Origin of the sequence: Mycobacterium sp. E3305 (assembly GCF_001666785.1) — a bacterium.
Classification (GTDB): Bacteria; Actinomycetota; Actinomycetes; order Mycobacteriales; family Mycobacteriaceae; genus Mycobacterium.
This window is the reverse complement of record NZ_LZJA01000292.1, coordinates 1-40,785: the sequence shown is the minus strand read 5'-3', so window position 1 is coordinate 40,785 and position 40,785 is coordinate 1. Positions and strand designations below refer to the sequence as shown.

Here is a 40,785-nt window from a genome sequence, read left to right as displayed (position 1 = left end):
GCGATCGAAGACCTGGTGACCGCTGTTCCCCAGGGGCGCAAGTGGTTTCAGCTTTACATGTGGCGCGACCGCGACCGCTCGATGGCGCTGGTGAAGCGCGCGGCCGACGCGGGGTTCGACACCCTGCTGGCCACCGTCGACGTCCCGGTCGCGGGCGCGCGGCTACGTGACAACCGCAACGGAATGACCATCCCGCCGACGCTGACGCTGCGCACCGTGCTGGACGCGGTGCCGCACCCGAAGTGGTGGTTCGACCTGCTGACCACCGAGCCGCTGTCCTTCGCATCGCTGGATCGCTGGTCGGGCACCGTCGGCGAGTACCTCAGCACGATGTTCGACCCCAGCCTGACCTTCGACGACCTCGAGTGGATCAAGGCTCAGTGGCCGGGCAAGTTGGTGGTCAAGGGCATCCAGACGCTCGAGGACGCCCGCGCCGTCGTCGATCGCGGCGTCGACGGCCTCGTCTTGTCGAATCATGGGGGGCGGCAACTGGATCGGGCCCCGGTACCCTTTCACCTGCTGCCCACCGTGGCCCGTGAGCTGGGCAAGCACACCGAGATCCTGGTCGACACCGGCATCATGTCGGGCGCCGACATCGTCGCGGCGATCGCGCTGGGTGCGCGGTGCACGCTGATCGGGCGCGCCTACCTGTACGGGCTGATGGCCGGTGGCGAGGCGGGGGTGACCCGCGCCATCGAGATCCTCCAGAGCGGGATCATCCGGACGATGGGGCTTCTCGGTGTCACCTGCCTCGAAGAGCTTTCGCCACAGCACGTGACCCAATTGCGGCGGTTCGGGCCCATTTCGCCGCCAGCGTAACGGCGGCGCACCCGCGTCCCGAACGTGCGGCTGGCCGCACGTTGGACTTCGAGCGTGCGGCCAGCCGCACGCTCGTGGCGAAACCACGCCCGGGAACAAACCGGCACCGGGCTGGGTTGAGCGCATCAGACTCAGATTTTGGAGGATTGATGGCTGAAGCCAAATCGGTGCCGGTGCTGTTCGTCACTGACACCATCGTGTTGCCCGGAATGGTCGTGCCGATCGCGCTCGACGACACCGCGCGCGCGGCGATCGACGCCGCTCAGGCGAGCGAATCGGGGCAGCTGCTGATCGCGCCCCGGCTCGACGACCGCTACCCGTCGCACGGTGTGATCGCGAAGATCCTGCAGGTCGGCCGCATCGCGGGCGGGGGCACCGCGGCCGTGGTCCGCGGCGAACGCAGGGCGCAGATCGGGACCGGAGCGTCCGGGCCCGGCGCGGCGCTGTGGGTCGAGGTGACCGAGGTCCCCGAGGCGGAGACGACGGACGAGATCAAGGCGCTGACAGCGGAGTACAAGAAGCTGCTGCTGGCCATGCTGCAGCGGCGCGAGGCCTGGGAGATCATCGACTACGTCAACCGGCTGACCGACCCGTCGGCCCTGGCGGACACCTCCGGGTACGCGTCCTACCTGTCCAGCGAGCAGAAGCGGCAGCTGGTCGAGACCGTCGACGTCGCCGAGCGGTTGCGGGTCCTGATCGACTGGACCAGCGCCCACCTGGCGGAGGTCGAGGTCAACGACAAGATCGCCGAGGACGTGCGCGAGGGCATGGAGAAAACGCAGAAGGAGTTCCTGCTGCGCCAGCAGCTGGCGGCCATCCGCAAGGAACTCGGGGAAGGCGAGCCCGACGGCTCCGATGACTACCGGGCGCGTGTCGAGGCCGCGGAGTTGCCCGAGAAGGTGCGGGAGGCCGCGCTGCGTGAGGTCGGCAAGCTGGAACGGTCAAGCGACCAGAGCCCGGAGAGCGGCTGGATCCGCACCTGGCTGGACACCGTGCTCGACCTGCCCTGGAACGTCAGGACCGAGGACTCGACGGATCTGAAGGCCGCGCGCGGCGTTCTGGACGCCGACCACCACGGGCTGGACGACGTCAAAGACCGCATCGTCGAGTACCTGGCCGTGCGGGCCCGCCGCGCTCAGCGCGGGCTGCAGGTGGTCGGCGGCCGCGGCTCCGGCGCGGTGATGGTGCTGGCCGGTCCCCCCGGCGTCGGCAAGACGTCGCTGGGCGAGAGCGTCGCCAGGGCGCTGGGCCGCAAGTTCGTGCGCGTCGCCCTGGGCGGTGTGCGCGACGAGGCCGAGATCCGCGGACACCGCCGCACCTATGTGGGCGCGCTGCCGGGCCGGATCGTGCGGGCGATCGGCGAGGCCGGGACCATGAATCCCGTTGTGCTGCTGGACGAAATCGACAAGGTCGGATCCGACTATCGGGGCGACCCGAGCGCTGCGCTGCTCGAGGTGCTCGACCCGGCGCAGAACCACACGTTCCGCGACCACTACCTGGATCTGGACCTGGACCTGTCCGATGTGGTGTTCCTGGCCACCGCCAACGTGATCGAGAACATCCCGTCGGCCCTGCTGGACCGCATGGAGCTGGTGGCTATCGACGGCTACACCGAGGACGACAAGGTCGCCATCGCGCGGGACTACCTGCTGCCACGGCAGCGGGAGCGGGCGGCGCTGACCGAGGACGAGGTGACGCTGACCGACGCCGCGTTGCGCAAGATCGCCGCCGATTACACGCGGGAGCCCGGCGTGCGGCAGTTCGAGCGGCTGCTGGCCAAGGCACTCCGCAAGGTGACCACCAAGCTGGCCGAGGCCCCCGAGCCGATCACGATCGACGAGCCGGATCTGGTCGACTACCTGGGTCGTCCGCGGTTCACCCCGGAATCGGCCGAACGCACGGCCGTGCCGGGCGTGGCCACCGGCCTGGCCGTCACGGGCCTGGGCGGCGACGTGCTCTACATCGAAGCCGGCGCAACGGACGGCGAGGCGGGCTTGCAGCTCACCGGTCAGTTGGGTGACGTGATGAAGGAGTCGGCGCAGATCGCGCTGTCCTACGTGCGCTCCCACGCCACCGAGCTGGGCGTCGACCCCAAGGCCCTGGACCGGCGCATTCACGTCCACGTGCCCGCCGGCGCGGTGCCCAAGGACGGCCCGTCGGCCGGCGTCACCATGGTGACCGCCCTGGTGTCGATGGCCACCGGACGGCAGGTCCGCTCAGATGTCGGCATGACCGGCGAGGTCACGCTGAACGGCCGGGTGTTGCCGATCGGCGGCGTGAAGCAGAAGTTGCTGGCGGCCCAGCGGGCCGGCCTCTCGACCGTCTTCATCCCGTCGCGCAACGAGCCGGATCTGGATGACGTGCCGGCCGAGGTGCTCGGCGCGCTCAACGTGCGGCCGATGACCGATGTCGCCGACATCGTTGCTCAGGCGCTGGAACCGGTCGCGCAGACCGCGACGGCCGCCGCTTGAGCTGAGCTTGGCCGGGATGCGCAGCAAACTCGCGCGCATCCCGGCCAACCGCGTTAAGGTCCGTGAATGGCTGTGATCTTGCGAAGGTTGCTACGCATTGGCAACCTTCCCGCCGACATGAGAGCAGAGGTCGAACCGGAGGGGATCCTCCTGCTGGCCGAATACGTCCCCGTCACCTTCCGGTTCGGCGGCTCGGTGCCGGGGCTCGTTTCCAAGGGCAGCGTCCGCAGTTACGTCGGCTCCCTCGTGCTCACCTCCCAGCGGGTGCTCGGCACGCTGTCCACGGTGCCCAAGCTCGCCGGGCGGGCCATCGACCAGCGCTGGGATGCTCCGCAGGAGGGCCCGGTTGGAGCCGAGATCTCGTCGACCGGAATAGCGGTCAACGTCGCCGTCGGCCAGGTCGATCCCGCCTTCTCGGGTCCGCTGTCGCTGCACTACAAGACGGCGATTCCGGAGCCGGTGCTGACCACCCTCCCCCGTCGGTCGCTGAGTTTCTCGGTCCCGCGTGAATGGGTGTTGCGCGCCGTCGGCGTTCCCGCCCCCCGGCCTGCGTGAGGCCAGCAAATACGGCGAAGAGGTTTTCGACGTCCGACACCCGGGTATCTGCGGGGTTGGAGGTTCGACTGCCCGATGAGGGCGGTGGGGTGAGCGAATCACCAAGTCAATTGGTTCAGCTGCTGTTCAGGCAGCCAAACTGCTCGACAAGGGGGTTCACTGATGAATCTGAGCAAAATCACAGCCGGCACAATCATGGCCGGAACCATTACGTCCGCGGCGCTCGGCATCGGCGCCGGCATCGCACAAGCCGGCCCGGATGGCCCGAATGTGCCGAATCCGGGCATTCCGGGTCCGAACGTCCCGGGCGGCGACCGGGATGACCTGCCGGGCCAGCATGTGCCGGGACAGCCGATCTGTAACCCCGGCGCGCCGGGCGTCAACTGCAACGCGCCTGGCAGCCCGCTTCCCCCGGGACACGACAACTTCCCGCCGCCGGGGCACTACAACGACCCGGGCCGCTACGGCCTACCGGCCACCTGGGTCCCGCCAGTGGGTGACCCGGACGGAGCCCAGCTTCCGGTCGTGTTCAACCCTGACCTCGGTCAGTGGGGCGTCCAGACGTCTACCGGGTTCCAGGCGTACACACCCGTCGGCGGTGCCAACGCCGGCGGCAGCGTCGGCGGAAACGTCGGCTCTCCGCGTTAAAATCCGGTAGCTAACGACGTGCAGCCGCCCCCGAAAGGGGGCGGCTGTTTCGTTGCACGGTGACAGCGGCGGCACGCTCGGCGTTGAATGGACCCGTGAGTCTCAAACGCCAAGTGGTCCACCGCGTGCAGCGGTTGCTCGTCAACCCGGTGGGCCGGCAAATGCCCGGAATCAGCTTGGAAACCACCGGCCGCAAGAGCGGCAGGCCGCGGCGCACCGCCGTCGGCGGGCGCCTGGTCGGCAATCAGTTCTGGATGGTCTCCGAACACGGCGAACACTCCGACTACGTCCGCAACATCAAGGCCAATCCCGCCGTTCGGGTGCGCATCGGCGGCCAATGGCGCAGCGGCACCGCGCATCTACTGCCCGACGACGACCCCCTGCGCCGGCTGGGTGACCTGCCGCGGCTCAACAGCGCGGTGGTGCGCCTGATGGGCAGCGACTTGCTGACCATTCGGGTGGATCTGGACTGACGCGCCGCATGGCCTACGACGAAGACCTGGCGAACGAAATCCGCGAGCTCGTGGCCTCCGAGCACGGCATCGAGGAGAAGCGCATGTTCGGCGGCCTTGCGTTCCTGGTCAACGGCAACATGTCCGTGGCGGTCAGCGGCCAGGGCGGTCTGCTGGTCAGGGTCCCGAAGGACGACCTCGACAAAGTGCTGCAGCGAGACCACGTCAGCCCCATGGTGATGGCAGGCCGCGACGTCCGCGGCTGGGTGCGGGTGGGCGCCGCAGGCGTGCGCACCAAACGCCAGCTGCAGAGCTGGGTGACGCGCGGCGTCGGCTACGCGCGCAGCCTGCCCGCCAAGTGACCGGCGCGGTTTGCTGACACCCGGTGCGGGTACGTGGTCGGGTATGCCGAACCGCGAGCGACTGGTGCGACGACTGCTCGACGTCGCCGGCACCACCTACGCGGCCGAGGCGCGAATCAAGCTCGGCGACAAGCCGATGCCGTTATTTCAGCTGCTGGTGGTGTGCATGCTGGCCAGCAAGCCGATCGATGCCGCCATCGCCATGGCGGCCGGGCGGGAGCTGTTCGAGACGGGTCTGCGCACCCCCGCGGCCGTGCTGGACGCCGACCGGCAGACCATGATCGACGCCTTCGGCCGGGCCCACTACGTGCGCTACGACGAAAGTTCGGCCACCCGGCTCACCGACATGGCCCAGCGCGTGCGCGACGAATATTCCGGCGATCTGCGCGCGCTGGCCGAACGCAGCCAACACGACGCTCCCTCGGCGAAACGATTGCTCAAGCAGTTCAAGGGAATTGGGGACACCGGCGCCGACATCTTCTTGCGCGAGGTGCAGGACGTCTGGACCTGGCTGCGGCCGTATTTCGACGACCGCGCCACCGCCGCGGCCAAGCAACTGGGTCTGCCCGCACAACCGGCAAGGCTGGGAGCCCTTGCGCCGCAGGCCAATGCGAGGCTCGCCGCCGCGCTCATCAGGGTGTCGCTGGACGACGGCGTGCGTCGGCAGGTGACCGGTTGACCGTCCGCATCGGTACCTCCGGGTGGTCGTACAACCATTGGGCGGACGTGCTGTACCCGCCGGGCCTGCCCGCCGCGCGCCGGCTGGCGCGCTACGTCGAGGTGTTCGACACCGTCGAGCTGAACGCGAGCTTCTATCGGTGGCCGAAGGATACGACCTTCGCGGGATGGCGCGACAAGCTGCCGGACGGCTTCAAGATGTCCGTCAAGGCGCATCGAGGACTGACGCACTACCGTCGCCTGGCGTCGTTCGGCACGTGGATCGAGCGCTTCGAGCGTTGTTGGGAACTGCTCGGTGATCGCCGCGGGGTGCTACTCGTGCAGCTGCACCCCGAGCAGCAGCGCGACGACGCGCGCCTGGACGCCTTTCTGGAGGCCGTGCCGGAGTCGATCCGGGTGGCCGTCGAGCTGCGCCACCCGTCCTGGAACCACGAGGGCGTCTACGAGTTGCTGGAACGGCGCCGCGCCGCCTACGTGGTGATGAGCGGCGCCGGACTGGCGTGCGTGCCGCGCGCCACCACCGATCTGGTGTACGTGCGCATGCACGGTCCGGATCAGGACGCGATCTATGCCGGCTCCTACTCCAACGACCAGCTGCGGGAGTGGGCGGAGCGAATCATCGCGTGGAGCGACGACGGCAAAGACGTGTGGATGTATTTCAACAACGACCTGGGCGGCCACGCGGTGCGCAACGCGCTGTACCTGCGCGAACTGCTGGGTTAATCGGAGATCTGGTCGACGGGGGCCCACGCCCCGTCGATGACCTCGGGCGGGCGCTGCGCCTGCAACCGGTCCCGCTCGGCGCGGCGACGTTTGATCCGCAACCGGGCGTCGCCGGGCATGCTGACCAGCTCGTCACAGGTCAGGTAGTACACGTCCTCGGCTACGTCGAAAAGGTCCGCGGCGGCTCGGCGAGAACCCAACTCCCGCAACGTGATTCGAAGCTGATGGGTGAAGCGCAGGGTGGCGTCATGAGCGAGCTCGCGGGAGTCGCGGGCGTTGGTGGTGAGCCGCTGGGCCAGCGTCGGCGACGCCGGCTCGGTCGACGCGGCGGCGGCCACGGCGACTTCCCCGGCGGCCGTCAGCAGCATCGTCGGGTCGTCGGCGTACGTTCGGCTGGCCAGCTCCGCCTCACCGGGCCCGCGATGCGCGATGCGGGCGACGGTCGCGTCCACGGCGGCCGCGGTCGTGGGAGACAACGCGCGGATGCTGGCGAGGTTGCCCTCCTGGGCCAGCGCACACAGCGGCGGGTCGGCCCGCAGCACGGCGGCCAGCTGGGCCGTTTCGGACGCCACGATGCTGCTTTCCATGATCATGCCCACCCCGGGCACACCGCGCGCCGCGTTGCTCCGCTCCAGCGCTGCCGCGGTGACACCGCTGTCGATCAGCCATAACGCGGTCAGGATCCAGCCCTGATGAATGCGGTCACGAAGCAAGCCGATCCGAACCTCCAGGCCGGCATCGGGCAGCGACGCCAGCTGCGCCGCGTCGAGGTGTTCGGTTTCGGCGGCCGCGCAGTAAGCGCGGGTGTCGGACTTGAGATGGCGCAGGAGCGCCAGCGACCGGCCCGCGACGACGGCTTTGGCGATCGACCCCAGGGCCCCGCCGGCCAGCGCGGGCTCCCCGAACGGCAGGGGGTCCCCCACATGCGGCCGGCCCACCAGCGCGTCCCGGGCGACGGCGTCCTGGTCCCAGCCGGGCAGCTGCGCGGCGGCGACCATGTTGACCGACACCCCGACGTAGGGCCGGTGACCGAACACGGCGATGGCCCGGTTTGCCCACTCGTCGCCGACCACGCCGCCGAGCGCCAGAACGTGGCCCAGCATCCGATTCGCCGTGCGCAGTCCGTTCAGCTGGACGTCCAGCGTGATGGGGGTGAGCGGCCCGGGCAGCGCCTCGGCGAGGTTGCCCGCACTGAAGATCGGGAAGCGGGGGTCGATCCGGTCGTCGAATTCGCCCTCGACGCCCTCGGGCGCCGCGCTGCGCTCGTCGCCAGAGGGGCCGGGGCGCGGGACCACCTCGACCGGAAGGGCCACCTGGCGACCGTGCCCGGTGGCGCCCGCGGCGGCGATCTGGCGGCCGACGAGGCCGCGGGCGGTGTCGGCGACCGCTTCGAGCGCCTGCCAGCCGAACTCGAACGACCAATCCTCTCGCACCCCGGCGATGTCCATGTCCGGGATGAGCTGCGGCCAGCTGCGCACCCGGTTCAACCGCGATCGCGGGTCGGCGGACCGCAGCAAGCGCCACGCGGTGACGACGTTGACGGTGTCGGGCGAGGCGAGGTCCACCACACCCGTGCGGTCGGTGTTCAGCGACGCCACCAGAAAGCGAACCAGGTCCTCGACGTGCAACACCCGCATCGGCTCCGCCGAGACTTTGGTGCGCAGGAGCGTGGCCACGGTGCGGCACACCATCCAGTCGAGCTGGCGGCCGACCGGCGGGGCGATCCGGACCACCAGGCTGGGGCCCCAACTGGTGGCGACCAGGTCCTCGGCCGGCCGGTACAGCTCGGGCCGGCCCGCGGCCTGGGACACGAACAGCAGCCGGGCACCTGCGCGGGCGGCGACGTCGGTCACGTGCGCGAGGCCCTCGAGATCGGAGCTGCCGGGCGCGGTCGTATCGACCGGGGCCAGGTGAACCACCGCGTCGGCGTCGTCGGCGAGCTCACGCAGGACGGGGTCGCTCAGCGATGCGCAAACGAATTCGACGCTGGGATCCAGGCAGGGATGCGGGCGCTCGGCAATGCCGCTGACCGTGTGCCCGGCAGCGATCAGCTGCCGTGCAACCAGCCGCCCGAGTGCGCCGGTGGCGTCGGTAACCAGGATCTGCACCTGGGCTCACCTCCCCCGACCTCAAAACTAAACAATAGGCAGCCGGCATGACCTACGCGACCGTTACTGAGCAAACGCCAGTAGACCCGGCGAAGGCGGTTATTGCAGCGCGGCGCTGCCGTCTGCGGCGACGGAAACCTTGGCGCCGCCGATGTCTTCCCGCACCGTGGCCTGCGCCGCGGCACTATCGGTAATCACCGCCAGGGTCCGCGAGCCGTCGGGCGTGCGCACGGCCAGGAAGGCCTTCTCCGGTCGTCCCTCGCGGTCGAACGGCGTCGTCCACGCCTCCACCTTGCCGACGCCTTCCCATTCCACCAGGCCGGCACAAGTCGGCTCGCGGTCGACCGCCGGTTGCGCGTCCTCCCAACGGAATTCGGTGGGCGGCTCGGTGCCGTACACGCCGAAGCTGTGCTTGGTCAGGTAGCCGCCGTTGGCGGTGATCAGTCCGCGTCGCCCGGGGTTGGCCACCAGCAACTCCGCCATGGTGGCGATGGAGTGCATCACGTAGTTGCTCCACGGGCCGCCGGCAAACGTCAGCCCCCCGGTGACCGTGAGCGGGCGGGCGGGGTCGTCGACGGCAAGCCCGAGTTCGGCCGCCGCGACCTGGACGGCCGAGGGAAAGCAGGAGTACAGGTCGACATAGTCGATGTCGTCGATGCCCAGGCCCGCCAGCTCCAGCGCGCGGCCGCCGGCGATCCGGATGGCCGGAGAACGATGCAGCTCGTCGCGCTCGGCGATGGCCGAGGTGTCGTGCGCGTCGGTGCCCGCCTGCGGGTAGATCCAGCGGTCCGCGGGGACCTGCAGTCGCCGGGCCTGCTCCACCGAGGTCAAGACGAGCGCGGCGCCCTGATCGACCATGTTGTTGGAGTTCATCAGCTTGGTGTAGGGCCAGCTGATCATCCTGTTCTGCGGGCCGGGCTCACAGATCTCCTCGGCGGTCACCGGCTTGCGGATCCACGCGTGTGGATTGTCGACCGCGACGGCGTTGAAGCGGGCCCACAGCTCGCCGATGCGCCTGCGGTGCCGCTCGACGGGCTCGCCGTTGGCGATCCGCAGCGCCTGCTCGAACAGTGGGTAGACATAGGCCGGACGGTCCAGCCGGATCCTGATCTCCGCGTCGCCGGCCATCGGGACGTCGTCGCCGCTGACCTCGGCCATCGGCACCGAGTCGTCCTGGATCGTCCACTCGAGCTTGCCGCCTTGGGCCCGCAGCCCCCGGCGGGTGCGCCAGGTCTCGGCGCCGGCGAGCAGCACCACCTGGGCACGGCCCCGCTGGATGTCCAGGCATGCCTGGTTGACCAGGGACTGCGGCACGTTGCCGCCGACGGGGCTGTAGAGGGTGGTGAAGTCGCTCGCGCCGATCCGCTGTCCGAGCAGCAGCCCAGGGTCCCGGTACTGCGCCGAGAGGATGTTCACCACGCGGATGGAATCCACGGCCTCGATCACCCGCGAATCGGCGGCCTGCCGGGCCGCGGCCGCCATCAGGTCCATCGGCTCCACGGACCGCTTGTCCGGGTCGATCTCGTCGCGGTGGTTGACCTGGCCGTAGCCGATCAGCACCGGTGTCCTGGGGTCGACGGTCATGGGTCGAACTTAGCGTGGCTATCGATCCGGCGGGTCGCGCGGGGCGCGTTCGCCGCGCGTCACGGCGGCCCGAACAGCACGCCCTCGGCGGCGAGCCGGTCGATCTCCGGAGGGCTCATGCCGAGCACCCGTCGGCAGACGTCGACGGTGTCCTGGCCCGGCACGGGGGCCGGGCGCTGCGGGGCCGGCGGGATGTGGTGGAACGGCGCCGGGCCCGTCTCCGCGGGCAGCGGGCGTTCGACGAGGGGATGCAGCATCTCGGCATACAGTTTTCGCTCGACCAGCTGCGGGTCCTCCAGCACGTCGGGCGGCCGGTTCATCGGTCCGGCCGCGACCCCCGAGGACTGCAGTAGTTGGGCTGCGCGCACCGGCGTGCGCGTCCGGGTCCACGCCGACACCAAACCGACCAACTCGCGCCGGTTCGCCAGCCGCGCCTCGCCGGTGGCGAAGCGCGGATCGTCGGCCCATTCGGGGTGATGGAAAACGCCTGCGGCGCAACGCCATTCCTCATCGGAGCCGATCGAGATCACGCACCATTCGTCGTCCCCGGCGCACGGATAGACGGCGTGCAAGCTGGTGTCATCGGAGATTCGCGGCACGCCCGCGGCCAGCGCGGCCTGGGTGACGTACAGGGTGTCGAGTTGATTGACGACGGCTTCGGCCTGCGAGATGTGCACGTGCGACCCGCCGCCCGAGCGATGGCGGTGGATCAGCGCGGCCAGCGCCGCGATCGCGGTGATCCGTCCCACCACGTGGTCCGGGAAGATCGTGGTCGCGTCGTAGAAGTGGTGCCGGGCGCCACTGTCGTGCGCCTCCGGAGCGTCGCCCGTCCACAGCCGGGTCACGCCGGTGGCCGCGCGAACCAGGGGGCCGTAGCCCATGCGCGTGCTCCACGGACCCCGATCGCCGTATGCGCTGCTCTCGGCGAGCACGATGCGCGGATTCACCGCGCGCAGGTTGTCGTAGGAAAAGCCAAGCGCGGTAAGCGTTCCCGGCTTGAAGTTGGCGAAGACGGCGTCGGATTCCGCGACGAGCCGGGTGAAGATCTCCTTGCCGGCGGGACTGCGCAGATCCAGGCCCATCGCCAGGTGATTGCGGTGCGTCCAGGCGAACGACTCGCTCATGGCGTCGCCGGCGCGGGCCTGCCGCAGCCCGTCCGGGTATTCGGGGCTTTCAATCTTGATGACCTCGGCGCCCAGGTCGCCGAACAGGCGGCTCAGCTCTCCACCCGCCACGATGATGCCGAGATCCAGGATGCGCACGCCGGCAAACGGATAGTCGCCGATGCGGCCCGACGGTGACTGCACCACCGCGGGGTTTCCGCGCCAGCCCGGCCCGTCCTGCCCCGCCGCCGGGGCCGGACTGCGGAAACCCGCGTGGTGGCCGTCGACGAGGAAGTAGCCGGTCGGCACGCGGGTGCGCACCCCCGGGACCAGCTCCGCATCAGTGACCGCATCCACCGCCTGGAAATGCTCGGAATCCATCACCCACGACGGCGTCAGCACGGCGGCGATCGGCACGCCGTGGGCCTGCCCCTCGGTCACCAGCTCCTTCATGGTCTGTCCGGCGAACAGCGCCTGGACCAACTCGCTGATCTGCGGCCACGCGGCGAAGCGCGCGCCGATCACGTCGTACTTCGGGTCTTGGAAATCGGCCGGCTCACCCAGCCAGCGCCGCAAGCCCCGCCACTGGCGCGGCGCCATCACGCACAGCCGGACGTACCCGTCCTGGCACGGGTAGATCGGGTAGGCGTCCTGGTTCTTCGGGCGGCCCCGCCACTGTCCCGTGCGGCGGATGCCGGCGGCGACCTGGCCGTGCGCGCCGAACGCCGGATCGAGCGACATGACGACGGCGTCGAACCGCGAAAAATCGATGAATTCACCTGTGCCGCAACGCAATCGGTTGTAGTAGGCAACCAGAGTTGCCCACGCCGCCTGGACGGCGGCGGTGGACGACGCGATTCCGTCGGGCGGCAACACCGGGGTCCCGGTGGTGGGACCGGATCGCGACAGCGAACCGGACATCGCGTACAGCACCGGATCGGTGGCCCGCCACAACGACCGCGGGCCCGTCGCCCCGAAGTCGGTGATCGACAGCACCACCAGATGCGGATGCTGGGCGGCCAGCTCCTCGACCGACGTCCCGAATGTGGGGGCCTCCCCGTAGAAGCCGTCGTCCACGACGACGTCGGCCTGCGCGGCGAGGTCGAGGAAGACACCGCAGTCGTCCTCGTCGAACGGGTCCAGCACCACGCTGCGCTTGTTGGCGTTGTGCACGGCGAAGGGAATGCTCGCACCGGCGAGCGTCGGCGGCGCATCGCGCGCCGGGCTTCCGGTCGGCGGTTCGACCTTGAGCACATCGGCGCCCAGGTCGGCGAACAGGCGCGTCACCGCGTCACCATTGCCGCTCGACAAGTCGAGGACGCGCACGGCGTCGAGCAACCCCTCGGACATCAGCACACCGTACCCGCAGGTGCCTGATCCGGCCCGGCCCCGTGTTGTCCCCCCAAAAGGCCAACTGGGCAAGCTGATTGGGTGGGCCAACCCGCCGTCGGCTATCGTCACAGGCCGATCGGCGAGGCCATGGGCGAAACGATCCGACGGAGGCATCCACTATGAGCGCGCACCTGACCTACATCGAGGCCGTGGTGGTTGGGGCGTTCCAGGGCGTCACCGAGCTGTTCCCGGTCTCCAGCCTCGGGCACGCCGTGTTGGTGCCGGCGGTGGTCGGCGGTCGATGGGCCCGGGACCTGAGCGTCTCCGCCCCCGAATCGCCCTACCTCGCATTCATCGTCGGCCTGCACGTGGCCACCGCGGCCGCGTTGCTGGTCTTCTTCTGGCGGGACTGGCTCCGCATCGTGGCCGGATTCGTGTCGTCGTTGCGGTATCGACGCATCCAGACCGCAGACGAGCGGCTCGCCTGGCTGATCGTGGGCGCCACGATCCCGGTCGGGCTGGCGGGGCTGGCGCTGGAGCGGACGTTCCGCACCACGCTCGGCAAGCCCGTCCCCGCGGCGATCTTCCTTTTGCTCAACGGCATCGCCCTCTACGCGGGCGAGGTGCTGCGCCGGCGCGTCTCCCCCACGCCCGACCACGACCAAACCGCCGGGGAAGAGCCCGCGCACAGCGGCGAGGCCGTCGACAACCGCCTGGCCCAACTCCCCCTGCGCCGCGGCGTCCTGATCGGTGCCGCGCAAATCCTGGCCCTGCTCCCCGGCATCAGCCGCTCGGGCATCACCATGGTGGCCGGCCTGTGGCGCGGCTTGTCACACGAGGACGCCGCGCGGTTCTCCTTCTTGCTGGCGACGCCCATCATCCTGGCCGCCGGCGTGTACAAGATCCCGGAACTGTTCGGGCCCCGCGCGGCCGGGATCGGCGGCCAGGTGCTCGCCGGGAGCATCGCCTCTTTCGTGTGCGCTTACCTCGCCGTGCGGTTCCTGACGCGGTACTTCCAGACCCGAACCCTGACGCCGTTCGCCGTTTACTGCGCGCTGGCCGGCGGCGCCAGCCTGGTGTGGCTCGCCATCAGCTGAACGCCGTACACGATTTCGGTGACAAGGCTTCACCGACTCGGTCACCAAACGGCAACCGCTGGGTATCGATTCGCGCAAGAACATAGGCGCGCGGCGTGGCGTAGCTCACCATCGACGGAGCAAATGCGCGGCGTCCCAATCACAGAGGTGAAGCCTGAATGTTTTGTCGCCTTGGTCGTGTGGCCGGCGCTGCCGCCGGGACCGCCCTGCTTGCGCTTTCGACGTTGACGGCTCCCAAGGTGGGCGCCCTGGTCCCGATGAGTCCGAACCTGTTGGTCAACCCGGGCGCCGAACTCGGTGACCCGTCATTGTCGGGATACAGCGGGGTGACCATGCCCGGCTGGACCGTGACGGGAACGCCGACGGTCATCAAATACAACACCCTGGTCCGCCTGCCCTCGCCGCTCGGGTCGCCCGGGCCGACCATGCCGAAGTTCCTGGCGTTTCCGTCCGCCCAGCACGGGCCTCCCGACGGCGGCGCCCAGTACTTCGGCGGCGGGAACGTGGCGTCGTCCACCATCACCCAGGTCGTGGACCTCAGCGGTGCCGCGGCGGCCATCGACACCGGCACCGTGCCCTACACGTTCAGCGGCTGGCTCGGCGGCAACAGGCTGGAGCTGTCCGAGGCGTCGGCCACCGTGGATTTCCTGGCCGCCAGCCAATTACCGCTGGGCACAGGGAAAATCGGGCCGGTCTCCGTGTTCCAGCGGGAATTCCAGAATGAGCTGTTCGAGCGCAGCACCACCGGGACAATCCCGGCCGGCACGCGCAGCGCGCGGGTGACCGTCCTCTTCAAGGACACCCACTGGGCGGGCGGCGCGTACAACCACTCGTATGCCGACAACCTCTCGTTCACCGTCGGCGCCCCGCTGCCCGCCCCGCCGCTGCCCACGCCGCCCAACTCGACCGTCAAGCCACTGGACCACGTGTTCCTGGTGTACATGGAAAACCATGGCGTGAAAGACGTTGTGGGCAGCCCCAATGCGCCGTACATCAACAGCCTCATCAGCTCGTACGGCTACGGGGCCAACTACTTCGCCCTGACGCACCCGAGCCTGCCCAATTACTACCCGATCCTCGGCGGATCCGACTTCGGCGCCAACTACAACTGCGAACTGAACTGCTTCGACGCGCCCAACCTGGCCGACTCCGTCGAGGCGAACAACAAGACGTGGGCCAGCTATGAGCAGTCCATGCCCACCCCGTGCGCCAAGACGTCGAGCGGCCCATACACCCCGGGGGAACTACCGTTCCTCGCGTTCCACGACATCGTGTCCAACACCCCGCGGTGTGAGGCGCATGTGCTGCCGTTGACGCGGCTGGCCACGGATCTCGCCTCGGCCAACACCACCCCGAACTTCGTGTGGTTCGCCGCCGACGAAAACAACAACATGGAAGGACCGGTCAACCTGCGCTTCGTGGGCAGCCAGCTGACATCGCATCAGTACAACATCAAGGCCGGCGACCAGTTTCTGCGGCAGGTACTGCCGACGATCGTTAATTCGCCCGCCTTCCAGACGCAACGCAGCGCCATCTTCATCACGTGGGACGAGGATTACAACAACCTGTCGCTGACCAACGGCAACGAAGGCAACCACATCCCGATGATCGTCATCCCGTCCCCGAATTCGGGTATGCGCCAAGGTCATTTGGTGTCCACCAGCCACAACAACCACTACAGCCTGCTGCGCACCATCGAAGATTCCCTCCAGCTTCCCCGCCTCACCAACAACGACAAATTCGCCCAGCCGATGAACGAATACTGGCCCTAGATTGGTCGTAGCCTGGCCGGAGGTACGAAGTGACCGACGAGTCGAGGCAACCCACATGAGCCGTTTTGAATCCGGACGTTCCGCACCCGGCCAGGAGTCGGTGTGGGACTACCCACGCCCGCCCAGAGTCGAGCCGTTCACCGGTCCCATCACCGTCGAGTTGGGTGGGGAAGTCGTCGCTTCCACCCGGCGGGCCTGGCGGGTGCTCGAGACGAGTCATCCACCGACCTATTACCTCCCGCGCGAGGCTTTCGCCGACGGCGCGCTGCGCCGGGCGTCCGGGAGCTCGTGGTGCGAATGGAAAGGCAGGGCAACCTATTACGACCTGCTCGCCGGCGGGGTCGTGGCCCCGAAATCCGCGTGGAGTTATTTGAGTCCGGCGCCGGGATTCGAAGCTATCGCCGGGGCGGTCGCGGTGATGGCCGCCAACGTCGACCGCTGCACGGTCAATGGAGAGGTCGTCCTGCCCCAACCAGGCGGTTTCTACGGCGGCTGGATCACCAGCTGGGTGACCGGGCCGTTCAAAGGGGTTCCGGGCTCGACGGGTTGGTGATGCGCCGCTACACCGGCTCGAGTCGATAACGCACCAGTCGCGCCGGTTCATCACCGAAATGCTCTGTGCGGCAAGCCCCATCGGGCCGCCAGCCGCCTCGTTGGTAGAACCGGCGGGCGCGGGCGTTGGCGTCCAGCACCCATAACACGGCCCCGGTCACGCCGATCGCCCGCAGCCGGTACCGGGCCGCCCCCAGCAACAGGGTGCCCACCCCCGCACCCGCGTGCGCCGGGTCGACGTAAAGAGCCATCAGCTCACCGAAGTTCGGCAACGCCGCGTCGCGACACAGGCCCGCGGTGGCGAAGCCGCGAATCGCGGGGCCGTCGACGGCGACCAAGGTGGAGGGCATTCGCAACCCCACGCGGCCGAAGGCGTACCGATCGACCACCGCCTCCGGGGTCAGACTGTCCAGGTACTCGTCGGCGACGAGACCGCGGTACGCCGACCGCCACGACCGCACGTGCAGGCGGGCCACCTCGTCGGCATCGGCGGGGACCGCCGCGCGCACCTCGATCACCGGTGCAGTATCCACGGTTGTTGCGCAGCCCGACGCCGAGTGCTGTGCTTACCGGGTCGCCTGTTGACACCCGTCAAGAATTCGGAGGGTAGGGAAATGGCAGACACGGCATCGGTCGGGTTGAAGGTTCGCGGCAAGGTCATCGTCATCACCGGCGGCGCCCGGGGCATCGGGCTGGCCACCGCCACCGCGTTGCACAATCTGGGTGCCAAGGTGGCGATCGGCGACGTCGACGAGGTCCGGGTGAAGGAATCCGGCGCCGCGCTCGGCCTGGACGTGTACGGCAAACTCGACGTCACCGACCCGCACTCGTTCTCCGATTTCCTGGACGAGGTCGAGCGCCAGCTCGGCCCGGTCGACGTGCTGGTCAACAACGCCGGCATCATGCCGCTCGGCCGGATCGTGGACGAGCCGGACGCCGTCACCCGGCGCGTCCTCGACATCAACGTCTACGGCGTGATCCTGGGCAGCAAACTGGCAGCCCAGCGCATGGTGCCCCGCGGATCCGGCCACGTCATCAACATCGCCTCGCTCGCCGGCGAGACCTACATCGCCGGGGCGGCCACCTACTGCGCAAGCAAGCACGCGGTGATCGGGTTCACCGACGCCGCGCGGATCGAATACCGCAGCACGGGCGTGAAATTCTCGGTCGTCATGCCGACGTTCGTGAACACCGAGCTGATCGCCGGCACGTCGGGGGCCAAGGGCATCAAGAACGCCGAGCCGGCCGACATCGCCGAGGCGATCGTCAACCTGGTGGCGCATCCCAGGCCGCGTGTGCGGGTCACCAAGACGGCCGGCGCGCTGATCGCCTCGCAGAAGTTCATGCCGCGCGCGCTGTCCGAGGGGCTCAACCGCGCGCTCGGCGGCGAGCACGTCTTCACCGACCACGTCGACGCCGAGCAGCGCAGGGCCTACGAGTCGCGCGCCCGCGGCGAAGAGTAGTCGGCGATCGCGACCGCGTCGGGCGCCGTTCACCGCAAGCGCGGACAATCGGCTGAGTGAGCCTAGAAACCCAGACAACCGCTCCCCTTGCCGACGACGAACTCGACCTGATCAACGCGTATTGGCGCGCCGCCAATTACGTGTCCGTCGGGCAGATCTACCTGCTGGACAATCCCCTGCTGACCGAACCGCTCTCGCCCGAGCACGTCAAACCGCGGCTGCTGGGGCACTGGGGCACCACCCCGGGCCTGAACCTGATCTACGCGCACCTCAACCGGATCATCCGCGACCGCGACGCCAGCATCATCTACGTCACCGGGCCCGGCCACGGCGGCCCGGCGCTGGTCGCCAACGCCTACCTCGAGGGCACCTACAGCGAGGTGTACACCGGCATCGAGCAGGACGCCGAAGGGCTGCGAAAGCTCTTCCGGCAGTTCTCTTTTCCCGGCGGCATCCCCAGCCATGTCGCCGCCCAGACGCCCGGCTCCATCCACGAGGGCGGTGAACTCGGCTACGCGCTGGTGCATGCCTACGGCGCGGCCTTCGACAACCCGGATCTGGTCGTGGCCTGCGTGGTCGGGGACGGCGAGGCCGAAACCGGGCCACTGGCGGCCAGCTGGCATTCCAACAAGTTCCTCAACCCGGTCACCGACGGCGCGGTGTTGCCCATCCTGGCTCTCAACGGCTACAAGATCGCCAACCCGACGGTGCTGGCGCGCATCCCGCACGACGAACTCGAGGCGCTGCTACGTGGCTACGGCTACCGGCCCATCACGGTCGCCGGTGACGATCCGGCGAACGTCCATCAGCAGCTGGCCGCCGCCCTCGACGACGCCTTCGACGACATCGCGGCCATCCAGCGCGCGGCCCGCGCCGGCAACGGGACCGAGCGGCCCGTGTGGCCGATGATCGTGCTGCGCACCCCCAAGGGCTGGACGGGCCCGAAGGTGGTGGACGGCAAGAAGGTCGAGGGCACCTGGCGAGCGCACCAGGTCCCGCTGGCCGAGACGCACGACAACCCTCAGCACCGCGCCCAGCTCGAGGAGTGGCTGCGCAGCTACCGGCCCGGGGAGCTATTCGACGACGACGGCAGGCTGCGCGCCGAGCTGCGCGCGCTGGCGCCCAGCGGTGACCGCCGGATGAGCGCCAACCCGCACGCCAACGGCGGACTGTTGCTGCACGACCTCGACCTGCCGGACTTCCGCGACTACGCCGTCGCGGTGCCGCGGCCCGCCGCCACGACGCACGAGGCGACCCGGGTGCTCGGCACCTTCCTGCGGGACGTGATCGCCCGCAACTCCGACCGGTTCCGGCTGATGGGTCCCGACGAGACCGCGTCGAACCGGTTGGACGCCGTCTACGGGTCGACCGACAAGGTGTGGCTCTCGGAAATCGGGCCCGACGACGAGCACCTCGCGCCCGACGGCCGCGTGATGGAGGTGCTCTCCGAGCACCTGTGCCAGGGCTGGCTGGAGGGCTACCTGCTGACCGGCCGGCACGGCCTGTTCAACTGCTACGAGGCGTTCGTCCACATCGTCGACTCGATGCTGAACCAGCACGCGAAGTGGCTTGCCACCAGCCTGGAGCTGCCGTGGCGGCGGCCGATCGCGTCGCTGAACTACCTGCTCTCCTCGCACGTCTGGCGCCAGGACCACAACGGCGCGTCGCACCAGGACCCCGGCTTCATCGACCTGGTCGCCAACAAGCGGGCCGAACTGACCCGGGTGTACCTGCCGCCGGACGGCAACACGCTGCTGTCGGTGACCGACCACTGCCTGCGCAGCCGCGACTACATCAACGTCATCGTCGCCGGCAAGCAGCCGGCGCTGGCCTACCTGGACATGGACCAGGCCATCGCGCACTGCGCGCGCGGCGTGGGCATCTGGCCGTGGGCAAGCACCGCCACCGCCGAACCCGACGTCGTGCTGGCCTGCGCCGGCGACATCCCGACGCTGGAAACCCTGGCCGCGGCCGACATCCTGCGTCGCGAACTGCCCGAGCTCGCGGTCCGGGTGGTCAACGTCGTCGACCTGATGCGGCTGCAGCCGGATTCCGAGCACCCGCACGGCTTGCCGGACCGGGAGTTCGACGCGCTGTTCACGCGCGACAAGCCGGTGATCTTCGCCTACCACGGCTACCCGTGGCTAATCCACCGGCTCACCTACCGGCGCACCAACCACCCGCGCATCCACGTGCGTGGGTTCAAGGAGCGGGGCACCACGACGACACCCTTCGACATGGTGATGCTCAACGATCTGGACCGCTTCCACTTGGTTATCGACGTCATCGACCGGGTGGACGGGCTGGCCAGCAAGGCCGCGGTGCTGCGCCAGCGCATGGTCGACGCCCGGCTCGCGGCGCGCATCTACACCCGGGAGCACGGCGAGGACGACCCGCAGATCGCCAACTGGACCTGGGAGGCGAGCGAGCAGAACGAACGTAGTGAGTGATGGGAGCGAGACGACCGATCAGGCTGGGAGGCGAGCGAGCAGTGATGGGAGCGAGACGTACATGCGCGCCGAGATTGCCGTCACGGTCGCGCCCCGGGCGCCGACCACAACCGTGACGGCCATCTCGTTGGAGTCACGCCGCCGCGGCTCACCGGTAAACTGGCCAAATGCCCGAGGCGCCCGCCATCGCTGACACCCACCCGGTGCTCGCGCAGCTGTCGGCGCTGCACAGGGTCCGGATCCACCTCGACATCGCCGTCGTCGTGCTCGTGCTGGTGCTGACCAACCTGGTCGCCCACTTCACCACCCCCTGGGCCGGCATCTGCGTCGTTCCCGCCGCCGCCGTCGGCCTGGTGTTCCTGATGCGCGCCAACGGTCTGGAGTGGGCCGATTTGGGCCTGGGGCGCGAACACTGGAAGTCGGGGTTGGGCTATGCCGTGGCCGCGGTGCTGGTCGTGGCGTCGGTGATAGCTGTCGGGGTGCTGCTGCCGATGACCCGGCCGATGTTCCTCAACCACCGCTACGCCACGGTCTCCGGCGCGCTGATCGCATCGATGGTGATCATCCCGCTGCAAACCGTGATCCCGGAGGAGCTGGCATTTCGGGGCGTGCTGCACGGCGCGCTGCACCGGGCCTGGGGCTTCCGCGGGGTCGCGTTGGCGGGTTCGCTGCTGTTCGGCCTGTGGCACGTCGCGACGTCGCTGGGGCTGACCAGCAGCAACGTCGGCTTCACCCGGCTGTTCGGCGGCGGCGTCGTGGGGATGCTGGCGGGTGTCACCGGCGCGGTGCTGGCCACCGGTGCGGCCGGCTTCGTCTTCAGCTGGCTCCGCCGGCGCAGTGGCAGCCTGATCGCGCCGATCGCGTTGCACTGGTCGCTGAACGGGCTTGGGGCGCTGGCCGCCGCCCTGGTGTGGCATCTGACCAGCTGAGGGCGCTCACACCAGCAGCACCGCCGCGCCGGCGATGCGGCCCGCGCTGAGGTCGGCCAGCGCCCGATCCGCCTGGTCCAGCGGGTATTCCGGTGTGGTCACCTCGATGTGATGCTCGCCCGCGAAGTCGAGGAACGCCCGCGCGTCGGCCCGGGTGTTCGACGTGACCGAGCGGACCTGGCGCTCCTGAAACAGGTGTCGCTGGTAATTCAGGACCGGGATGTCGGACAGGTGGATGCCGGCGATCGCGAGGGTGCCGCCGCGGTCTAGGGCCTCCAGCGCGGGCAGCACCAGCTCCCCGACCGGCGCGAACAGGATCGCCGCATCGAGTGGCACCGGTGGCGGGTCGGCCGCTCCCTGCGCCGACGCCGCCCCGAGCTGCATGGCGAGTTCACGCGCCTCGGCTCCGCGGGTCATCACGTGCACCTCGGCGCCCTGCGCCAACGCGACCTGCGCGGTGATGTGGGCACTGCCGCCAAAGCCGTACAGCCCGAGCCGTCCGCCTGGCGGCAGGTCGGCACGAAGCAGGGAGCGGTAGCCGATGATGCCGGCGCACAGCAGCGGCGCGAGCTCGCTGTCGCTGTAACCGGCGGGCAGCGGATGCGCGAAAGCGGCGGGAACCGTGGCGAATTCGGCGTAACCACCATCGGCGTCCCAGCCGGTGTAGCGGGACTGCGGGCACAGGTTCTCGTCGCCGCGGCGGCAGTACTTGCACACCCCGCAGGTGTGCCGTAGCCAGGCGATGCCGACCCGGTCTCCCACTCGAAACTCGTCGCCCGCTTGCGCGCCCATTTCCACGACCTCCCCGACCACCTCGTGGCCGGGCGTCACGTGGTCGCGATGCACGGGCAGGTCGCCCTCGGTGACGTGCAGGTCGGTGCGGCAGACGCCGCAGGCCCGGACGGCGACCAGCAAATCCGACGGCCCGGGGCGCGGCACCTCCGAGGCGACTTGCTCGAGCGGGGCGGTGTCCATGGGGCCGGGTTGACGCACCCGCCATGCGCGCATGGCCGCGGTGGACAGCGGTGCAATCATCCGTCAATCATGCCGCCAACCGCCACGGCCGCAACGGGTTGACTGGGGTCTACGTCCTGCGCACCATCCCGACGATCCAGAGCAGGATCAGCGACCCTAGCAGCGCGGTGAAGAAGGTGAAGATCAGGCCCCCGCCCGCGGTGTTGACGAAGAAGCTCAAAATGAAGCCGCCGATCAACGCGCCGATGATTCCGATCACGATGTCCATCAGGATCCCGGCGCCGCTGCCCCGGATGATCTTGCTGGCGAGCGCGCCGGCCAGACCGCCGATGATGATGTATCCGATGATCCCGACGCTCGTGAACGTGGTTGAGCGGGCCAGATATTCGGTAGCTGCCATGACGTCCATGCGGGTCTCCTTGCATTCGCTGGCAAAGCCCAGCGAATTGCTGGGCCGTCACTTCGGTATACCCGCTCCGCGTAACGAAAAAGGTCCGGATTCGGCGACGGTTCGCCCGTCATCCCGGCGCCCCGATCAGGGTGTCAGGTGGACTGCGTCCGCTGTGGTGCCGGCGCCGGGGTGGGGCTTACCTCCCCGGCCGGAGCCGGAGCGGGAGCCGGCGATGGCGCTCCCGGGGCCGCCGGGGCGGCGGGCGCAGGTTGGCCTCCGGGCGGAGGTGCCGCCGGTGCCGGCTGTGCGCCCGGAGCCGCCGGGGCTCCAGCGGCCGGCGCGGGCGGGCCCGCCCAGGGCTGGATCGACTCGGCCAGCGCCTTGGCCGCACCCTTGTCCACCGGGTCGTTGGCCGTGCCGAGCCAGACCACGAACCAGCGTTGCGGCGGTCCGCCCGCGTTCGTCGCGGGCAGCCCGACCACGCCCGTCCAGATCTGGCCGTTGGGCTTGGAGGCGTCGCTGAACTTGACCTCGTAGTACGACGCGCTGCCCGTGATGCCGTTGGCGCCGGTGAGCGTGGTGGCTTCCTGGTTGATCCGGGTGCCCGGATACGGCAGGAAGAACTCACCCATGTCCGAGCCGAGCCGCACGGCGGCCTTGGCGTTGTTGGCTTCCGCACTGGCGTAAAGCTTCTGGTCCAGGCGGCCCATCACGATGCGGGTGTCATTGGCGACCGGTGGCGGCTGGTCGGGCAGCGGCGGCGGCCCCGTCGTCTTGCTCAACAGCGCCGAGCCGTAGTCGAGGTGGGAAGCGTCCGATTCCACCCAGCCGGGCGGAAGGACGTAGCTGAAACCGCCCACGGCGTTGGCGACCCGCCCGGCGTTCGGGTCGACGGGGGGCGGCGGCGGTGCGTTCGGGTCGACGGGCGGCGGCGGCGGCGCGTTCGGGTCGACCGGTGCCGGGGACGCGCCGGGCGCCGGGGCGGCCGGCGGCGGTGTGGTCGCGGGAGCCGCGGGGCCGGCTGCAGGAGGCGCCGTCGTTGTCGTCGGCGGGACCGGAGTCGGAACCTCCGGATCGGCGTTCGCGGCCCCCGGCAATGCGATCGTGACGGCGCTGGCACTGGTCACTGTGGCTATCGCCAGCGTCGCCCACAGGCCTTTGCGACGTGTCGAGTTGGGATCCACCTGCTCCATGGCGACGAACCTACCGTGTTACCGCTGTGACGCAAGGAGCCTTGCGGACAATTGCAGCGTCGTTTTTCCGATGTTGCCGATGCGCGACCGGGCGCCCGATTGCACCCTCAGTGCGCCGCCGGATACAACTCGACCTCGTGCGCTTTGACCGAGAACCACACCCTTTCCCCGGGCGCCAGCCGCAGCTCCGATGCGGCGTCGACCGTGATCTCCGCGGCCAGGCCGGGCGCACCGTCGGGTTGCTGCTCGCCGCGCACCAGCACCGCCGCCCCGCGGATGTCCAGCTCCGCCACCGTCACCTCGACCGTGTTGCGCGGGCTGCCGTGCGGTCGGTCCCGATAGATCGCCACCGCCGTGGGCGGGAACACCGCAATCGCATTCTGGCCCGCGGCGAGCCCCTCACCCCCCGGCGCCGCATGCCAGCGCACGCCGGAGCGCGCGTCCAGTGCGGCGTCCGCGGCGGCCGTCCCGTTGACCAGGTTGACGCCCGCGATCCGCGCCCCGAAGTGACTGCGCGGCGCGGTGAGCACGTCGGAAACGGGACCGATCTCGGCGATCTTGCCGGACTCGAGCACCAGCACCCGGTCGGCCAGCGTGAACACGTCGAGCAGGTCGTGCGTAATCAGGACCACCGCGCAGCCGGTGCGGGCGACCACGCGCCTCAGTACCGCGCGAATGCTCGCGGCCGCCGCGACGTCAAGACCGTTCAGCGGCTCGTCCAGCAGCAGCACGTCGGGCTCGGCGGCCAGCGCCCGCGCCACCGCCACGCGCTGGGCTTGCCCGCCGGACAGCTGCCGCGCCTTGCGGTCGGCGAACCGCTCGGCGTCCACCTCGCGCAGCCAGCGCAGGGCCGCCGCCCTCCCCGCGGCTCGTCGTGTTCGCAGCCCCCCGCCCCGGCTGCGCGTCCCGAAGGCCACGTTGGCGGCGACGCTCATGTGCGGGAACAACAACGGGTCCTGCATGAGCAGGCCGACGCGGCGGTCATGGGTTGCCACGTTGACCCCGGCCGCGGTGTCGGTCAGCACCCGGTCGCCCAGCCGCACCACCCCGTGGTCCGGGCGAACCAGCCCGGCGATCACATGCAGCGCGGTGGATTTGCCCGCGCCGTTGGGCCCCAGGACCGCAAGGACTTCGCCGGCCGACACGGTGAACTCCACGTCCAGTCGGCGGTCCGCGACGTCGGCGCGCAGCTGCAGTTCGCTCATGGCCCCGGCTATCTCGTTTCGTCTCCGGTCAGCCGGCGGGCGCCGAGCCCCAGCACCACCAGCGCCGCCACCGCGACCAAGAGGATCGACAGCGCGACCGCGGCGTCGGCGTCGGTGACCCGCTGCAAATAGATCTCCAGCGGCAGCGTGCGGGTGACCCCTTGGCGGGACCCGGCGAACGTCAGCGTGGCGCCGAACTCCCCCAGCGAGCGGGCGAACGCCAGCACCGCGCCCGACGCCAGGCCCGGCAGTAGCAGCGGCAGGGTGATTCGCCACCAGACGGTGCTGGGCCGCGCCCCCAGGGTCGCCGCCACCACCTCGAAGTCGGCGCCGGCGGTGCGCGCGGCGCCCTCCAGGGAGATCACCAGGAACGGCAGCGACACGAAGGTCTGCGCCAGCACCACCGCGGTGGTGCTGAACGCGATGCTGACACCGGCGGCCTCGAGGTACTTGCCGAGCAGCCCGAGCCGGCCGAACGCGTACAGCAGCGCGATCCCCCCGACGACCGGCGGCAACACCAAGGGCAGCAGGATAAATGGTCGCAGCAGCCGCACCGGTCGCGCGGTGCTGCGGGCCAGCACCAGGGCCATCGGGACGCCAAACAGCACGCAGAGCACGGTGCTGGCCGCGGCGGTCTTGAGGCTGAGCAGCAGGGCGGTTCGCGACGACGCGCTGGCGATCAGTGACCAGAAGTTGGGCCAGTCGACCTTGATCGCGATGGCGAGTAGCGGCAGCACCACGAACCCGGTCCCCGCGGCGGCGGGAACGTACACCCACCGCGGTAGATCGGCGCGACGCTCGCTAATGCTTGGACCCCAACCATGATCGGGCGATGAACACCGCCCCAACCTAGCGCCCGAGAGCCGAGGTTTCCGCCGATGTGCGAGGTAGAAGCAGGTGCGTTGTGAGATTCTGCTGGGGTGTCCGCTCGGCCGGCGGCCGCTCCTTCGGGGGTGGTGACGTTTCTGTTCACCGACGTCGAGGGCTCGACGCGTCGGTGGGAGGCCGACGCGGACGGGATGCGGGTGGCCCTCGCGGCCCATGACGACGCGTTGCGCACCGCGATCGAGGCGCACGGGGGCTGGTTGTTCAAGCACACCGGTGACGGCGTGTGCGCGGCGTTCGCCTCGCCGCGCGCGGCGGTCGATGCCGCCGTGGCCGCACAGCGCTCACTCGAGTTGCCGGTGCGGATGGGGCTGGCGACCGGCGAGGCCGAGCTGCGCGACGGCGACTACTTCGGCACGGTGCTCAATCGTGCGGCGCGCGTGATGGCCGCCGGGCACGGCGGTCAGATCCTGGTGGCCGCGTCGACGGCAGGCTTGCTGAGCGGCGTGGATCTGGTCGACCTGGGACCCCGTCGGTTGCGGGACGTCCCCATGCCGGTCGGCGTGTTTCAGGTCCGAGCCGCCGGCCTGCGGGCCGACTTTCCGCCGCTGCGGGCGCTGGACACGAGTCCGGGCAACCTGCGGCCCGCCCACACGAGCTTGATCGGCCGCGAGGCCGCCGTTGCCGACATCGAAGCGGCGGTCAAGACGCATCGTTTGGTGACGCTGACCGGAGTGGGTGGGGTCGGCAAGACCCGCCTCGCGTTAGAGGTGGCCACGCGGTTGGCTGATGAATTCCCGGACGGGGCGTGGCTTTTCGAGTTGGCCGCGGTGACCGACCCGGCGGCGGTTCCCGACGCGGTCGCGGCGGTGTTGGGCATCACCCAGCAGCCGGGCCAGACCGTCGGCGAGTCGGTCGCTGCCGCATTGGAGGGCCGGGTAAGGCTGTTGGTGCTCGACAACTGCGAGCACGTGCTCGACGCCGCCGCCCAGCTGATCGAAACCATCCTCGCCCGATCGGCCACCGTGAAGATCCTTGCCACCAGCCGCGAAGGACTGGGAATTCCCGACGAGCAGGTGCGGCCCGTCCGTTCCCTGGACGTGGCGGGCGTCCACTCCGCGGCGGTTACCCTGTTTACCGAACGCGCCCAAGGCATTTCGGCGGGCTTCTCGATGGTCGACGGCCGTGATGCCGCCGCCGTCACCGAGATCTGTCAGCGGCTGGACGGGATTCCCCTAGCCATCGAGCTGGCCGCGTCGCGGATGGCGTCAATGACCGCCAGTGAAGTGCGTGACCGCCTCGACCACCGCTTCAGGCTGCTGGTCGGTGCGCGGCGCGGCCTGGAGCGCCACCACACGCTGCGCCACGCCGTGGCCTGGTCCTACGACCTTCTCGACGACGACGAAAAGGCAGTGCTGGCACGCTGTTCGGTGTTCGCGGGCGGATTCGACCTCGAAAGTGCCTGCGCCGTAATGGGCGCCGAGGATGAGTACGTGATTCTGGACCTGCTCGATGCCTTGGTGCGCAAGTCGCTGCTGGTCGTCGACCGGTCTTCGGGGCGCACCCGGTTTTCGATGCTCGAGACGATCCGCCAATTCGCCGAGGAACAGCTCATCACCTCCGGCGCTGCGGGAGAGATCCGCGCCGCGCATGCCCGCCATTTCGCCGGGCGCGAGGCCGACGTCATGGCGCTGTGGGACGGCCCGCGCCAGCGCGAGGCATACGACTGGCTCACGGTCGAGTTGGCCAACTTGCGCACCGCCTTTCGCTGGTCGACCGAACACGGCGACCTGGATGCGGGTGCGGCCATCGCCGCATACGCGGGCTTGCTTGGTCCGTTCCTCGAGAACTACGAACCCATCGCCTGGGCCGAAGAAATGGTCGAACCCCTTCGTGCCGTCGACCACCCACGGCTGGCAGCCGTGTGCGTGGGGGCATCGCTGGCCGTTCTGGTCGGCCGGTACCAAGAGGCCGTGCGCTACAGCGAAATCGGTGAGACGGTCATCGCCGCCGCCAGCGACAAGGTGTCGTCTTTCGGGGAGGCCTTTCTCGGCAGCGCGTATTTGTTCGTCGGGCAGCCCGAACGGTATCTCGAGCTATGCCGGGCCCAGGTGGGGCGCGGTGGGGACGCCAACACTTTCGCCAGGGCAAACCTGGTGTTCGCTCTGGCCGTCTGCGGTTCGTCTGACGAGGCGTTGGCAACGGGCGAGGGCCTCATCGATGCCGCCGAGGCCACCGGGAATCCATGGGTGCTCGCCTACGCACTCTTCGTGTATGGGTACGCGGTCCGTGCGACCGATCCGGATCGCGCCCTCGCGGCGCTGCGCCGCAGTCTGCTCGTCGCGCGGGATAGCGGCAACCGGTTCTACGAGACCCAATTCCCGTACTGGGCCGCCGGACTCATGGCCGAGCAAGGGGACCCCGGGGCGGCGGTGGATCACCTCGCCTCGGCCATCCGCAACAACCACGAGTCGGGCAACATCGGCATGATGTACAACGCGCTCGCCGTCCTCGCCGTGTTCCTCAACCGGCTAGGACACTACGAACCGGCTGCCACCATCGCCGGTTTGGCGGCGGTCAGCCCGATGGCAGCAACGACCTTGCCCGAACTCGCAGAAATGATCGCCGACCTTCGCGAGGTCCTCGGTGACCAAACCTACGAATCGCTCGCCCGCAAGGGTGAGATGATGACCACCGCCGAGATGGTGACCTACGCCTATGGCCAAATCGACCAGGCCCGAACGGGTTTCGGACCGCCCCGCTGATCAGGGCTTGGCGAACCCCGCCTGGGCCAGGATGTTTTGGCCGACGTCACCGGTCACCATGGCCACGAACCGCTTCGCCAGCGACGCTTGCGGCGCCTTGTTCATCACCGCGATCGGATAGACGTTCACCGCGCCGGCGGCCTCCGGGAAGCTGACGGTCGTCACCTTGTTCCCGGCGCTGTGGGCGTCGGTGACATAGACGAGCCCGGCGTCCGCCTGCCCCGTGGTGACCTTGTTGAGGACGTCCGTCACGCTCGGTTCCTCGCTCACCGGGTTGAGGTGAACGCCGGTGCTGTCCTCGACGCGCCGGGTCGCCGACCCGCAGGGCACCGGCTTCTGGCAGACGACCACGGCCACCCCCGGCCTCGCGAGGTCGGCGAATGACCCGACCTGCCTCGGGTTGCCCGGCGCGGTGACGATCACCAGCGTGTTCGACGCGAAGTTCGTCGGGTCGCCGGCGACCAAGCCGGCCTTGGCGACCGTGTCCATCTGCGCGGTGTCCGCCGACGCGAAGACATCGGCGGCGGCGCCCTGCGTCAACTGGGTGGCCAGTTCCGACGATCCCGCGAATTCGAAGTCGACGTTGCTGCCGGCGTTCTGGGCCTTGAACAGCGCTCCGATCTGGGTGAACGCGGGCTTCAGCGAGGCGGCGGCGAACACCACCAGCGTCCCGGGCGCCGCCGGTGTCGATCCGCACCCGATCAGGGCCGCCATCAGCATCGTCGAGACGAAACCGGCCAGGAACCCGATCCGAGGCATGGATGCACCCTAACCCGCCGACGATGCGGACCTATTGCAGGCCTAACGGCGCAAAAAAGTGAGGTTCGAATAGTTACGGAAATGATCCGCGCGTCGCGGCGCGAACAATTTCGCCGACTAGCTACTGTCCAGTAACATGGACGCATACTGATGCCATAACGTGCTGAGATCCCAGGCCGGTCCGTCATTCGATCCGCAGCAGGATCTGGGTTCAACGTTGAACACGAGGAGGTCATGGCAGTGGAAGTGCTGGTCACCGGTGGAGACACCGAACTTGGACGCACAGTGGCCGAAGGCTTCCGCGATGACGGTCACAAGGTGACCCTCGTGGGCGCACGGCGCAGCGACCTCGAGATCGCCGCCAAGGAACTCGACGTCGACGCGATCGTCTGCGACACCACCGACCCGGCGAGCCTGACCGAGGCCCGTCCCCTGTTCCCCCACCATCTGGACACCATCGTCAACGTGCCGGCTCCCACCTGGGAGGCCGGCGACCCCCGCGCGTACTCGATCGCCGACACGGCCAACGCCTGGCGGAATGCCCTGGACGCCACGGTGCTATCGGCCGTGCTGACGGTGCAGACCGTGGGCGATCACTTGCGCTCGGGTGGCTCCATCATCAGCGTGGTGCCGGAGAACCCGCCCGCCGGAAGCGTCGACGCCGCGATCAAGGCGACCCTGTCGAATTGGGTCGCCGGACAGGCGGGCGTCTTCGGCACCCGCGGCATCACGGTCAACGCCGTCGCCAGCGGGCGCAGCGCGCAGCCCGGCTACGACGGCCTGTCGCGCACGCCCCCGTCGGTCGCCGGCGAGGTGGCCCGGCTGGCCCTGTTCCTGACCACCCCGGCGGCCCGCCACATCACCGGCCAGACGCTGCACGTCAGCCACGGCGCGCTCGCCCAATTCGGCTGAGGGCGTAATCGCGGCGCGAGCCGTTTCGTCGCGCGTGGAGCGGCACTACGGTAGACCGCGTGGCTATTCGACTCGGTCTGCAGATTCCCAACTTCTCCTACGGCACCGGGGTGGACAAGCTCTTCCCCACTGTCATCGCTCAGGCCCGCGAGGCCGAATCCGCCGGCTTCGACTCGGTCTTCGTGATGGACCACTTCTACCAACTGCCCATGTTGGGCGACCCCGACCAACCGATGCTGGAGGCCTACACCGCCCTGGGCGCGCTGGCCACCGCCACCGAGCGAGTCCAGTTGGGCACCTTGGTGACCGGCAACACCTACCGCAATCCCGCGCTGCTGGCCAAGACCATCACCACCCTCGACGTGGTGAGCCAGGGCCGCGCCATCCTCGGCATCGGAACCGGCTGGTTCGAACTCGAGCATGACCAACTGGGTTTCGAATTCGGCACTTTCACCGACCGATTCAACCGGCTCGAGGAGGCGCTGCAGATCATCCTGCCGATGATCAAGGGCGAGCGGCCGACCTTCTCGGGCAAGTGGTACCAGGTGCGCGAGGCGATGGCGAATCCCCGCTTCCGCGACCACATTCCGCTGATGATCGGGGGCAGCGGTGAGAAGAAGACGATCCCCCTCGCCGCGCGCCACTTCGATCACCTCAACGTCATCGCCGGATTCGACGAACTGCCGGGCAAATTGGACGTCGTGCGGCGGCGCTGCGAAGAGATCGGCCGCGACCCGGCGACGCTGGAAACCAGCACGCTGACCACGGTGCTGGTCGACGAGAACACCAAGCCGGACCAGATTCCGGCCGAGATGACCCAGCGCATGGTGGTCGGCGGCCCCGAGTCGGTCGCCGAGCAGATCAAAACCAAGGTGGTGGACGCCGGCATCGACGGCGTCATCATCAACCTGCCCTTCTACGCCCCCGGCGTGATCAGCTCCGTAGGTGAGGCGCTGCGCCCGGTTGTCGGCCTGTAGCAGCCGACGCCGCGGGCCGTGGGGTCGCGGTTTGGCCCCGCGGCGGTAATACTTCCGTGTAGCAGCGTTTACCTGCGCCACCCGGGCGCAGCGCGGAAGAAGAGGCCGGGAAGGCAATGAAGACAGCAGCCCTGGCGTTGATGGTGGCCGGCGTGGCGTTTGTCGCACCCCCGCTCGCGCATGCCGGCGGCGACGGGATCGCGATGGCGATATCGGACTCCACCGGCCACATCGACATCGCCGACGGCGCCTCGAGCGTGGGTGCGGCCGAGAAGGCGGTTATGGAGACCTGCCGCAAGACGATCAGCGACTGCCGCCTGCTGGCCAGTGGGCAGGGTGGGTGCGTGGCGCTGGTGATGAACGCGTCGAAGACCAAATACTTCGGGGGCTGGGGCCCGACGCCCGAAGAGGCGGAGGCACAGGCGCTCTCACGCGCCCCCGGCGGAACGATCCAGGCGGGCCACGACCACTGCGTGGGCGGAGGCTCGAGCCAATAACGGCGGCCTCGTGCCAGCGGGCCGGCGACCCTGATAGTTGCGCCACAGTGGCCGGCGCCCACCAGGGTTTTCGCCCCCAACACCGTTAGTGTTGCAAACAACACATGCGTATCAACTAGGTTTCCGGGTACCCGCCTGACTAGCGTTGTGGCTAACTGCAGTCGCGTGTCCAAAAGCCCCCGTCAGGAGCAGCGGAAACATGAGCCCCCCACCCGAAACCACAGCTGGAACCGAACGGCGCCACCAGGTCGTCATCATCGGTTCGGGATTCGGTGGACTCAACGCGGCAAAGAAACTGAAGCACGCCAACGTCGACATCAAATTGATCGCGCGCACGACCCATCACCTCTTCCAACCGTTGCTGTATCAGGTGGCCACGGGCATCGTGTCCGAGGGCGACATCGCCCCGCCCACCCGTGTCGTGCTGCGCAGGCAGCGCAACGTCCAGGTCCTGCTCGGTGACGTCACGCACATCGATCTCGATGGGAAGTTCGTGGTGTCCGATTTGCTCGGTCACACCTACGAAACCCCTTACGACAGCTTGATTATCGCCGCCGGCGCGGGGCAGTCCTACTTCGGCAACGACCACTTCGCCGAGTTCGCACCCGGCATGAAGTCGATCGACGACGCACTGGAGGTGCGCGGTCGGATCCTGAGCGCCTTCGAGCAAGCCGAACGGTCGCGCGATCCGGAGCGACGGGCCAAGCTGCTGACGTTCACCGTCATCGGCGCCGGCCCCACCGGCGTCGAAATGGCAGGCCAGATCGCGGAATTGGCGGCCCACACGCTGAAGGGCTCGTTCCGTGGCATCGACTCCACCAAGGCGCGGGTGATCCTGCTCGACGCCGCCCCCGCCGTGCTGCCGCCGTTCGGCGACAAGCTGGGGACGCGGGCGCGGGCCCGGCTGGAGAAGATGGGCGTGGAGATCCAACTGGGGGCGATGGTCACCGACGTCGACCGCAACGGCATCACCGTCAAGGATTCCGACGGCACCATCCGGCGCATCGAGTCCGCGTGCAAGGTGTGGTCTGCGGGCGTGCAGGCCAGCGGGCTGGGCCGAGACCTCGCCGACCAGTCGTCGGTGGAACTGGACCGGGCGGGCCGCGTCAAGGTGCTGCCCGACTTGTCGGTTCCCGGCCACCCGAACGTGTTCGTGATCGGCGACATGGCCGCCGTCGAGGGCGTACCCGGGGTGGCGCAGGGCGCGATCCAGGGCGCCAAGTACGTCGCCGGCACGATCAAGGCCGAACTCGGCGGGGCCGACCCCGCCGAGCGCGAGCCGTTCCAGTATTTCGACAAAGGCTCCATGGCAACGGTTTCGCGGTTCTCCGCGGTGGCCAAGGTGGGCCCGCTGGAGTTCAGCGGCTTCATCGCCTGGCTGATGTGGCTGGTGCTGCACCTCGTCTACCTGGTCGGGTTCAAGACCAAGGTCAGCACGCTGCTGTCGTGGACGGTGACCTTCCTGAGCACCCGGCGTGGCCAGCTGACGATCACCGAGCAGCAGGCCTTCGCCCGAACCCGCCTCGAACAGCTGGCGGTGCTCGCCGCCGAAGCCAAGCGGCCGGCGACCGCCAAGCGAGCGAGCTAACGGGCCAATCGCAGCAGGGCCCGAATCGCGGATCCGGCCGGCCTCCGCGAAAGTCGTTGCGCAACACAGCAATACGCCGTCGCGCGGATCTACAGGTTCTGCAGCCGCACCTGGCCGCGGGCGACCACCTTGCCGTCGCCGTCGGTGATCGTGACCAGCCACAGCTGCTGGCGCCGGCCGCGATGGATCGGTTCGGCGACGCCGTACACCATGCCCGAACCGATGGAACGCAGGAAGTCGGTGTTGTTGTTGACCCCTACGACGTTGCCGCCGCCGCGGGTCGCAAGCCAGGTGTAGGCGGCCACGCTGGCCATGCTCTCGATGATCGAGCAGTACACCCCGCCGTGCACGAGGCCCATCGGTTGCAGCAGTTTGGGCGTGACCTCGAGTTGCGCGCGGGCGCCGTCGGGGCTCAGTTCGGTGAACTGCAGTCCGATCTCCTGATCGAAGGGGGCGGTGAAATCCGGCGGCATGCTCGGCGGCTGAGGCACGTTCTGTGTCTACACCATGGGTCGGGCGACGGCGCTGGTGGCGGGGTTGCCGCCCCGGAAACGGCTGAGCCCCGTGCCGCGGGGGCACGGGGCTCGCCGATCGAGTAGACCGGGGGTCACTGCAGCCCTCAGGACTCTGCCGCGGTCGTTGTTCGCTCGACTGGGTTAGCATAGGCAAGGCTGCCCTAATTTCGCAAGCGCCTATCCGGCGGCGCGGTGAGCAGCTGCGGTACGACGGTCGGTAGTAAGCGGAGTAAGATGTTGTCGACGTCAGGAGAGAACGCACTATGGCGAAACTGACCCGGCTCGGGGATCTGGAACGCGCCGTGATGGATCACTTGTGGTCCACGCCGGAACCTCAAACGGTCCGCCAGGTCCACGAGGCGTTGTCCGCGCGACGCGACCTCGCCTACACGACGATCATGACCGTCCTGCAGCGGCTGGCCAAGAAGAACCTGGTCTCGCAGATTCGCGACGACCGCGCGCACCGATACGCTCCCGTGCACGGCCGCGACGAACTGGTCGCCGGGCTGATGGTCGACGCGCTGGCCCAGGCCGAGGACCCCAGCGGCAGGCAGGCCGCGCTCGTCCATTTCGTCGAGCGGGTCGGCGCCGATGAGGCAGCTGCGCTCCGGCGGGCGCTCGCCGAACTGGAAGCTAATCAACGCAACAACGCGCCAACCGCTGGCGCGTCGCCGGAGGACTGAGGGAGACTGACAGCGTGTCCGCGCTGGCCTTCACCATCCTCGCGGTGCTGCTGGTCGGTCCGGTGCCGGCCTTGTTGGCACGCGCGAGCTGGCCGCTGCGCGCTCCCCGCGCCGCGATGGTGTTGTGGCAGGCCATCGCGCTCGCCGCGGTCCTCTCGGCGTTCAGCGCCGGCATCGCGATCGCCACTCGGCTGCTCATGCCCGGTCCCGACGGGCGGCCCACCGCCAGCATCCTCGGCGCCGCCGGCCGCCTCGGCTGGCCGCTGTGGGCCGCGTACATCGGCGTCTTCGCCCTGACCGTGCTGGTCGGCGCCCGATTGATGGTGGCCGTCGTCCGGGTGGCAATCGCCAACCGGCGACGGCGCGCCCATCACCGCATGGTCGTCGATCTGGTCGGCCTGGGCCACGGCGGCGCGCTTCCCCAGCCCTGCGCCCACACGCGGGACCTTCGTGTGCTGGACGTGCCGCAGCCGCTCGCCTACTGCCTGCCGGGCGTCCGCAGCAGGGTGGTGGTCAGCGAGGGGGCGCTGAGCACGCTCGCCGACGCCGAGGTCGCGGCGATCCTCACCCACGAGCGGGCCCACCTGCGGGCCCGCCACGACCTCGTCCTGGAGGCCTTCACCGCAGTGCACGCCGCGTTCCCGCGGCTGGTGCGCAGCGCGAACGCGCTCGGGGCGGTGCAGCTGCTCGTCGAGCTGCTCGCCGACGACGCCGCCGTGCGCGCGGCGGGCCGCACTCCCCTGGCTCGCGCGCTGGTCGCCTGCGCGTCCGGGCGGGCGCCGTCCGGCGCACTGGCCGCCGGCGGACCCAGCACCGTGGTCCGCGTCCGCCGGCTGTGCGGGGGCGGCAACAGCCTGGCGCTGGCGGCGGCCGCATACCTGGCCGCGGTCGCCGTGTTCGTCGTGCCCACCGTCGCGTTGGCCGTGCCGTGGCTCACCGAGCTGCGGCGCCTGATCAACCTCTGACGCGTTCGACGGCCAGCACCCCGGGCGGACGCCGGTCCCCTGTGCCACAGTGTGACGGAAAGCTTTTGGGCACAGTTCTCCGACTCGAGAGGCGAAGACATGGGTTCGTCGGAATCAACCACCGCTACCGCGCAGATCGGCGTCACCGGCCTGGCGGTGATGGGCTCGAACATCGCGCGCAATTTCGCCCGGCACGGCTACACGGTGGCGCTGCACAACCGCTCGATCGCGAAGACCGACGCGCTGCTCAAAGAGCACGGTGACGAGGGCAAGTTCGTGCGGTCGGAGACCATCGCGGAGTTTCTCGACGCCCTGGAGAAGCCGCGGCGGGTGCTGATCATGGTCAAGGCCGGCGACCCCACCGACGCCGTCATCAACGAGCTCGCCGACGCCATGGAGGAAGGCGACATCATCATCGACGGCGGCAACGCCCTCTACACCGACACCATTCGCCGCGAGAAGGCGATGCGCGAACGGGGCCTGCACTTCGTCGGCGCCGGCATCTCCGGCGGCGAGGAGGGCGCGCTGAACGGCCCGTCGATCATGCCGGGCGGCCCCGCCGAGTCCTACACGTCGCTGGGCCCGCTGCTCGAGGAGATCTCCGCACACGTCGACGGGGTCCCGTGCTGCACCCACATCGGGCCCGACGGCGCGGGCCATTTCGTCAAAATGGTGCACAACGGCATCGAGTACTCCGATATGCAGCTGATCGGCGAGGCCTACCAGCTGCTGCGCGACGGCCTGGGCAAGACCGCCGAGCAGATCGCCGACGTGTTCGACGAGTGGAACAAGGGCGACCTGGACAGCTTCCTCGTCGAGATCACCGCCGAGGTCCTGCGCCAGAAGGACGCGAAGACGGGCAAGCCGCTCGTCGACGTCATCCTCGACGAGGCCGAGCAGAAGGGCACCGGCCGCTGGACCGTGAAGTCGGCCCTGGACCTCGGCGTCCCGGTAACCGGGATCGCCGAGGCCGTGTTCGCCCGCGCGCTGTCGGGTTCGGTGACCCAGCGCAAGGCCACCACGGGGCTGGCCTCGGGCGAGCTGGGCGCCAAGCCCGCCGACGCGCAGCAGTTCGTCGAGGACGTGCGCCAGGCCCTCTACGCGTCGAAGATCATCGCGTATGCCCAGGGCTTCAACCAGATTCAGGCCGGCAGCGCCGAATACGACTGGGGCATCACGCCGGGCGACCTGGCCACCATCTGGCGCGGCGGCTGCATCATCCGGGCCAAGTTCCTCAACCGCATCAAAGACGCGTTCGACGAGGACCCCGATCTGCCTAGCCTGATCGTCGCGCCCTACTTCCGCAGCGCGATCGAGGCCGCGATCGACGGCTGGCGCCGCGTCGTGGTGACCGCCACGCAGCTGGGCATCCCGATCCCCGGCTTCTCCTCGGCGCTGTCCTACTACGACGCGCTGCGCACCGAGCGGCTGCCCGCGGCGCTCACCCAGGGGCTGCGCGACTTCTTCGGCGCGCACACCTATGGCCGCATCGACGACGACCCCGATAAGCGCTTCCACACGCTGTGGAGCGGGGACCGCAGTGAAGTGCCCGCCTAGCCGGGTACTACTTGAGGGACACGAGGGGGCGCGGCGACAGCGATGAGATTTCTGGACGGGCATCGGCCCGGTTACGACCTGACCTACAACGACGTCTTCGTGATGCCGAACCGGTCGGAGGTCGCGTCGCGCTTCGATGTCGACCTGTCCACCCAGGACGGCTCGGGCACCACCATCCCGGTGGTGGTCGCCAACATGACCGCGGTGGCCGGGCGGCGGATGGCCGAGACGGTCGCCCGGCGGGGCGGCCTGGTGATTCTGCCGCAGGACATCCCGATCACCGCGGTGCAGCAGACGGTGGACTTCGTCAAGAGCCGCGACCTGGTTCTCGACACCCCGGTCGTGCTGGGCCCCGACGACTCGGTGTCCGATGCGACCGCGCTGATCCACAAGCGCGCACACGGGGTCGCGGTCGTCGTCTTCGAGGGCCGCCCGATGGGCTTGGTGAGCGAATCCTGCTGCCTGGGCGTGGACCGCTTCGCCAGGGTTCGGGATGTCGCGATCACCGACTTCGTCACCGCCCCGGTCGGGACCGAACCACGCAAGATCTTCGACCTGCTCGAGCACGCCCCGATCGGGGTTGCCGTCGTGACGAACGTCGACGGCACGCTGGCCGGCGTGCTCACCCGCACCGGGGCCGTCCGCACCGGCCTGTACACCCCGGCGCTCGACCGTGAAGGGCGGCTGCGGGTGGGTGCGGCCGTCGGCATCAACGGCGACGTGGGCGCCAGGGCGCGCTCCCTGGTCGAGGCGGGCGTCGACGTGCTCGTCATCGACACCGCACACGGGCATCAGGTGAAGACGCTCGAGGCGATCCGCACGGTGTCCTCGCTCGAACTCGGGGTGCCGCTGGTGGCCGGCAACGTCGTCTCCGCGGAGGGCACGCGCGATCTGCTGGGCGCCGGGGCGAACATCGTCAAGGTCGGCGTCGGGCCGGGGGCGATGTGCACCACCCGGATGATGACCGCTGTGGGGCGCCCGCAATTCTCGGCCGTCGTCGAATGTGCTTCCGCGGCAAGGCAATTGGGTGGCCACGTGTGGGCCGACGGCGGCGTTCGACATCCCCGGGACGTGGCGCTGGCGCTGGTGGCCGGCGCGTCCAACGTGATGATCGGATCGTGGTTCGCCGGCACCTACGAGTCGCCCGGCGACCTGATGCGCGACCGCGAGGACCAGCCCTACAAGGAGAGCTACGGCATGGCGTCCAAGCGTGCGGTGGTCGCCCGCAGCGCCGCCGACACCGCCTTCGACCGCGCCCGCAAAGCGCTCTTCGAGGAAGGCATTTCGACCTCACGCATGGGCCTGGACCCCGACCGCGGGGGCGTCGAGGATTTGATCGACCACATCACCTCGGGCGTGCGCAGCACGTGCACCTATGTCGGCGCCGCCAACCTGACGGACCTCTACGAGCGTGCCGTCGTGGGGGTGCAGTCGGCCGCGGGCTTCGCCGAAGGCCATCCACTGCCGCTGGGTTGGTGACCCCCGCCGCACGCAATTCTTTGGCGGCGCAGGCAATTTGGTGGGTCAGGCGCCGGCCGGACGTTCCCACGCGTAGAGCGACATGCGGCGATTCCTGGTGTCGTGTTCGCCGAGGAACGCGCAGCCGGCGAATTCGCAGAGTCGGCGCGCGGTGGTGTTGCGGTGATCGGGGTCGAACATGACGCGCCGGCAGCGGGGCTCCATGGCGAAGACGCTCCCGACGATCTGCGGCAACAGCATCGGGCCCAGGCCCCGGTTCATCAGGCCCGGGTCGGCGATGGCGGCGTGCAGCCCCAGGTCATACGGATCGGCATCGTAGTGGTGCGAGATCAAGTCCTTTGCGCCCCAGTATAATTCGAGGTAGGCGCAATCTTGGCCATCGACGCTGCCCAGCAGTGGCACCGAATACGTGCCGTCCAGCTGCGCGCCGAGGTGCCGCTCCCATCGCGGGGCCGGCCAGTCGTACTCCCAGGCCGCGGCCAGGTGTGGGCGGTTCATCCACTCCGCCACCATGCCCGCGTCCTCGGGCCGCGCGACACGCAGCGCGAAGGGCGGTTCGAGCGCGGGGGCCGGCGGCCGCCCGATGCGCGCCACCTTCTCGGAGATGTCGAAGCGCTCGCGCGGAAGGACTTGGGCCGGTTCGGTTTCGGGTGGGCCTTCGGACGCCATAGTCCGCCAGCCTATCGAGTAAGGTTAGGCAACCCATACTTGGGTCCCGGGCGGGCCCGGCCTCCCAGTGAAAACGGTCGTTGACCGAACGGGGGGCGGACCGGGCTACGATAAATCAGCAAAGACGGAAGCGACCGCGTCCGCACCGGTTTCAGGCAGCGAAGGGATTGACGTGCCGCAGGCACCCGTGCAGCCCATGGGCTTCCGGGCGCGGCAGCCGTCCGACGAGCCGCCCGATGCGGAGCCTTCCCCGGCCATCCCGCCAACACAATCGGCCCGCGGGCGGCGTGCTCGATGAACGTCAGCGTCGCCGTGATCAGCATCATTGCCATCGCGGTGCTCATCTTCGGTAACGCGGTATTCGTGGCGGCCGAGTTCTCGCTGACCACGCTGGACCGCAGCGCCGTGGAGGCCAACGCGCGGCGCGGCGGCCGGCGCGACCGCGCGATCCGGCGCGCCCACCACAAGTTGTCGTTCCAGCTCTCCGGCGCCCAATTGGGCATCTCCGCAACCACACTGGCGGCCGGTTACCTGACCGATCCGATGCTGGCCGACCTGCCGCACCCGTGGTTCGACGCGATGGGCATTCCCGACAAGGTGGCCGACGCGATCATGGCGTTCGTGGCGTTGGTCATCGTCACCTCGGTGTCGATGGTGTTCGGCGAGCTGGTTCCCAAATACCTTGCCGTGGCCCGGCCACTGTCCACCGCGCGCGCCGTGGTGGGCGTTCAGCTGCTGTTCTCGCTGCTGTTCACCCCGGCGATCCGGCTCACCAACGGCGCGGCGAACTGGATCGTGCGCCAGCTGGGCATCGAGCCGGCCGAAGAGCTGCGGTCGGCCCGGTCGCCGCAGGAACTGCTGTCCCTGGTGCGCTCCTCGGCGCGCAGCGGCTCGCTGGATCCCGCGACCGCGTCACTGGTGCGGCGCTCGCTGCAGTTCGGCGCCCTGACCGCCGAGGAGCTGATGACGCCCCGATCCAAGATCGTCGCGCTGCAGACCGACGACACCGTCGCCGACCTGGTGGCCGCGGCCGCCGAGTCCGGGTTCTCCCGGTTCCCGATCGTCGACGGCGATCTCGACGAGACCATCGGCATCGTGCACGTCAAACAGGTGCTGGCCATCCCGGCGGCCGACCGGGCGCGCACGCCGCTGACCAACGTGGCGCAGCCCGTCCCGGTGGTGCCCTCGACGCTGGACGGCGACGCCGTCATGGCCGAGATCCGCGCGAACAGCCTGCAGACCGCGATGGTGGTCGACGAATACGGCGGCACCGCGGGCATGGTGACCGTCGAGGACCTGATCGAAGAGATCGTGGGCGACGTCCGCGACGAACACGACGACGCCACCCCGGACGTCGTCGCGGCCGGCACCGGCTGGCGCGTCTCGGGACTGCTGCGCATCGACGAGGTCGCCACCGCCACCGGGTTCCGGGCGCCGGAAGGGCCCTACGAGACCATCGGCGGGCTGGCGTTGCGCGAATTCGGCCACATCCCGGTGGCCGGTGAAACGGTGAAGCTGCCGGCCCTGGACGCCGACGGCCTGTTGGACACCTCGCTGCGCTGGCAGGCAACGGTCATCCGGATGGAGGGACGCCGGATCGACCTGCTGGAACTCAACGAGCTGCAGGGTGACGGCGACACCGGCGCGGCGGGGGGTCCGCGATGAGCGATCCCGTCGGAGTGTTCCTGGCGATCGTGCTGATCGGCGTCAACGCCTTCTTCGTCGGCGCGGA

The 40,785-nt window shown here is 69.4% G+C and carries 36 protein-coding genes; 24 read left to right on the top strand and 12 right to left on the bottom strand.

Annotated elements, in window-relative coordinates; genetic code table 11:
- The 8 genes from A5701_RS25535 to A5701_RS25500 form a co-directional block, all read left to right on the top strand.
- Positions 1–819: alpha-hydroxy acid oxidase (locus A5701_RS25535; protein WP_067760801.1), on the top strand; the 819-nt coding region annotated here is incomplete at its 5' end.
- Between the two features lie 149 nt (positions 820–968).
- On the top strand, positions 969–3,290 hold the full coding sequence (lon, locus tag A5701_RS25530; RefSeq protein WP_067760799.1) for an endopeptidase La: 2,322 nt from the start codon (positions 969–971) through the stop codon (positions 3,288–3,290).
- A 66-nt stretch (positions 3,291–3,356) separates the two neighbouring features.
- Positions 3,357–3,845: a hypothetical protein gene (locus tag A5701_RS25525; protein ID WP_067760797.1), complete on the top strand. Its 489-nt coding sequence runs from the start codon at positions 3,357–3,359 to the stop codon at positions 3,843–3,845.
- 162 nt (positions 3,846–4,007) lie between these two features.
- A complete protein-coding gene (locus tag A5701_RS29105) occupies positions 4,008–4,493 on the top strand; it encodes a hypothetical protein (RefSeq protein ID WP_067760795.1) in 486 nt (161 codons plus the stop codon).
- 95 nt (positions 4,494–4,588) lie between these two features.
- On the top strand, positions 4,589–4,966 hold the full coding sequence (locus A5701_RS25515; RefSeq protein WP_067760789.1) for a nitroreductase family deazaflavin-dependent oxidoreductase: 378 nt from the start codon (positions 4,589–4,591) through the stop codon (positions 4,964–4,966).
- An 8-nt stretch (positions 4,967–4,974) separates the two neighbouring features.
- Positions 4,975–5,307, top strand: coding sequence for a TfoX/Sxy family protein (locus A5701_RS25510; protein WP_067760787.1), 333 nt, complete (start codon positions 4,975–4,977; stop codon positions 5,305–5,307).
- Between the two features lie 43 nt (positions 5,308–5,350).
- The gene (locus A5701_RS25505) at positions 5,351–5,986 is read left to right on the top strand and encodes an endonuclease (RefSeq protein ID WP_067760785.1); all 636 of its coding nucleotides are present in this window, start codon (positions 5,351–5,353) and stop codon (positions 5,984–5,986) included.
- Complete coding sequence (locus A5701_RS25500; protein WP_067760783.1) at positions 5,983–6,708, top strand: DUF72 domain-containing protein; 726 nt, start codon at positions 5,983–5,985, stop codon at positions 6,706–6,708. Before A5701_RS25505 ends, A5701_RS25500 begins: the two co-directional genes overlap by 4 nt.
- On the opposite strand, the gene A5701_RS25495 is transcribed toward A5701_RS25500, so the two are convergent.
- From A5701_RS25495 to A5701_RS25485, 3 genes are all read right to left on the bottom strand, one after another.
- A complete protein-coding gene (locus A5701_RS25495; protein WP_067760781.1) occupies positions 6,705–8,816 on the bottom strand; it encodes an NAD(P)H-binding protein in 2,112 nt (703 codons plus the stop codon). The genes A5701_RS25500 and A5701_RS25495 overlap by 4 nt on opposite strands.
- A 99-nt stretch (positions 8,817–8,915) precedes the next feature.
- Entirely contained in the window at positions 8,916–10,400 is a 1,485-nt protein-coding gene (locus A5701_RS25490; protein ID WP_067760779.1) for an acetyl-CoA acetyltransferase, read from the bottom strand.
- A 59-nt stretch (positions 10,401–10,459) separates the two neighbouring features.
- Positions 10,460–12,853: a CaiB/BaiF CoA transferase family protein gene (locus A5701_RS25485; RefSeq protein ID WP_369807450.1), complete on the bottom strand. Its 2,394-nt coding sequence runs from the start codon at positions 12,851–12,853 to the stop codon at positions 10,460–10,462.
- A 161-nt stretch (positions 12,854–13,014) separates the two neighbouring features.
- Between A5701_RS25485 and A5701_RS25480 the strand changes: the two genes are divergently transcribed.
- The 3 genes from A5701_RS25480 (at position 13,015) to A5701_RS25470 (ending at position 16,257) form a co-directional block, all read left to right on the top strand.
- Positions 13,015–13,932 carry an undecaprenyl-diphosphate phosphatase gene (locus tag A5701_RS25480; protein WP_067760775.1) on the top strand — a complete coding sequence of 306 codons (918 nt, stop codon included), beginning with the start codon at positions 13,015–13,017 and terminating at the stop codon, positions 13,930–13,932.
- A 179-nt stretch (positions 13,933–14,111) separates the two neighbouring features.
- Positions 14,112–15,704: an alkaline phosphatase family protein gene (locus tag A5701_RS25475; protein WP_231969145.1), complete on the top strand. Its 1,593-nt coding sequence runs from the start codon at positions 14,112–14,114 to the stop codon at positions 15,702–15,704.
- Positions 15,705–15,759: 55 nt separating this feature from the next.
- Positions 15,760–16,257 (top strand): DUF427 domain-containing protein, encoded by a 498-nt coding sequence (locus A5701_RS25470; protein WP_067760771.1) that lies wholly within the window; start codon positions 15,760–15,762, stop codon positions 16,255–16,257.
- A gap of 7 nt (positions 16,258–16,264) precedes the next feature.
- On the opposite strand, the gene A5701_RS25465 is transcribed toward A5701_RS25470, so the two are convergent.
- A complete protein-coding gene (locus tag A5701_RS25465) occupies positions 16,265–16,774 on the bottom strand; it encodes a GNAT family N-acetyltransferase (protein WP_067760769.1) in 510 nt (169 codons plus the stop codon).
- A gap of 96 nt (positions 16,775–16,870) precedes the next feature.
- On the opposite strand from A5701_RS25465, the gene A5701_RS25460 reads away from it, so the two are divergent.
- From A5701_RS25460 to A5701_RS25450, 3 genes are all read left to right on the top strand, one after another.
- Positions 16,871–17,719 (top strand): SDR family oxidoreductase, encoded by an 849-nt coding sequence (locus tag A5701_RS25460; protein WP_067760766.1) that lies wholly within the window; start codon positions 16,871–16,873, stop codon positions 17,717–17,719.
- Between the two features lie 56 nt (positions 17,720–17,775).
- Entirely contained in the window at positions 17,776–20,169 is a 2,394-nt protein-coding gene (locus A5701_RS25455) for a phosphoketolase (protein WP_067760764.1), read from the top strand.
- A gap of 167 nt (positions 20,170–20,336) precedes the next feature.
- Entirely contained in the window at positions 20,337–21,098 is a 762-nt protein-coding gene (locus tag A5701_RS25450; RefSeq protein ID WP_067760762.1) for a CPBP family intramembrane glutamic endopeptidase, read from the top strand.
- A gap of 6 nt (positions 21,099–21,104) precedes the next feature.
- Here the strand turns inward: A5701_RS25450 and A5701_RS25445 are convergent, their stop codons facing one another.
- The 5 genes from A5701_RS25445 to A5701_RS25425 form a co-directional block, all read right to left on the bottom strand.
- Entirely contained in the window at positions 21,105–22,133 is a 1,029-nt protein-coding gene (locus A5701_RS25445; protein ID WP_067760760.1) for a zinc-binding alcohol dehydrogenase family protein, read from the bottom strand.
- A 49-nt stretch (positions 22,134–22,182) separates the two neighbouring features.
- Positions 22,183–22,482: a GlsB/YeaQ/YmgE family stress response membrane protein gene (locus A5701_RS25440; RefSeq protein WP_067760758.1), complete on the bottom strand. Its 300-nt coding sequence runs from the start codon at positions 22,480–22,482 to the stop codon at positions 22,183–22,185.
- 134 nt (positions 22,483–22,616) lie between these two features.
- A complete protein-coding gene (locus tag A5701_RS25435; RefSeq protein WP_067760754.1) occupies positions 22,617–23,657 on the bottom strand; it encodes an alanine and proline-rich secreted protein Apa in 1,041 nt (346 codons plus the stop codon).
- A 107-nt stretch (positions 23,658–23,764) separates the two neighbouring features.
- Positions 23,765–24,862: a sulfate/molybdate ABC transporter ATP-binding protein gene (locus A5701_RS25430; RefSeq protein ID WP_067760752.1), complete on the bottom strand. Its 1,098-nt coding sequence runs from the start codon at positions 24,860–24,862 to the stop codon at positions 23,765–23,767.
- 8 nt (positions 24,863–24,870) lie between these two features.
- Entirely contained in the window at positions 24,871–25,668 is a 798-nt protein-coding gene (locus A5701_RS25425; RefSeq protein ID WP_197499222.1) for an ABC transporter permease, read from the bottom strand.
- Between the two features lie 114 nt (positions 25,669–25,782).
- On the opposite strand from A5701_RS25425, the gene A5701_RS25420 reads away from it, so the two are divergent.
- On the top strand, positions 25,783–28,452 hold the full coding sequence (locus A5701_RS25420; RefSeq protein WP_231972881.1) for an adenylate/guanylate cyclase domain-containing protein: 2,670 nt from the start codon (positions 25,783–25,785) through the stop codon (positions 28,450–28,452).
- Here the strand turns inward: A5701_RS25420 and modA are convergent, their stop codons facing one another.
- A complete protein-coding gene (gene modA / locus A5701_RS25415; RefSeq protein WP_067760748.1) occupies positions 28,453–29,211 on the bottom strand; it encodes a molybdate ABC transporter substrate-binding protein in 759 nt (252 codons plus the stop codon).
- 234 nt (positions 29,212–29,445) lie between these two features.
- On the opposite strand from modA, the gene A5701_RS25410 reads away from it, so the two are divergent.
- From A5701_RS25410 to A5701_RS25395, 4 genes are all read left to right on the top strand, one after another.
- Positions 29,446–30,123, top strand: coding sequence for an SDR family oxidoreductase (locus A5701_RS25410; protein ID WP_067760746.1), 678 nt, complete (start codon positions 29,446–29,448; stop codon positions 30,121–30,123).
- Positions 30,124–30,182: 59 nt separating this feature from the next.
- Positions 30,183–31,100 (top strand): LLM class F420-dependent oxidoreductase, encoded by a 918-nt coding sequence (locus A5701_RS25405; RefSeq protein WP_067760740.1) that lies wholly within the window; start codon positions 30,183–30,185, stop codon positions 31,098–31,100.
- A gap of 116 nt (positions 31,101–31,216) precedes the next feature.
- A complete protein-coding gene (locus A5701_RS25400; RefSeq protein ID WP_067760738.1) occupies positions 31,217–31,597 on the top strand; it encodes a DUF4189 domain-containing protein in 381 nt (126 codons plus the stop codon).
- 199 nt (positions 31,598–31,796) lie between these two features.
- A complete protein-coding gene (locus A5701_RS25395) occupies positions 31,797–33,185 on the top strand; it encodes an NAD(P)/FAD-dependent oxidoreductase (RefSeq protein WP_067760736.1) in 1,389 nt (462 codons plus the stop codon).
- Between the two features lie 89 nt (positions 33,186–33,274).
- Here the strand turns inward: A5701_RS25395 and A5701_RS25390 are convergent, their stop codons facing one another.
- Positions 33,275–33,658 (bottom strand): PaaI family thioesterase, encoded by a 384-nt coding sequence (locus tag A5701_RS25390; RefSeq protein ID WP_067760734.1) that lies wholly within the window; start codon positions 33,656–33,658, stop codon positions 33,275–33,277.
- Positions 33,659–33,963: 305 nt separating this feature from the next.
- Between A5701_RS25390 and A5701_RS25385 the strand changes: the two genes are divergently transcribed.
- The 4 genes from A5701_RS25385 to A5701_RS25370 all read left to right on the top strand — a co-directional run bounded on the left by A5701_RS25385 (position 33,964) and on the right by A5701_RS25370 (position 38,384).
- Positions 33,964–34,383, top strand: a complete 420-nt coding sequence (locus A5701_RS25385; protein WP_067760732.1) for a BlaI/MecI/CopY family transcriptional regulator — start codon at positions 33,964–33,966, stop codon at positions 34,381–34,383.
- A gap of 14 nt (positions 34,384–34,397) precedes the next feature.
- Positions 34,398–35,348 (top strand): M56 family metallopeptidase, encoded by a 951-nt coding sequence (locus A5701_RS25380; protein WP_067760730.1) that lies wholly within the window; start codon positions 34,398–34,400, stop codon positions 35,346–35,348.
- A 99-nt stretch (positions 35,349–35,447) separates the two neighbouring features.
- Entirely contained in the window at positions 35,448–36,905 is a 1,458-nt protein-coding gene (gndA, locus tag A5701_RS25375; protein ID WP_067760728.1) for an NADP-dependent phosphogluconate dehydrogenase, read from the top strand.
- Between the two features lie 42 nt (positions 36,906–36,947).
- Positions 36,948–38,384 (top strand): GuaB1 family IMP dehydrogenase-related protein, encoded by a 1,437-nt coding sequence (locus tag A5701_RS25370; RefSeq protein ID WP_067760726.1) that lies wholly within the window; start codon positions 36,948–36,950, stop codon positions 38,382–38,384.
- 45 nt (positions 38,385–38,429) lie between these two features.
- Here A5701_RS25370 and A5701_RS25365 read toward each other — a convergent pair whose 3' ends face one another.
- Complete coding sequence (locus A5701_RS25365) at positions 38,430–39,053, bottom strand: GNAT family N-acetyltransferase (protein ID WP_067760724.1); 624 nt, start codon at positions 39,051–39,053, stop codon at positions 38,430–38,432.
- Between the two features lie 294 nt (positions 39,054–39,347).
- Between A5701_RS25365 and A5701_RS25360 the strand changes: the two genes are divergently transcribed.
- The gene (locus A5701_RS25360; RefSeq protein WP_067760722.1) at positions 39,348–40,718 is read left to right on the top strand and encodes a hemolysin family protein; all 1,371 of its coding nucleotides are present in this window, start codon (positions 39,348–39,350) and stop codon (positions 40,716–40,718) included.
- Positions 40,719–40,785 lie beyond the last annotated feature (67 nt).

Bases quoted from the DNA above. Each gene is read 5' to 3' on its own strand.
- gndA (WP_067760728.1), top strand. From the start codon at position 35,448: ATGGGTTCGTCGGAATCAACCACCGCTACCGCGCAGATCGGCGTCACC.
- lon (WP_067760799.1), top strand. From the start codon at position 969: ATGGCTGAAGCCAAATCGGTGCCGGTGCTGTTCGTCACTGACACCATC.
- A5701_RS25385 (WP_067760732.1), top strand. From the start codon at position 33,964: ATGGCGAAACTGACCCGGCTCGGGGATCTGGAACGCGCCGTGATGGAT.
- A5701_RS25440 (WP_067760758.1), bottom strand. From the start codon at position 22,482: ATGGACGTCATGGCAGCTACCGAATATCTGGCCCGCTCAACCACGTTC.
- A5701_RS29105 (WP_067760795.1), top strand. From the start codon at position 4,008: ATGAATCTGAGCAAAATCACAGCCGGCACAATCATGGCCGGAACCATT.
- A5701_RS25525 (WP_067760797.1), top strand. From the start codon at position 3,357: ATGGCTGTGATCTTGCGAAGGTTGCTACGCATTGGCAACCTTCCCGCC.
- A5701_RS25390 (WP_067760734.1), bottom strand. From the start codon at position 33,658: ATGCCGCCGGATTTCACCGCCCCCTTCGATCAGGAGATCGGACTGCAG.
- A5701_RS25460 (WP_067760766.1), top strand. From the start codon at position 16,871: ATGGCAGACACGGCATCGGTCGGGTTGAAGGTTCGCGGCAAGGTCATC.
- A5701_RS25360 (WP_067760722.1), top strand. From the start codon at position 39,348: ATGAACGTCAGCGTCGCCGTGATCAGCATCATTGCCATCGCGGTGCTC.
- A5701_RS25395 (WP_067760736.1), top strand. From the start codon at position 31,797: ATGAGCCCCCCACCCGAAACCACAGCTGGAACCGAACGGCGCCACCAG.
- A5701_RS25400 (WP_067760738.1), top strand. From the start codon at position 31,217: ATGAAGACAGCAGCCCTGGCGTTGATGGTGGCCGGCGTGGCGTTTGTC.
- A5701_RS25445 (WP_067760760.1), bottom strand. From the start codon at position 22,133: ATGATTGCACCGCTGTCCACCGCGGCCATGCGCGCATGGCGGGTGCGT.
- A5701_RS25490 (WP_067760779.1), bottom strand. From the start codon at position 10,400: ATGACCGTCGACCCCAGGACACCGGTGCTGATCGGCTACGGCCAGGTC.
- A5701_RS25435 (WP_067760754.1), bottom strand. From the start codon at position 23,657: ATGGAGCAGGTGGATCCCAACTCGACACGTCGCAAAGGCCTGTGGGCG.
- A5701_RS25365 (WP_067760724.1), bottom strand. From the start codon at position 39,053: ATGGCGTCCGAAGGCCCACCCGAAACCGAACCGGCCCAAGTCCTTCCG.
- A5701_RS25370 (WP_067760726.1), top strand. From the start codon at position 36,948: ATGAGATTTCTGGACGGGCATCGGCCCGGTTACGACCTGACCTACAAC.
- A5701_RS25410 (WP_067760746.1), top strand. From the start codon at position 29,446: ATGGCAGTGGAAGTGCTGGTCACCGGTGGAGACACCGAACTTGGACGC.
- A5701_RS25470 (WP_067760771.1), top strand. From the start codon at position 15,760: ATGAGCCGTTTTGAATCCGGACGTTCCGCACCCGGCCAGGAGTCGGTG.
- modA (WP_067760748.1), bottom strand. From the start codon at position 29,211: ATGCCTCGGATCGGGTTCCTGGCCGGTTTCGTCTCGACGATGCTGATG.
- A5701_RS25485 (WP_369807450.1), bottom strand. From the start codon at position 12,853: ATGTCCGAGGGGTTGCTCGACGCCGTGCGCGTCCTCGACTTGTCGAGC.
- A5701_RS25430 (WP_067760752.1), bottom strand. From the start codon at position 24,862: ATGAGCGAACTGCAGCTGCGCGCCGACGTCGCGGACCGCCGACTGGAC.
- A5701_RS25510 (WP_067760787.1), top strand. From the start codon at position 4,975: ATGGCCTACGACGAAGACCTGGCGAACGAAATCCGCGAGCTCGTGGCC.
- A5701_RS25450 (WP_067760762.1), top strand. From the start codon at position 20,337: ATGCCCGAGGCGCCCGCCATCGCTGACACCCACCCGGTGCTCGCGCAG.
- A5701_RS25505 (WP_067760785.1), top strand. From the start codon at position 5,351: ATGCCGAACCGCGAGCGACTGGTGCGACGACTGCTCGACGTCGCCGGC.
- A5701_RS25480 (WP_067760775.1), top strand. From the start codon at position 13,015: ATGAGCGCGCACCTGACCTACATCGAGGCCGTGGTGGTTGGGGCGTTC.